The organism is Streptomyces sp. NPDC007346 (genome assembly GCF_040703535.1).
Taxonomy (GTDB): domain Bacteria; phylum Actinomycetota; class Actinomycetes; order Streptomycetales; family Streptomycetaceae; genus Streptomyces.
Window position 1 is genome coordinate 1 of sequence record NZ_JBEYKR010000031.1, and the last position, 53056, is coordinate 53056.

The window sequence follows — 53056 nt, forward strand, 5'->3', positions numbered from 1 at the left end:
GCACCGGTGCGCAGCGTGCGCCTGGTGGCCGACGACCTGCCGGCGTTCGTGCCGCAACCGGGCGAGCTGTTCAATGCGCGGCCCCAGCAGCAACACGGGGAACCGTCACGATGCCCGGCGCGGGAAGCCGTCACGATGCCCGGCGCGGGGAGCCGTCACGATGCCCGGCGCGGGAAGCCGTCACGATGCCCATGCCCTCGCCCCGCCCCCTGCCCCGCCCCTCCCTCTGCCCCTCCCCCTGCCCCACCCCGCCGCCCGGCCCTGCTACGCCGCCTTGGTCATGGCACCGCCCGGGGCGGCCTCACCCGCGTCGCGGTACATGTCCCGGTAGAGCCAGGCCCGCTCGGCGGCGCTCCAGGCGGTCGTGGTGACGACGTACAGGGCGGCGGCGAGCGGTACGACGGCGACGGTGATCAGGGTCGCGAACGAGAGCAGCGGCATCATCTTCACCATCGCCCCCATACCGGGCATGGGCTGCCCGTCGGGGCCGGTGGCCGGGGCCATCGGGTTGGCCGCCATCTGCCGCTTGGTCAGCCGGTAGCTGAAGGTGGCCACGGTGAGGACGAGCGCGAAGAGCCCGACGTACACCAGGCCCTGCGCCCCGAAGGCCCCGCCGTTCGCGAGGGCGTCGTGCCAGCGCCCGCCGAGCGGGGCGCCGAGGAGGTCGTGGCCGAGGAGCGCGTTGGGCTCGCCGCCGATGGAGCCGCTGGAGAACAGGTGGTAGAGCAGGAAGAACGCGGGCATCTGGAGCAGGCTCGGCAGGCAGCCGGAGAGCGGGGAGACCTTCTCGGCGGCGTGCAGTTCCATGATCGCCTTCTGCATCCGCTCGGGGTTCTTCCCGTGCTTCTTGCGGAGTTCGGCGATCTGCGGCTGGAGCCGGGTACGGGCCTTCTGCCCACGGGCGGCGGCCCGCGAGAGGGGGTGGACGGCGAGCCGGACGAGGGCGGTGAACAGGATGATCGCGGCGGCGGCGGACGCGCCGTGGAACAGCGGCTGGAGCAGATCGGCGAGGGAGCCGACCAGGTTCGCGAAAGCGGACATGAAGGCGGACATGGGTGAGCCCTCCGGGGGTCTCGTCGTGCCGGGAGTGGGACGTACGCATGCGGTACGCGGCAGGACGGCCGGTGCGGGGGCGCTACGGGTTCGACGTGCGGGAGTGCCCTACGCGGCGGCGGCCGTCAGGAGGGCGTGCCCGGGAGCTCGGGGCCTGGTCCGGCCGCGGGCGTCGGGGTCGCGTTGAGGCAGGAAGGCGGTGCGCTTCTCCCGGTCCCTGATCGCCGTACGGACCCGGGTGCGGGGCACCGGGGACGCGCAGCGGGCGCTGATCACGGAGCAGGCGAGGAGCGCGGAACCGACCGCGGCGGTGGCGGCGAGCGCCACGGCGGCGGAGAGGCCACCGCCCTCGGCGAGGACGACCTCGGCGAGGAGGAGGACCAGGAGGCCGACGGGCCGGAGCAGCCGGACGAAGGCACCGCGCAGACGGTTGGCGTCACGCATCGGCGTCTCCTCTCCGTACGGCATTCCGGTCGGTCCGGACGCTCCTTTCGTTATACACGATGATCGGATGGGCCCGGCTTCCCTGGCGCGGTCGCGGTTTCGGCGACCGGGGGCGCAAGGCGGCGAGCGCGACGCTCTCCCGTTGCCACCCAGTCGGAACGACAGGACGAAACCCCATAACTCTCCATGCTTCTCCGGCGAATCCGCTTCCACACCTCCCCGATCCCGCTTCCGGCCAGGCTTCCCACCTCTCCTCCCGACGGCCTCTGTCCGGCAGTACCGTGTGGTCCATGCGCCCCGACACGCCTGCCGACCACACCACCGAAGCCGAGCGCCTGCTGCGCACCGCGGCGCAGTACCCCGAGGACCGGGAACCGCTGGTCCTGCGGGCCGCGGCCCATCTGGAACTCGCCGGTGACCGTGCCCGCGCGAGCACGCTCTACGACGACCTGCTGGCCGCCCCCGAGTCCGCTGTCGAGAACCCGCACCTGATCAAGGCCCTGAAGGCGTCGAACCTCTGGGAGTACGGGCACGAGGCCGAGGCCCGCGCGATCATCGAGGGCATCCGCGCGGCGGGCCCGCTGGACGCGGCACCCTGGCAGGTCGCCGCCGAGACCCTGGAGACGCACGACGAGCTGGAGTCGGCGCACGACTTCTTCTCGACCGCGCTGACGCTGCTGCTGGCCCCGGGCGAGGAGGTCCCGTACGCGACGCAGTCCCTGCTCACGGGCCGGCACCGGGTACGCCGGCTGATGGGCCTGGCCCATGACCCCTGGGACGAGCTGGCCGGCGCCCTGCACACGGCCCCGGTCCCCCTGGACGAACTCCACGACCCGAAGCGCCTGTGGTCGCTGGGCTCCTCGGACCCGGTGGAGCTGGAGGCGGAGATCACCCGCCTGCGCGCGGAGCTGGGCACGTACCGCACGGCGCTCTCCCGCCCGTTCCCGGTGGCGGTGCTGCACTGGCCCGAGCGGGAACTCGGCGAACTCCTGACGGCGTACCCCGAGTTGACGGGCGAGTACGTGGACCGCGAGACCCACCTGTCCCGCCTGGAGGCGTCCCTGCGCGACCTCCACGCCACGGGCACCCCGAACCTGGGCATCGTCACGGGCACGGTCCCCTCGTACGAGGCCTTCGCCGCCTCCGAGGCCACGCCCCCCACCGACGCGGGCCTCCTCCCCCAATACGCCACCACCCTCGCCGCCCGAGGCCGCGCCACCCCTTGGCCCCCGTCACGCACGGCTGCCTGCTGGTGCGGGTCGGGGGAGGCTTATGGGGGGTGCCACGGGGGGTGAGCGTCCTGCGTGACAGCCGCGGCCCGATCCACGCAAGGGCTCCGGGCCGGGCCGTCGCGCAGGCTCCTCGATCACCGATGGCGCCGAGGCAGTTCATAGGACACTGGAAGCAATGAGCACGGCCAGACCTTCATCCCCGAGCGTGTCCGCCCGCATGAGCCGCCAGGCCAGGCGAGACACCGCTCCCGAGGTCGCGGTGCGCAAGCTCCTGCACGCGGCCGGTTATCGCTTCCGGGTGAACGCCCGCGTGCCGGACATGCCCCGGCGGACGATGGACATCGCCTTCCCCCGGTCCAAGGTCGCCGTGATGATCGACGGCTGCTTCTGGCACGGCTGCCCCGAGCACGCCACGCAACCGAAGGCGAACGCCCAGTGGTGGCGTGACAAACTCGACCGCAACATGGCACGCGACCGGGAGACGACCGAACATCTGGCCGCCGCGGGGTGGACGGTGCTGCGTTTCTGGGAGCACGAGGCGCCGGCCGGGGCCGCCGAGCTGGTCGCGGCGGCCGTCGAGCGGGAACGGCAGACACGGAACAAGGGCGGGGGCCGATGAGCAAGCTGCGGTTCGTCGATGTGTGCGCGGGCGCGGGCGGGTTGGCGCTGGGGTTGGAGGGGGCGGGATTCGATCCCGTACTGCTCCTGGACCGTAAGCGAGTGGCCTGCGAGACACTGCTCCTGAACCGGCCCACCTGGAACGTCCTGGAGATGGACCTTCTGGACTTCGATCCGGCCGAGCATCAGCACACCTACGACGTGGACCTGCTCTCCGCCGGGCTGCCCCGGGTGAAGTCCAGCGCGACGGTGGCGAGGGCGGAGACGGAGGAGGAGCTGCGGCTGTTGGAGGCCTCGGTGTTGCTCGCCCACTCCATCCGGCCCCGAGCCCTGCTCATCGAGAACGTTCCGGGGCTGGTGGACTCACCGAACTTCGAGGGCGTACGGGAGTTCATCCGCAAGGAGCTCGAACATCTCGGCTATCGCTTCCGTTGGTTCGTCCTGAACGCCGCCGACTTCGGCGTACCGCAGGATCGCAAGCAAGGGGTGCTCGTCGCGTTGAAGGAGCAGCACTTCGACGCGTTCGACCCGCCCGTTCCGACGGTCACGGTCCACGTACCGGTGGGGCGGGCGTTGCGCCGGTCCATGGCCGCCCGGGGTTGGCCCGGGGCCGACGCCTGGGCAGCACAGGCCGTGAGTGTCGCTCCGACGTTGGTGGGCGGCTCGGACAACCGGGGAGGTGCGGACCTGGGCCCGACGGGGTCGAAGAAGGCCTGGGAACGGATGGGGGTCAACGGCGGAGCGCTGGCCGACGACGTGCCGGGGCCGGACGACGCCATGTCCGGGATGGTCAAACTCACCGACGCGCAGACAGCTCTTCTGCAGGCGTTCCCACCTGGGTGGCAGTTCGCCGGGAAGAAGACCGCCCGCTATCGACAGATCGGACATGCCTCTCCGCCGCCGGTCGCGACGGCGCTCGGACGGGCCATCGCCACCGCCCTGAACAGCTGATCCCGGGTGAGGGCCGGACCTCGAAGGACGGGCGATACCCAACTTGATCGCTAGTTACACTTACACACCATGACCCACCCCTCCCCCCCTTCACTTCCCCCTGCGAAGTACGGGATCGTCGACCTCTTCGCAGGGCCCGGCGGCCTCGACATCGCCGCCACGATCATGAAGGACGAGGGTGTCGAGAGCATCGGGGTGGAATGGGACGACGCCACACGTGCCACGCGTACGGCGGCCGGCCTCCTGACCACCGACGTGAAGGACGTCGCCGCACTCGGGCCGTGCGACCCCTCGGTCGTCGAGGCGACCGTGCTCACCGGCGGGCCGCCCTGCCAGTCGTTCTCCGTCGCGGGGAGCCGGAAGGGCCATCAGGCTCTGGACGACGTGCTGCGCCTGGCCACGCGGCTGGCGGACCATGAGGACGAGACATCGTTCGATGTCGCCTGGAAAGAGGTCAAGGCCGAGACCGACGCGATGTCGGACGACCGGACGGGGTTCGTGCTTCAGCCGCTGCGTTGGATCATGGAGGCGAAGCTCAAGCGCCACAGGCCGTACGAGGTGATCGTGCTGGAGCAGGTGCCCACCGTGCTGCCGGTGTGGAAGCACTTCGCGGACATCCTCCGGAGGGCCGGCTACGCCGCCGAGGCCCATGTGTTGCACACCGAGGATTTCGGCGTCCCGCAGACGCGGCGCCGGGCGGTCCTGATCGCTCAGTTCGACCCGGGGAACGAACACCGTAAGGTCCGTTTCCCGGAGGCGACGCACCAGCGGTACCGGAAGGGCGCCGAACGGCTGCCCCCGACCCACGACCACCAGGACGGATCGCTGTTCCGCACCTCGCGCAGCGGGGGCGGCGTCGAGCCCTGGGTGTCCATGGGGGACGCGCTGCGCGCCACGCGGACGTCGGAATTCGTCATGGTCTCCAACTACGGATCCGGCGGCGATCCCAAGAACCGCGGACGCCGTGAGTCCGGAGAGCCGGCCCCGACGATCACCGGCAAGGTACGCCGCAACCGTCTCTACCGACTGAGGAAGGACAGGTCGGGCGAGATCGTGATCAGGGACAAGGACGAACTCGCGCGCCTCTCCCCGGCGGAGGCCGGTCTGCTGCAGACCTTCCCCACCGCCTACCCCTGGCGCTCCACCGACGTGGCGCAGCAGATCGGCAACGCCATTCCGCCTCGCCTGTCCCTGCACATCCTGAGCATGGCGCTGCTCCGCGAACCGCCGCAGGAGAAGTGGTACACGCTGTTGAAGGAGTGGCTGCCGCGGGAAGAACCGCCGCTGTCGTCGGCCCCGCCGGCGGCCGTTCGACGGCCGGCGCCACCTCAGGCCTCGGTGTCGGCCCCCTCGTCGGCATCCGCGCGGCCCCGTACGGGAGCTTCGGCGAAGAGTTCCGCGAAGTGATCGACGAGCACGTCGACCGATCGCTCCGGAGTTCTCTCCTCGTACGGTCCGACGGGCAGGTCCCTGCGCGGGACGGCCGGAGCTGACTCCGCCGCCTCGATCCATTCCCGCACCGGCCTGCCGTCCCGCTCCGCGTCGGGCGCGACGACGTCGTACATGAGTGTCGCGGCGGAGGCGTTGACGGCCGCCACCAGGGCGTTCACCTCCCGGCCGGTCCGCACGGTGCCTCGCTCCATCAGACGCACCATCGCCTGTGCCGTCGGTCGGTGGTCGATCACGTCGACCCGCAGCGCGGTGTTCAGCATGTCCTGGTTGGAACACACGGTCACCACCGGCCCGTAGTCGGGGCCGTCGCGGAACAACTCGGCAGCCCACCACAGTCGTGCGAACGCCTGGGTGTACGCCGGACCTCGGAACCGCCGGGCGGCGACCTTCGGCGGGGCGCCTTCCGATTTGGCCGCCAGGTGGCGCCAGACCACGTAGTCCGGCGCCATGCCCAGGGCCAGGTAGTTCCAGATCCTGCGGTCGGCCGCCTCCCGCCGGGTGAGCCTGAGCGTCGCGTGCAGACGAGGTGCCAACCAGCTGTCGGCAGCCGTCGGCCTGTCGTCCCGGAACTGGTACATCGCGTCCTCGACCAAGGCGCGCACCGGGTCCAGTTCCGCACGACTCCCACCGTCGTACGGGAGCGGCTCGGTGGACTTGTTGAGCGCTATGGCGGGTACGTCCTCCTTGCCCGAGAGCAGCCCCTCGGTGAGGTACTGCGCCGCGTTGAGGTCCGCGAGCAACGCCAGGCGCTCCGGGAGGAAGTTCGGCTTGTCGGTCATGCGTCGGTTCCTCGGTGGATGCCGTCCAGGCCACGGATGGTGGTGCTCAGCGCCTTGGGCACATCGGCTCTGCGTGTGGCGGCGTAGTGGATGCGCGGTTGGAGATCGGTCCAACCTGACGTTCCGGTCCTTCGTCGGTGGACCTCCCCCAGTGCGTCCTCGACGGGGCGGTCGGGTACGACGTCGGGCAGCATCTCGCGCAGCACCTCGCCTCTCCAATCTCGGGGAAACAGCGGAGTCCCGTCGTCCTCGATCTCCAGGTCTCCGATGGCGGTGTGGAAGACGGCCGTCCACACGTCCGTGCACATCTGGGCGATGAGCAGATCCCGCACCATGTTGTCGACCGAGGTGCCGTTGCCACCGACCAGCTCGGAGACCCCCTCGAAATCCGTGTTGATGTGCACGACGGGGAGGTCACCGGAGGTGTCCACGACCCAAGGCACCTCATGGAACCGACGCAGCCACTGAGGACCCTCACGGAATCCGACCTCGACGACGTCGAGTTCCCGATCGCGCAGCGGGGCTTCGGCCTTCAGGTCGACGATCCAGTCCCTGGTCGAGGCGGCGATCTCCCGTCCCGCCACGCCGTCCACCGTGGCGACGACATGGACGGACATCGTGGCCCGGTCCAGATGGTCCGCACGCCACAGATCGAGGTGTCCCACCCACTGTCGGCCGCCCTCCGACCCGGGAGTGAGGGCCGTGGTGATCCGTGTGTTGGTGGCCCCTTCGCCCAGCACGACGACGACCGCCAGGTCGGTCCAGGGGCTGTCGGGAGCGGTCGCCCTGCCCGGCACCGTGGCCGAGACCTTCATCCGGAGCCACTCCCAGTCGTCCCGCCCCGACGCACCGGGCGCGACCACCTGCTCGACCGCGGAGAAGGCACTGATGTCGAGAGGGTCCCTGGTGTCGTCCGGGCCCCGCAGCTCGACGGAGGTGACCCGGAGCGACACCACACCGGGAAGTCGCTGATACGGGTATGCCCTCATGCCTGGGCCCCCTTGTCGGTGCGGAGTTCCACGACGAGGCCGCTGAACTGGGCTCGTACCGGATGGGTGGACACGTCCGTGGTTCCACGGAAGGTCGCGGTGCGCGAACCGGGGGCGAAGCGGATCGCGCCGTCGACGATCTCGCAGTTGTGGACGGCGACGAGCTCGGACCAGGCCAGGATCGGGCGGGGCCCGGAGCGCACGTCGAGCTTGGCCACCGGTGAGGGGCGCCAGGAATCGCCGCCGGCGGGGATCTTCATCTCGGCCGTGACGCACCACGCGCCGCTGTCGTCGATCCGCGCGTCGAGCTCTTCCAGCGTCGGTGGGCCCGCCACCGGTGTGGGTCGGGTCGTCCTGCGTCCCCCCACCGCCAGACGCTTGCGCAGACGCTCCGAGCCGACCTTGCGCCCCTTCTTCGGCAGGGCGACCAGATCGCGCACGGCCTTGTTCGCCTGGGTCGTGAGCGCGCCGATCCGTCGGTACGCGGAGGGCGAGTACAACATCCGCAGCTCCTCCGTCTGCCCCCACTTGTCGTGCTCGGGCGGTTCGGCGGCGCGCAGGAATGCCTCGGCCTCGTCCGCGAAGGGAGCGTCCTCCCCCGCCGCCCTGCCCGCGAGCAGGACAGCCTGGAAGGGGTTGGTGCCCACCGGCAGGCCGGGCACCCAACCGATCTTGACCGTCATGCGGTTGCCCCGCATCGTCGTCACCCTGTTCGGCTTTCCGTGGTCGCGGTCCTCGGCCTCCGTGACCAGTACGACCGCCCGGTGCTCACCACCGTTTCCACGACCGGCCCGCCCCGGCACCATCAGCGGGACGGTCGCCATGGCCACCTGCCCGGCCTCCGTCATCCTGTCGACGGTCGTACCGTCCAGGAAGGCCTGAAGGGCGCGTGTCCGTGAGGGCTGGGTCTCCCGAGGGTCGACCCGCGTCTCGGGAATGATCTCCACCCCGTTGCGGAGCGTCCTCACGGACGCCTCCAGCAGAGGCCTCTGCTTCCCCCCGCCGGTCATGGCCGCCCAGAAGTTCCGACCGAGTGCCTCCTTGAGGCGATGGTGCATGCGGTGCACGCTGTCGTCGTCCTCGACGTCGGCGTTCCCCTCGGTCCCCTCGACGAGGCTGGCGACATCGTGCGCGCCGACGATGAGGAAGGACGTTCCGGGCTCGGTGCTCTCTCTCGTGAGGTGGAGGCGTTCGACGCTCTCCTCGTCGGCCCACCACGAACGGGCCACGTCGACGTCCTCCGCGTCCGGGTCCGGCCGACCGAACCAGGCGGGGCCGGCCCACGGCCTACCGTCCACCTCGCGCCAGGGAAGATCGAGGCGACCGACGAGCCGACGCTCGGTCCGGCCCTCGTGCGGCTCCGACAGGGTGGAGTTCATGAGGACCAGGCCCAGGCGGCTGGTCGCCCAGAGCGTCGCCTTCCCCAGGCCGTAGGACCCACCGGCACCGCTCACCGACTTCTGGCTGTCGAGCTGTCGACGTACGACCGCGGCGAAACGGCCGGTCTCGTAGTCGTCGCCGGTCAGGCCGGAGGCATTGTAGTCGTCGATGCGGAGGAGCACCAGCCGGTCCCGGTCGTACATGTCGCTCAGACCGGCCGCGATCATGCGTCCGACCTTCTGGTCCTGCTCCGCGGCCGCCTCGTAGTGGGGCAGCAGGTCGTCCCAGCGGATCTCGTCGCGGAACCGGGCCAAGGCCTCGCCCGACAGTTCGTGCAAGGTGTATCGGACCCGGACCGGCTGGGCGAGGTCGAGCCGTTCGTCGAGGCTGTTCTGGGTCGCCTCCCTGGCCAGGACCTCGACGTCGGCCTCGAAGGCGAAGGCCGCCGCGTTCCCGAACTCGCGGCCGCCGTCGGCGTGGCCCGGCCGGTGGTACCAGGAGACCGGCAGGCCGACCAGGGCGTCGGCGGTACGGGTGTGAATCGTCCCCAGGTCCGTACCGAGCGCCTCGGCGATCTTGGTGATCGTCTCCTCGCGGGGGGTCGCCCGGCCCGTGATCCAGGCCGAGACCGCAGCTCGCGTCAGGCCGATCCGCTGCGCCAGGTCGGCCTGGCTCATGCCCGACTGCTTCAGCTGCCGGGCCAGCCAGGGACCGAAGTCCATGCCCGTGTCCAACGTCATCACTCCTCAGCTGCCGCGTCGCCCATGAACTGCACGATACACCCGCCGTTTGACACTGACACCCCGTCCGACAACAGCGTTTGACACAGCACGTGGAGCCTTCATTGCCTCTCTCACCCCCTCGACCAAATGACCCCCGATGCCCGATAGGGGCGAATTTCGAGATCCACCCCCATTCGATCCCACTTACTCGATTCACCCCCGATGCGCACAGCGGCAGCACCACGAGAACCGCCTTTCCTCCACGCCCCGGGGCCTTGTGGCGGCACCTTCCAGCCGTGTAGCGTGAAATCGGGAACGCCTTTACCGGGAGCGGCCGAACCTCTCCTGGCAAGGGCCCTCTTCGGCATGCCCTGAATTCATCTACGACACCCGGGAAGCGAATTTTCCAATAAGTCGACAAATCCCTTGCATCGGCCGATCACATGGGTTTGGGTTCTTCCACGTTTCCCGTCCCGAGATTGGCCAGAACCTTCCCGCCCACTTTTGCCACCCACCCGAAGAAACCTTCCTCCTGGCGGATCAACTCGCCTCGCCGTGGGCTTTTCCGCCCTTCCGCACGTGCGCCATTTCTCGTCACGCCCGGTACACATACAAAAAGAACCCAGGGGACTCTACATGGACACCAACCCGCCCGATCCCGACGACGCCGCGTCCGGACTCGTCGAACAGTACGATTCCATCGGGGACCCTGCGCTGCGGTCCGAGTTCCTCGACCAGGCCGGGACGACGCGTTCGTACATCAACTGGGTGCGACTCCGGCGCGCCAGGGCGGCCCGTGAAGACTCGTCGGCCCCCGCACCGGACGAAGTCGCTCCGCAGGCCCTCGAACCGGATGGTCGGAAGGGTGCGCAGCGGCCTGCCCCTCCCCTGCCGAATCGTTCCCGCACCGCCAACACCCGTCCGCCCAACAACACGGGCGGCATCAGCCGGAACAGGCGTCGCCGGAACCGTGAGTACCCGTAGCTCGTCGTCCATGTCTTCGGGCTCGACCGTCCCGGCACCTCGTCGGACTCCGAGCTCCTATCGTTGAGTCGGCGGCCGGCCGCTTCCCCCGCAGCGGCCGGCCCCGGCTCCTCCCGCGTTCAGCTCACAGCCATGGAATGGGAATACTTTGAACCACCCCAATGTGACGGGCAGTTCGGGCGAAACGTCCGTCATCCAGACAATCATCGAACAGTCGGCGCGCGTGTTGGAGACGTATCGCGTCGACCCGGGGTTGATTCTGGAGCACGCCAATGGTGAGCGGCGGATCACGCAGGGCGGTTACGGGGACCGCCAGTTGTTCGAGCTCGTCCAGAATGCCGCGGACGAGATCGCGCACTCTCCGGGCGGTAAGGTGCACGTCGTACTCACGAACACCCACCTCTACTGCGCGAACGAGGGCAAGGAGGTCACGGCGGAGGGCGCCGAGACCATTCTCCGGATGAGCGTTTCGAAGAAGCGCGGCGGGCAGATCGGCCGCTTCGGGGTGGGGGTGAAATCGGTCCTCGCCGTCACCGACGCCCCTCAATTCTTCAGCAGCTCCGGGTCCTTCGGCTTCGACCGGGCGTGGTCGTTCGAGGAGATCAGGAAGGCCGGCGGTGGCGTACTCGGCGGCGACTTCGAGGCCCCGGTGCTGCGTATGGCCCGTCCCTTGGAGGTCGAGAAGGAGCGTTCGGCGGATCCCGTCCTGGACGAGTTGCTCGGCTGGGCCACCACCGTGGTCCGGCTTCCTCTCCTGCCGGGCGCTGCCGATCGCCTGGGACACGACATCCACACGGTCGCCGGCCAGGAGATCCAGCGGGAGTTCCCCGCCCGTTTCCAACTCTTCTCCCATCACGTGGGAACGGTGGTCCTGGAGAACCGTCGGGTGATGCCGCAGATCCGGCGGGAGATCACGGTCGAGCACGAGGACGTCGTGCACACGATCCACGAAGCCCGTACGGGCAAGCCAGAATCCCGCGCCACCTGGAAGGTCTTCACCCACGCCCACCGGCCCACCGAGCGGGCCAGGGCCAGCGCGGGCGAGATGCACGACCGGGGGACGATCGACGTCTCGTGGGCCGTTCCCGCATACACCGGCGACACCGTCCTCACCGTTCCCAAAGGACGCGGCGAGTTCTGGTCGTTCTTCCCGACCAAGTACCCGATGACCTTGGCGGGCATCCTCAACGGCGCCTGGAAGACGAACGAGGACCGCCAGAACCTCTTGGACTCCAGCCCCTTCAACGAGGAGATCATCCAGGTCGCGGCGAAGCTGGTCGTCGAGTCGCTGCCTCGGCTGGCCCCCGCGGAGGACCCCGGCGCCTACCTCCCGCTGCTGCCCGGCCGGACCAGGGAGTCGGAGACCCTCAACTGGGCCGACAGGTATCTGACCGAGCAGATCTGGAAGCTGACCGCACAGCTGCCGTCCCTTCCCGACCAGGACGGCGTCCTGCGGGTGCCTCGGGAACTGCGCGTCCACCCCGCTCCGATCGGAAAGTCGCCCCTCAAGCTCGACTGGCTGCGGATGTGGAACGCCTACCCCGGGCGTCCCGCGAACTGGGTCCACCCCTCCGTGGAGGCCGCCGAGTTCCGCCCCGGCAAGGTGGGGCACATCCTGGAACAGACCAGGCAGGGCCGCGCGACCGTCCGGGAGTGGTTGGAGGCGCTGGTCGGCGACGGTACGGCCGAGGCTTCAGCCGTCGCGATCCGCATTCTCGCCGCGATGGTCGAGATCGGCTCGCCCTTCGCGGAAGAGGCCCGAACGGCGCGCATCGTGCTGACCGAGGAGAGCGGGTTGGTGCCCCCCGTGGTGGGCAAGGTCTTCCGCAGGGCCGCCCAGGACGGTCTGCGGGACGGCACGACGTACGTGGACGCCGCCCTCTCCGAGGACCAGTCGCTCATCAGCGACCTCAACACCATCGGCATCCGGGAGGCGGACTCCCGCGGCCGCTTCATCGGGGTCCTCGAGCAGGGCTTCACCGGTTACGGTCCCCAGGACTGGGGGCGCTTCTGGGAGCTGTTCCACAGTGCGGGCGGCAGCCAGGTGAGCGGCGAGGTGATCGCCCGGGTCCCCGACCCTCTGACCACGCTGTACGTACGCACGGTGGACGGCCGTTTCCACCGTATGCGGGACTGTCTCCTGCCCGGAGCCGTGGTGCCCGGTGACGGATCCCGGGACGTCTCGGTGGCGGTGGATCTGGACTTCCACTCCGACGACAGGATGGTCTTCCACGAGTTCGGTCTCCGTGCTGTGCCTACCGCGGGGCACCGCCCCTCGTCGGACGAAGCCTGGTTCGCCGAGTACGCGACGGCGATCTATGACAGCTATTGCAGGACGTTGAGCAGCAACGCGAACCGCCCGCAGTTCAACAGGCTCAAGTTGGAGGGCTCACCGATCGGCGGTCCGCTGCACCTCCTGGAGCGATTGTCGGACGAGGGGCGGGCCGCGTTCGTCAAGGCGTTGCCGGAAGCGGGCGTCATCGACACCTGGACCATGCAGTTCGGCGTCCAGGTGGCCACGCGCAAGTCCGTTCGCTCCCCGCTGCGTTGGATGCTCGGTCGCCACGGCCGCGTCCCCACCTCGCAGGGCATCGTCCCGCTCTCCGACGCCGTGGGCCCTCAGCTCCACGCGTACGCCGATGTCCTGCCGGTGGCGGACATCAGCGCCGAGAAGGCCCGCAAGCTGCATATGCCGACCGTGGTGGACGACGTCCCGGTGAAGCAGTGGGACCGCCTGCTCGAACAGCTCCGCACCAGCGACGACGACGCCTTCGTCGGCCGTACGTACGTGATGCTGACCCAGCTCGGGGTGGACTTCCCCGAGGGGGAGCTCACCCGTTGCCGGATCGGGTCGGAGTGGTCCGCGCAGGAGGACGACAAGATCGCTGTCGCGGCCTCCGACGCGGAGTACCGAGCGCTGCGCGCGGAGCAGATCCCCGCGCTGCTCGCGGGAAGCCCCGAAGACGCGGCTCTGCTCGTCAGGACGTGGGGCATGTTGCGCCACGCCGATGTCATCACCAAGGAGACCCGTCATGTGGGCATCGGCGAGCCCACGTCCCTGCACGACGAGTTCCCCACGCTGCGCCTGCGCAAGGGCAACGTGGTCAACAACTACCGGCTGCTGCGCTGCTCCGAGCTGGAGGAGGTGACCCGTACCCCCCGGGGCAGCCAGCCCACCGCCCTCAAGAGCGCCCTCCAGGGTGACACCGTGCTCGTCCTCGAACCCGAGAGCAGGCTCGCGGCTCTGACGGCCGTCGACCGCGAGCTGCGCTGGGGGATGGGAGAGGCGGGATGCCGGGCGGTTCTGGAGGCCCAGGAGCGGCAGGAGGCCGATCAGCAGCTCCAGGCCGCGCTGCGCCGGGTCCGGGAGGCGGAGAGCGTCGAGGAGAAGCTGGAGCTGCTCATCGGAGAGGAAGCGCTGCAGGCCGGACTGCCGCCCGGTCTGCTGGACAGCGAGCGGGTCGAGCTCGGGGGCGTCGAGCCGTCGGCCCGGCGGATCGCGCGGATGGCGTACAACGCCCATGGCGACGGCGTACTGCACGTGCACACCCGTGACCTGCTGGCCGCGTATCCGAGCCACGCGCCGTCGAGCTTCACCGGCTCCTCGCCCGCGGTGAAGTTCGTCTCCGACTTCGGCTTCCCCGACTCCTTCGCGGGGACCAGGGCGCCTTCGCTGCCGCCGAGGATCGAGATCCCCGGCCCCACCGAGTTCCCGCGCCTGCACGACTACCAGGAACGTCTGGCGACCAAGGTGTTCGCGATGCTCGACCGGTTCGCGCCCCAACGCGGAATGCTGTCCCTGCCCACGGGGGCGGGCAAGACCCGGGTGGCGGCGGAGGCGGTGATCCGCTGGGTCAAGTCCGTCGGGGAGCTGGACGGCCCCATCCTCTGGATCGCCCAGACCGAGGAACTCTGTGAGCAGGCGGTCCAGAGCTGGAGCTTCGTCTGGTCGAAGGTCGGTGCCGAGAGCCCGCTGACGATCAGCAGGCTGTGGACGACCAACGAGGCGGGGCCGGTGAGCGACCGACCGCACCTCGTGATCGCGACGGACGCGAAGCTCCGCAACTGCCTCGGAACCGATGGATACGCGTGGCTCCGGAAGGCGAGTCTGGTCATCGTCGACGAAGCCCATGTCGCCATCTCTCCCCAGTACACGAAGATTCTCGAGCAACTCGGTCTGACCGCTCGTGACACGCGGCGCCATCTGCTGGGGCTCACCGCGACGCCCTTCCGCAACACGAACGACGAGGAGACGAAGCGCCTGGTCCAACGCTTCGGCGGTCAGCGTCTCGACGACGGGATCTTCCCGTCCGGCGACGCCTACGCGGAGCTGCAGGAACTCGGCATGCTGGCCAAGGTCGACCACCGGGAGCTGGTGGGCGGCACCATCGAGCTGACCGACGACGAGAAGGAGCGGGCCGATCAGATGAGCCTGCTGTCGAAGGCGGCCGAGCAGCGCCTCGCCGACGACCAGGACCGCAACAACCGCATCCTGGAAGAGATCGCCGAGATGCCCGCCGACTGGCCGGTCCTCGTCTTCGCCACGTCCGTGGCGCACGCCAAGTTCCTCGCGGCGAAGCTCAAGGACCGTGACATCACCGCCGCCTCGGTGGACTCGGCAACCTCTGCGGGCGAGCGCAGGAGGAGCATCGGCGACTTCCGCCGCGGCCGTGTTCGCGTCCTCACGAACTACGGTGTTCTCACCCAGGGGTTCGACGCCCCGGCCACCCGGGCCGTCGTCGTCGCCCGCCCCACCTACAGCCCCAACGTCTACCAACAGATGATCGGTCGTGGTCTGCGCGGTCCCGGCAACGGAGGCAAGGAGACCTGCCTGATCCTCAACGTCCGTGACAACATCACCAATTACGGCAAGGCGCTCGCCTTCACGCAGTTCGAGCACCTGTGGAGGGCCAAGTGACCGACGCGTACCACGACAGCCCGCCCCTGACCGAGGAACAGCGGGCTGTGGTCGAGCAGACCTGGGACGCCCGGTTGCTGGTCACGGCCGGCGCGGGTGCGGGCAAGACACACACCCTGGTCCGCCGCCTCGACGCCCTCATGGGCCACGAGGAGGAGGCTCTCGAAGCCGGCGAGATCCTGGTGCTGAGCTTCTCCCGCGCGGCGGTCCGTGAGCTGCGCGAGCGGATCGCGCTGCACGCCCGGGAGGCCCGTCGGGTCCGGGTGCAGACCTTCGACTCCTGGGCCTACTCGGTGCTGCGCGGTGAGCAGCCCGACCGGGACTGGGGCGCCCTGCGCTTCGACGAGCGGATCAGGGAGACGACCGAGGCGATCCTGCGGGGGGTCGTCGAGGAGAGCGAGCAGGGGCCCCCGACCCACGTGGTGATCGACGAGGTCCAGGACCTGGTGGGCGACCGCCGGGACATGGTGGAGACGCTGCTGGACCGCTTCCAGGACAGCTGCGGTTTCACGGTGGTGGGGGACGGCGCCCAGGCCATCTTCGGCTTCCAGGTCTCCGACCAGGAAGCCCGTGCGGCGGAGACGAACTACTTCTTCGACTGGCTGCGGGCCTCCTACCCGGACGACCTGGTCGAGCTGCACCTCACCACCAACTTCCGGGCCCGCACGGAGGAGGCCCGTACGGCTCTCGCTCTCGGCGCCGAGCTCAAGAGACTGCCGTCGGAACCCGCCGAATCCGACGCGGCCGGCGAGAAGTTCCACCGGCGGCTGACCGACCTGCTGCGCTCGTGTCCCGACTTCGGCCCTCTGGACGACCCGTTCACCGTCGAGTCGCTCCGGGCCTACCCGGGCACCTGCGCCATCCTCTGCAGGGACAACCGCCAGGCTCTGGTGCTGTCCGAGGCGCTGTTCTCCCTCGGAGTGGGGCATCGGGTCCAGCGCGCCCTCCAGGACCGTCCCGTCCCGGCCTGGGTCACCTCGGTCCTGCGCAACACGGGTACCACCACCTTGACCGAGGAACGCTTCCAGGAGCTGCTCTCCGCCGGACCGACCGCCCCCGTCGGGGGCCGTGCCCGGATCTGGCGTTCCCTGCGCGGTGCCGCCCGCGCCCCCCGAGGGCTGATGGATGTGGCGGGGGTGCGGCGTCTGGTCGCCGAAGGGCGCTTCCCGGACGACCTGGCGGCCGTGGAACCCGCGAACCTGGTGGTGTCGACCGTGCACCGCGCCAAGGGGCTCGAATTCGATCGGGTGATCGTGGTGGAACCGGCCACGACGGCGGAACTGCGCAAGCAGCACACCCATGTCGACCCGGCGGCCGAGGCTCGTTCGCTGTACGTGGCGATGACCCGCGCCCGGGACGACCTGTTCCGTATCGCCGCGCCCGACACGGCACTCGTACGCCGGGACAGGGTCACCGAACGCTGGTACCTGGGCGGCTGGAAGTCGTACATCCGCGACGGGATCGTGGCTTCCGGGCAGGACGTGGGTCGGGAGCATCCGCCCGGTACGGACGGCTTCACCGACGACGCCCCGTCCTTGCAGGACTACTTGGCCGCGTCGGTCTCTCCCGGTGACGAGCTGGTTCTCCGGCCCCAGCACGAGATGCCCATGGCCGCCGACCAGAGTCCTCCGTACACGATCTTTCACGGAGATCGGCCGATCTCCGTCGTCTCGGAGCGGTTCCGCAAGGATCTCCACACGTCCCTGAAGATCAACAAGACGTGGGAGATCAACTGGCCGGTGGAGATCAACGGCTTCCGGGTCGACTGCCTGGAGAGCGTCGCGGGCAGCAGCGCCTCCGGTGCCCGCGCCGGCCTCGGCGACCATGGCATCTGGACGGTGCCCCGCATGTCAGGGCTCGGGCGTTACAGGCGCGTCAGAGGGACCGCGCAGGAAGGCATCGTCGGATGACCAACGACATGAACGTTCACGCCGCCCACTACGCACTCCGGGAAGGGCTCGTCGAGCAGCTCCGCCAGGACCTCCTCGGTCCCCGAACCGCCGACGAGATCCTGACCCAGGATCCGCCGATCACCACGTACCCGATCGGGGTGTTGTTCCCCAGGGCGTCCGATCGCGAGTCCGAGCAGGTGCTGGCGGAGGACGCGGCGGAGAACGACGGGCTCGACGACGCTCCGCTCGTACGGAGAGGGAGGGACGTCGAGGACACGCTGCCCGATCTCGGTACGGCCCCCGTCGGTGACCGGCGTCCTTCGTCCATGGGGCTGACGTTCGCCGTGGACCCCGAGATCTCCCCCCGTCTCGTCGTCCGCACGGAGGCCGCGGCCTACGATCCGGTCGACCAGGACGGACGGCGTGTGACCGCCGAGCGCGCGGAGGCCCGGACCGTCTCGGAGCAGAAGGAGCACTGGCGTCGACGCGAGCTGTCCGTGCGCCCGGTGACCGTCGATGTGACGGTTCCCCGCCGCTACCGGGTGAACGACCTCCACGAGGGCGTGGCGTTGTACGTGGTCGTCCGACCAAAGGCCCCGTCGAGCGGAACGGTCACCGTGACCGTGACGCTGATCAACACGAACCTGGTGGGCAAGCACGCCTTCCAGGACGCCTTCTGTCTCTACCAGCCCCGACTGACCGTGACCACCGAGTCCGGTGCGCCGGGCGTGGTCGACCGCCCGTCCGAGCGCAGGGTGGTCGACCCCGAGGTGGCGACGAGCCGGCTGCTGCACCGGCACGCGCCCACCTTCGCCGTCGGGCACGGCTGCTCGGCGGACTGGGACTGGACTCCGCCGCCCATCGGCGCCCCGAACGTCGAGCGCGCGGCGATCACCACCGTACGCACCGAGTTCGTACCGGCACACGACGTCCTGCTCACCGACTCCAACCCCGAGATCGACGATTCGGCCCTCAGCATGGAGGACCTGGCGACCCGGCCCGAGAGCGAGATCCTGTCGGCGCTCAACGAGCTGATGGCCGGGTACGCGGAGTGGATCGAGCGCAAGGAGGCGGAGGCCTCCGCGTTCCGGGGCACCCCGCACGAGCCCCCGGCTCGGGCGCAGATCGAGCACTGTCGCACGGCTCTGGCCCGTATGCGTCGCGGTATCGGAGTCCTCGGCACGGACGGCGAGGCGATGAGGGCCTTCCGTCTCGCCAACCGTGCGATGGCTCAGCAACGGGCCCGCAGCGAGTGGGTGAAGAAGGGACGCGAGGGCTCACCCGACACGGCCGCGGGGCGCTGGCGCCCGTTCCAGATCTCCTTCATGCTCCTCTGCCTCGAAGGAATCGTGGACCCCGACCACGACGATCGCCGTACCGCCGACCTCCTGTGGTTCCCGACAGGTGGTGGCAAGACCGAGGCGTACCTCGGCCTGATCGCCTTCACGACCTTCCTGCGACGCATGAGGCTGAAGGAGCACGGCGGTGGCGTGACGGTCCTGATGCGCTACACCTTGCGACTGCTCACCCTGCAGCAGTTCGAGCGTGCCGCGTCGCTGATCTGCGCCATGGAACGTATCCGTCTCGGCGACGAACGGGCGCTGGGGACCGAACCCATCTCCATCGGCATGTGGGTGGGGCAGTCCGCCACGCCCAACAAGCTCTCGGTCGCCGAGGAGAGCCTCGTGGAGCTTCGTAAGGAGAAGGAGCTTCAGGAGAAGAACCCGGTCCAACTGCACGCGTGCCCGTGGTGCGGCACCCGTATCGACGCGTACCAGTACGAGGTCGACGAAGAGGCCAAGCGGATGTACGTCCGCTGCCCCGACACGTGGTGCGACTTCCACGGCGGCCTGCCGGTCCACCTGGTCGACGAAGCCGTCTACGAAGCGCGCCCCACGCTGGTGATCGCCACGGTCGACAAGTTCGCCGCCATGCCGTGGCGGGAGCGGACCGCCGCGCTGTTCAACCGTGACCGCGAGGACGGCACTCCGCCTCCGGAGCTGATCGTGCAGGACGAACTCCACCTCATCTCGGGACCGTTGGGCACTCTCACCGGTCTGTACGAGACGGCTGTGGACCTGCTCGCGAACGAACCGAAGGTCATCGCGTCGACGGCGACGATCCGTCGGGCCTCGGAGCAGGGCAACAAGCTGTTCGCCCGCGAGGTCGCCCAGTTCCCGCCGGCGGGCATCGACGCCAGGGACTCGTGGTTCGCCGTGGAGACACCCAAGGAGCGCAAGGCGAGTCGACAGTACGTCGGACTGCTCACGCCGAGCACGAGCCAGTCCACCCTGCTCATCCGCACCTACGCCGGCCTGCTGCACCGGGCCGCACAGGGCGAGGACGCGGACGAGGTACGTGACGCGTACTGGACGCTCGTCGGCTACTTCAACAGCCTTCGGCTGTTGGCCGCCGCGGAGTTGCAGGTCCATGACGACGTCGACGCCCAGCTCGGCTTCCTGGCGGACCGGGACGGCGGCGAGCGGCGGAAGGTCCTGGAGCAGACCGAGTTGACCAGTCGGGCGAACTCCAGCGAGGTGCCGAAGCGGCTCAAGCAGGTGGAGCGACGGTTGCCGCATTCCGATGTCGTGGACGTCCTGCTGGCCACCAACATGATCTCGGTCGGCGTCGACGTGGACCGACTCGGACTGATGGCCGTCATGGGACAGCCGCAGACCACGGCCGAGTACATCCAGGCGACCAGCCGGGTGGGCCGCCGCCACCCCGGCCTGGTGGCCGTGATGCTCAACGCGAACCGCTCCCGGGACCGTTCGCACTACGAGAGCTTCCAGCACTACCACTCGGCGCTGTACCGCGAGGTCGAGTCGACCAGCGTGACCCCGTTCTCCTCCCGATCCCGCGACCGGGGCCTTCATGCCGTCATCGTCGCGCTCGCTCGCATCCTGATCCCCGCGGCCCGCCCGAACGACGGCGCCGGACGGATCGAGGAGTTCCGCGACGAACTGGACCAGGTGGTCCGAACGGCCCTGCTGGCCCGGGTCGAGGCCGTCGATCCGGACGAATACGAAGCGACGGCGGACGCCTTCGACGAGTTCGTCGACCGGTGGGCGGAGAAGGCCGAGAGCAACGGCGGTCTGCTCTACGAGCCGAAGCGCGGCCGTAGGACTCCGTCGCTGTTGTGCGGCTTCGAGGCCGTCGGCGAAGACGCCTGGCCCACCCTGTGGAGTCTGCGCGATGTCGACGCCGAGTCCGCCCTGTTCATGGAGGCAACCCGATGACCCCTCCCCCCGCCCGGCGCCGCAGGCCCGGAGCGCCGGAGCGCAGCTATCCCCGTCGCGGTGCGGTCCGTCGCGCCCAGATGATCACGACCTACGGCGTCGGCTCGCTCGTCGCGGTGGACAACGAATCGTTCATGGTCACCGGGATCGACTCGTGGAGCATCACCGACGCACCGACCGTCTTCGAGCACCGGTTGGCCCGGGTCCTCGGCGTGAAGTCGTTCCGCCTGCCTCCGGCATCGGACGACACGAGCAAGGACGGCGTGCACGTACGCCGCTTTCCCCTGTGGCACTCGTGCCCGACGTGCACCGTGCTCCAGCACGTACGGCAGTTCAACTCTCCGCCGGGTAGGAACGAGTGCGGTGACTGCGAGGAGGACCTCGTCCCCTCGCGCTTCGTCATGGCTTGCGCCAAGGGCCACATCGACGACTTCCCGTACTGGAAGTGGGCACACCGCAAGAATCGGCAGGAGGGTGAGGCCGGCTTCTGCGGCGGAGAGATGCGACTGCGCACGAGCGGGAAGACCGCGTCCCTCCGCTCGATCCTGATCTCCTGCACCTGCGGTGTTCCCGAAGTGTCCATGGAGGGTGCCTTCAGCGGCACGGCGTTGTCCGACCTGAAGGTCTTCTGCAGCGGCAGACGCCCCTGGCTCAAGGACGCGCCGACCGATCGCTGCTCCGAGAGGCCACGCACCCTGCAACGCGGTTCGTCCGTCGCCTGGCAGCCGATCGTGCGGACCGCGTTGTCGATCCCCCCGTGGAGCGACGGCCACTTCACCCGTCTCCAGAACCACATGGACCAGCTCCGTGAGCTGTACGAGACCGGGAACAGCGGCGGGATCGAGATCTACCTCAAGGCCCTCGCGCTGACGGAGAAGTACGACTTCTCGGCAGCCAAGGTCATCGCGCTGCTCGAAGCGGAGAACCAGGAGGACGCGGGCGCCGACGAGACAGCCCCCGCGGACAGCGCCTTCGTCGCCCTCCGGAGGCAGGAGTACGAGCGGCTGATCGAGGGGCAGGCGGAGAGCGAGTCGGATCACGAGGACCAGTTCGTGTGCGAGCCGCCCCGGTCCTCCCCGACCGTGCTGACCCCGTACGGGGTCACGGGCCCCATGCTGGTGAAGCGGCTGCGGGAAGTCCGCGCACTCAAGGCGTTCTCCCGGGTCGACACACCCGAGACCCGAACGGACGTCCACGAAGCCGCTCTCTCCCTCAACGATCTGGACTGGCTGCCCGCGATGGAGGTGCAGGGCGAGGGTGTCTTTCTCCGGCTCGACGAGCAGCGGCTGGACACCTGGTCCCGGAGCGCGGCCGTAGCGGCGCGGGCCGAAGTCATACGGACCAACCACACCCGCATGATGCGCGAACGGTCCCAGGACCCGGACTCCGTCCCCGAATCGCCGGCCACTCCCCGCATGGTTCTCCTCCATACCCTCGCTCACGCGCTGATCAACGAGTGGAGCCTGGACGGCGGCTATCCGGCGGCCTCGCTCCGGGAACGGCTGTACGCGGGCGAGACCATGGCGGGCATCCTCATCTGCACGGCGACCAGCGACTCCGCGGGAAGCCTCGGTGGGCTGGTCGCGCAGGGCGAGCCCACCCGCCTCCAACGGTCCCTGGACTCGGCCCTCGACAGGGCTCGGTGGTGTTCCTCCGACCCTCTCTGCGTCGAGTCCGAGGGGAGCGGCGTCGGCGGCATCAACCTCGCGGCCTGCCATGCCTGCGTGCTCCTCCCGGAGACGAGCTGCGAGCACAACAACGGCTTGCTCGACCGTGCTCTTCTCATCGGGACCCCGGAGAACCCGTCGATCGGATTCTTCAGCGAAGTTCTGAGTTCCTGAGCCCACGGTCGTACGGCTTCGGGTATACGGCTTCGGGCAGCTCGGCCTCGAAGTGCGTCTGCGCACGGTCCAGAGCACTGTCCGGATCGCAGCCGTGGGCCCGGAGCCGGTGGAGGAGGTCGGCGATCACGTCGATGGCGGCCTCCTCCGCGTGGGCCACGCCCGGTGGCCCACGCGAGGCCCCCCTGTCCGTGACGCGATCCCCATCAAGCCCAGCAACGCTTCCGCCTCGGCGACTCGTGGTCCTTCGACGTGATCGATCGACGAACGCAGCCCGGTGGCCGGCTCGCACCAGGTGACCTCGGAGTCACCTCTGAGGACGACACTCCACCGCTCCGCCACGCCGTCGACGAGCACCAGCCCTCTTCCTCGCTCGTCCTCCTCTGCACCCGCACCGAGGGTAGGCAGTGTCCGGGTCTCCGGGTCGCTGACTTCGAGGCGCAACCGGCTGCCGCTCATCGAGACGGCCAGGCGAGCCGGCGTCCCCACTCCGACGTGCTCCATCACGTTCGTCACGAGCTCTGTAGCGCATAGCTGTGCGTCCTGCACGGTGTCCGCCAGGCCCCACAGCGCAAGGTGCAGGCTGATCACTCGCCTGAGACCGGCGAGCTCCTCGGGCTCCGCCAGGAGCGAAATGTCCCAGGCTCGGCGAACCACGCCGAAGCGGCAGCCAGCCCTGTCGATCACCACTCTCGCCACGCACACGGTCACCCATCGCGACCGACCCCGGGGCAAGACCGACAGCGGAACTCTCATTTTGGAACTCGCACAAGGAAGCATCGGGGGGCGCGCCCGCCAACACGCGCACCCGGCGTACGCCACCTTGCTCGAAGCGGACATCGCCGTGCAGGTACTCCCGTTCGCAGCGGGCGCCCACGCGGCCGCGGTCGGGAGCTTCGTCATCCTCGGCGGCCCGGACCCCGAACTCGGTGTGGTCTACGTGGACATCATCGGTGGCGGGCTTTTCATGGAGAAGCCCGCAGAACTGGCACGTTATAAGTTGGCGTTCGAGTACCTGCGTGCGCAGTCCCTGGACATCGAGCGGTCTGCCGCGCTCCTGGAACAAGTGAGCAGGGAGCTTTGATGGATCACGGCGTCGGCCACTGGTTCAAGTCCTCGTACCGCGGGGGCAGCGGCACGGAGTGCGTGGAAGTCGCCGACCTGTCGGCAGCTGTGGGAGTACGCGACTCGACGCGGCCCCAAGGCCCGCACATAGCCGTCGGCCATGCGGCCTGGTCCGGATTCCTCACAAGCATGGCAGCGCGAAGGTAGGCGCCGGAGAAGTCCCGCCACCAGGTCTCGTACGGCGGAACGTGGTACGTGCCCGTACATCACCTACGTGGAAATGGCCTGTCGCGCTCGAGCGATGACATGTCGCGCCTCGGCGCCGAACACGGCGGACTCGTGCAGGGATTCCCAGATCCGCTGGTACAGAGCAACCGTGTCGGAGCCGTCCAGCCATAGTTCCGCGTGCCAGTCCTCCGTGATCACCAACTGCTCGCCGACGATCCAGAACGCGTTGGCCGGAGGAAGACGCAGAGCGGCGTTCAACGGCACGACCCCAAGCCGGACGGTATCCATGCCAACGACGCCCAGCAGGCGGTCCATCTGCCCCGCCATGACCTCGGGGGGACATACCTGCGCCCGTAGCGCGCCTTCCCACAGAAGGAGGTTGAGACGTCGCCCGGGCTGGTACAGCCATCGCTGCCGGTCCATGCGGGCTCTCACCGCGTCCTCGGTGTCGCGGGGTGATTTCTGGAGCGTCGCGTAGCACTCGAACACGTGCCGCGCGTAGTCCGGGGTCTGCAGCAGACCGTTGACAGCGAAGGAATCCCACACATGCAGTACGCGGGCGTCCGCCGTTACCGTGTTCCACGTCTCCTGTACCGGGCGGTGCCCTGACGACAGCTGTCGTCGCCATGACCGGATGTGCGACTCGAAGCCCTTCAGCCGTCCGTGGAGCTCCTCGTACACCCCTGAGTGTCCGGTGGCATCGGCCCATGCCCGGAGGTCTTGCGCAGTGGGTGTCTGACGTCCGTTCTCCAGCTTGCTCACTTTGCTCTGTGACCAGCCGAGCGACACGCTCAGAGCGGTACCGGTGAGGGGTCCATGAGGGCTCTCTGTTCGGAGAGCGCGGAGCCGTCGCCCCAGATCCTCACGAGCTTTCTGAAAAACCGTGCTCACCGGTACGCGTCTGTTCCTTCTGCTCTTACTCGCTGTCGCTCAGCTTCACCGCGAACTCCTCGTACGGCACGGCGTGATGCCATGCCGCGTCGCGGATGACGGAGTATCTGACGATCTCGGCCGGCTCGGTGATCAACTCGACGTCCACGAGGTTATCCTCGCCGTCGAAGCGCAGTTTCGCGGCAAGCCGACTGTCGAACAACCAGAAGTCCTCGGAGGGAAGCCGGAGCCGATCGGCATCTGCCCGCCAAAGGTTCCGAATGTCCTCTCCCAGACCGCTGTTCCTCTTGGCGTTGTTCAGAAGGTACAGCTGGCCCATAGTCGGCGGCTGGTCGACGATCCGCACCCGTTCGACCCGTTTGCCCTGCGCGGTCTGGGACCGGATCAGCTCGCAGTACGGATCTTCCACGTCCCAGTCGACAGCACCGGTCTCGACGAACTGGCGGTAGGTGTTCGTGGCTTCGTCGCTGGCGAAGCGTCGCCGGGTTTCCAGTCTCCAGGCCGAGTGGTCGAACGTGCGGAACAGGCCCTCGAACTCGGCCAGGTCGATGATCTGCGCCTGTCGGGTCGTGTCCTTCGGCGTCCAGTCGACCAGCAATTCACGAGGTACGACTACTGCCACTTCCCCCTCGGACAGGTGCTGCAGTTGGGCGATGTCGCCAGAGTCGGTCAATGGCGGCCCGTGGACGATGACCTCTCCGCTCTCCACGTCCTCATGGACAGAGGGACATCCCGTGCCCCCACTGCCCGTGCCGTTGAACCGTAATTGACGTGCCATCACTCGCCGCCTCTCACATCGAGATTGTTCATCCACTGATCTAAGGTTGTCCGCTGCCTCGCGTGGATGTCGAGGGATGACCGCTTCGCGCACGAGAATATTCGCGAATATCGCCCGTGGCCATCGCCTCGGCCACCCGACCATGAATGGCATGACCGAGCCGACCCGGTACAGCACCCCTCCCGTAGAGCTTCCACTGTGTGCGGACCCTGATCCCGTACCAGTGGAGGGCTGTGCGGGATGCACCGAACTCGCGGCGGTGAGAGACCGCGCCAGAGCAGGGGGCGACATGACCACGGTGTCCGACTGCAACGTGTTCCTACGGAGACACCCCCAGGATCACTGAACTTCCCACGCGACCGGTGACGTCGGCTGTTCGGGCGCGAACAAGCGCAACGGGTACAGCTACGTACAGCTACGGAGTTCGCCTCGGGCTCGCCTCAAGCCGGTAACCGCCCGGACAACCCACCCCCCAGACCCCCGCCCGGCTGTCTCCATGGACGGTCGGCAGCCGGGCGGGTTCAGGAGCACGACGGCGCGGAGACCGTATCTCCGCGACATCAGCACCGGAAGGACTCTCCCGTGAACGGAAACCTCTACGCGCTGCCGATCCCGCCCGCCGGCGCCTTCGCCACCTACTGCGGCGGCAACGCGGGCGGGTCCAACGAGACCTGTGTGAGCCTCGCCGCCATCCCCGGTGCGGAGGCCTCCTTCGTCATCCGTGACAGCAAGCCCGAGGGCTCGGGCAAGGAGCTGCGCTTCACCGCGGCCGAGCTCGACGACTTCGCCGCCGGGTGGGTCAGGACGCGGGGCCTGACGCTCTGATCTGGCCCCCTTCCTGAGCACGAAGCGCCACGCAGTGGGCCGGAACGGACATCCTCCGGGCCGGCCCGCCTCCCCTATCGAAGGGCGCAGATGACCTGGTCAGGGCACTGGCACGGATACGGTCCATGGACCGGCAGACGCGTACGGCCAGGAGGCCCTACGCCGTCCGGGTGCAGAACGGAACTCCGAACAGACCCGCGCGTTCGTCTCTTCGACGCTGCCGCCCCTCATGACCGGGCACTGGCTCATGCGGCAGAACCAGACCGCGGTGGAGCGCACCTGGACCCGCGTCGTGGGTGCCGTCACCTGGCTGAAGAGCACGTACGAGGCCAATCCTCCTGGCGAGCGGGATGACGGCGGCCGCGCCTACTGTCCCTCCGCCTCCTACTACCCGCCCCGGGCGTGACAGCGCTCCTGACCTCGTGGCCGGACGAGCCGCACGTGTACGAACGCGAGGCCGGCGAGCTCGACCGGGTGATCAGCCCGGAGAGCATCGGCCACTACCTGGAAACCGGGTGCGTGCCCGCCGACGAGAGCGCCGTCGTACGCAACGGTGCCGCGCTGCACCCGGACCGCCATCGAACAGCGGGCCGCACCGAACGACCTGACGTTCGCAATCCGGGAACGTACGCCGATCTGGGTCGCAGAGAAGCTCATCGGCTGTGTGATCGAGAAGGATGCCTTGCGGCACGTCATCCTTCCCGGTGACACGGGGACGTCGGCTCTCCCAGCGCGTACGGGATGTCAGACAGACCCTCATCGAGCATCTGGTCGGCGTCGACTTCGACTACTTCGCGGAGTCGCTGCACCGGGCCGCCATTTCGGAGAAGGAGTACACCCCCTGAGCCGATGAGCCGACAGCCCGGCCGGCATGCCGGGGGGGGACATAGGGGCGGAGGGTGCTGCTGCCCCACGCCCGCCCGGGGTGCACACTGACGTGACGGCCTCAGAATCGTTGGACCTTCTCCCCCTCCGGGACCTGGTAGCAGCCAGACACCACCATCAAGCTCAACTTGGGCGGATTTCGCTTGGCATAGTGCCAGATCTTGACGCTGTGCTTCTTCTTGTCGTTGTCGGCAGTGAGCCTGACGTTCTTGTTCTTGCTGGTGTCAGGCCCAAACTCGACTACCTTCCAACCGTGCTTGGGAAGCTCTTCCTTGAGCTTCACCATCACATCGCCGAGCTGTTCAGGTGATGCCGGCGTGAAGCTCCAAGGGTGAAAGACCTGGAAGTATTTTTCTGGGTCCTTATCGCCGCACTCCGTGACGCCGGCTCCGCTGTTGGATGCCTTCCCCTTGATGCCGATCAGGTCGTAGATCTCGCTGGAGACCTTCTTCACCGTTTGAGCGGCTTCCTTCGACGTGCTGGTGCCCGCGGTGGGGAGAGAGCCGGAATCCTTGGCGTCAGTCATGCTGCATCCAGTGAGGGTGGTTAGGGCGATGGACACGAGGAGCGCCTTAGCGCCCAGTGCAGTCTTCACGCTGAAGAGCCTCGTTCGGTCGGGCCGGAATACAGGCCGGTCAGTGCGGTCGGGGGCTGTGGGGGGATCGTTCCGTCGTCCCATGCACGATCCGGCTCTCCGTTGCACACCTCTACCGCCCCCTTGTATACGCGGGAGGCACCGGCTTCAGCTCGACCTCATCCCCACGTCCCGCGACAACCAGTGCCTGGTGCCGCAGGCTGTCGGTGCCCTCCTTCCAGTAGTCACTGTGTCCCTCGGTGTCCGTAGGCATCTGGTTGGCACCGAAAATCGGGTCGCTCGGGATGATCCATGCGCCGTCCCAGTCCGTTCCACCATGCCCCCAACGGCCGATGTCCGGCACGAAGTCCCCGTCGGCTTCCTGGTTCCAGACGTGTCCTTCGGGAACGTCCAAATGCTCAGCCTTGCTCACCTGAACCCCTGGGCTGCCCGCGAGGATCACATCATCCACGTTCAGTTCGCCCTGCCGAGCCGCAGAACCGATCAGGGTCGTACCGTAAGAGTGGCCGATCGCCGTTCGATGCGGATCGGCATCAGTCGTACGTGAGGCGTCGAGGCCGTCGATGAAGCGGTTGTAGGCGGGAGCGCCGTCATCCGCGTAATGGCTGAATGGCGAGTCCTTCACGATGTTCTGTGGCGCGTCGTACCCGAGCCAGGTGATCGTGGAAACCGAGTTGCCATCCGCCTCTTCGTCGGCCAGACGCCACACATTGGTCATCCTGTTGATGTCGCCTCCGACGCTGCCCAGATTCGACGTCGTACCCGGTACGTACACCGCTTGGTGATCAGCCGTGTCCGGGTTGCCATTCGCAACGATCGCCCGGCCGTTCCCCTCCGTACTGAAACCCAGCAGGTATGCCTCCGGCAGGCCTTCCTCGCCTGTCTGATCGAATCGTCCTTGAATGCTCTCCATACCGTCACGGGACTTGGTGAGCCGTTCGTAGCGGTCACCGTACTTGTTGTGCCACTCCATCCATTCGTCGGTGCGCACCTTGGAGGGGTAGCCACCCGCGTTGATGTATGTCCACTCAGGGACAGGCGGCTTCGGAATCGTGTCCAGTTTCATCTGGACACGTGCGTACTCCTCCATGAGGACGACACGGTTCGCCTCATCACGAACTGGGGAAGGCAGGCCGTCAAGGGCCCCCACGGTGTCGGGCCGCAACGAGAGCCACGCAGACTGTTCCTCCGGGCTGAGACCCCTCCACCAGGAAGCGTTGTCCTTCGGGCTGCCGTCCTTCGGCGGTTCGGGCAGAGAATCGAAGTAGTTCTTGCCGACCTCGCGGACGCCGCCCGTGTCCGACTGCACGTCCGCCCAGTCCCGATCGGAGACCGTCAGGTCGTCGTCGGCCTTCAGCGCGCGCAGCTTGGGCGCCCACTTCGTATCCGCTTCCGTGGCCTCGTTCAAGGCGTCGGCGATCCGGTTGGCGTACTCCAGCGCTCTGCCGTAGTTCGGGTTCGGGTGGATGTTCACCGCCTGGCGCTCCAACGCGTCGGACGTCGGACTGCCTCCGGCGCTCCCGGTCACCGTGCCGCCCTCTGTGGGCTTTTCGTCACCGGGTTTCGAGCCCGCCGGGTACGAGACTGAGCCGTTCGGGTTCACCGTGCAGCCGGCGGCCGTGGCGTCCTCGATCGCCGCTTCCAGCTTCCGCTTGGCGACCGCCATATCGAAGGCGAAGCCGTTCAGCGCCGTACTGACCAAGCCGCACTCGGTCTGCGCGTAGTGGAAGTTCTGCGACAGACCTTTGAGGGCCAGCAGGGCGGCTTTCGCCGCCTTGCCCTCCAACTGGTTGCGGACTCCAGCGCTGATCCGGTTGTCGATCGTGTCCTTGGCCGTACTGGCCGTGTCGGCCGTGGCTCGGTAGCCGTCCGCGGCCTCTTCGTACTCCGAAGGCTTGAAGGCTTTCAACGTCGCGAGGTCCATGACCGAAATCACTCCCCCTTCGTCTGGCCGCCGACGGCCTCGGTGTCCTTGTATTTCACCTCAAGCCTCTCCAGCTCGGCCTCGACCTCCTGATCGGGTTTCGAGAGATCGTGGCCCGCCTTCTGCAACAGCCGACCCAACGCGTCACAGCGGCCGTTCACGTCACTGACGTACTTCTTCCAGGAGTCGTAGAGCTCCTTCTGCGCCGCCGCGCTCCGAGACCCGCCGGTGTCGCCCAGCCCCGCCTGCCCATCAGCCAGCTTCGTCAACGCCTTACCTACGCCGGTCTTCAGCCCTGTGACGCCCTCACCGGCCTGCACCCAGGATTTTTTGTCCGATTTCAGGTCCTCCGAAGCCGGCCCCGCCTGGGTTCCGCCCTGCGAAGGAGCCTGATTCAGTTGCATATGCGCGGGCCCATTGGCCGCCGCATCAGCTTTGATTCGCTCCCACTCGTCCCACGCCATCCGGAAGTTCTCCCCGTTTCCCGATTCCCCGTTTGCCCGTGCGCCCGTTCCCCGGCGCCTCAGGCTGAGCCGACATGATCTCGGGCTTCGACGGGCTAAATCAAACTCGGTCTCTCGTGGAGGTCTCGGTGAGAGACCGGAACCTGATTCCCCTGGCCACTCGTCCTGTGAGGCAAGGACAAGGGGACGAGAAGACATGGTGGAGCGAGCAGACGGTGGGGTGGCACGGGCAGTGCAGTGGCGGGCGTCGGCCGGCGTGAGCGGTCGAGGGTGGATGGTCGCCGGGCTCGCTGTTGTTGTGGCCGGGGTGGGGGGCTTTCATCGGGCCGTCCCCAATTTCCCTGGGCGCGTGGGGAGTCTGGTCGAGTCCTTTCTGCCGTGGGTCGGCGTCGTTGTCGTTCTTCTGCTCGTCGTCGCCCTCGTGCGGCGGTCCGGTGTTGCCCTGGTGGCTCTGCTGCTGCCCGTGGCCGTCTGGGTGCAGGGCTTCGGTGGGTTGCTGCTGCCGGGTGGTGAGGGCGGGGCGCGGGAGTTGGTCGTCGTGCAGCACAACGTCAGTGACGAGAACCCCGATCCGGCCGGGACCGCCCGTGCGCTCGTCGCGGCCGGGGGTGATCTCGTCGCGCTGGAGGAGTTGGTGGTGCCCGCGCTGGCGGTGTACGAGGACGTGCTCGGGGCCGACTATCCGTACCACGCCGTCCACGGGACCGTCGGGCTCTGGTCCAAGTACCCGATCGCGGAAGACCAGTTGGTGGACATCAAGCCTCGGGCGATCGAGGAGGGGTGGAGCCGGGGGTTGCGGGCCGTGGTGCAGACGCCGTACGGGGACGTCGCCGCGTACGTCGCTCATCTGCCCTCCGTGCGGCTGGGGGTCGGTGGGCTCGCCTCCTCCCTGCGTGACGAGAGCGCCCAGGAGTTGGGCGAGCTCGTCCGGGGCGAGAAAGTGCGGGCCGTCATCCTCATGGGGGATCTCAACAGCACCGTCGACGATCGCGGGATCGCCCCGCTCACCTCGCAGTTGAACGTGGCCGAGCGCGGGTTCGCCTTCAGTTTCCCCGCCGCCTTTCCGGTGGCCCGGATCGATCAGGTCCTCGCCCGTTCGGGCACCGTCGCCCATATCCGTACCCTGCCTGCCACCGGCAGCGACCACCTGCCCGTCGCCGCCCGTGTCACCCTGGACCCGCTCCAGCCCTCAGGCCGTCCTGCCCCGTAGCGCGTCCGCCTTCGCCACCGCCACGAAGCGTTGGCGCCAGGTCATGTCCGGCGGGAAGTCGTACGTGTCCGTGTCGACCATCCAGCTCGCGTACGCCGTCGCCCGGCGGCACTCCGCGCACTCCGTCTCGTCGCCCAGCGGCCGGAACAGGTGCTCCTCCTCGGTGCCCGCGCAGACGATCAGAGGCCGGACCGGCTGGGGCGGCGGCTCCGGGGGCGCTACGGGGGCCGGGGGCACCGGGCATTTGTGCGTCAGCCGGTGACGGAGAAAGCCGAACGCCGAACGCACCCCGCCCTCAGGGAGTTCGGCCAGGAGAGCGTGCCGTAGCTCCGACTCCGTCAGGCCGCGCTCCAGCCACTGGGCCGCCTCCACAGCCAGGGCGCGCGCCTCCCCCACCCCCAGCAGAAGCTCACGCCTTGAGTGGCGTAGGGAGAGCAACACCTTCTCTGCTCGCGTCAGTTGCGGGGAGGAGCGCGGTGCGGGCGGCTCTGTCGGCTGCTGTTGTACGGGAGTTGGGCGGGGTACGGCCTTCAGGTCCGGGTGCGGTTGTCCGTCTGCCGGTTCGGAGGGTGGGTGGGGAGAGTTCTCTTCATCGTGTTCTTCCTTCGGTTCATAGCCGCCGACCGGCCGAGGAGTCGGCTCACCGGCCGTCGGAGACTGCACACTCGGCGGTGGGCAGGCCGGCTCGGTCTGCGGCGGCTGCTCCGCCTGTGCCGTCAGCCGGGCGCGTACCGCCTTGGCCTCGTCCCGCGTCAGCGGCGTGTTGGCGAGGAGCTGTTCCGTGGCCCAGCGGCCGCCGTCGCCCTGGGAGCGCCACTCGTGGAGGTAGCCGTGCTGGGTCAGTTGCTTCTTGGCCAGCTGGTACGAGCGGCCCTTCATGGCGAGCTTTCCGGCCAGTTCGCCCAGCGGGCGGTCCGTGGCGGATTCGGGGAGGCCCTGGACGTAGAGGAGGAGCACCTTGGCGTCGCTGTTCAGCCGAGGTGAGCGCACGACGGTGTTCGGAGCCTTGGTCCAGCCCGAAGAGGGCGCGATAACATGACGCAGCATTTCTGGTGGGTCCGTTCCACTGGAGGTGTAAGGCCCTCGGTGGGTGTTGTCGCACCCTCGGGGGCCGCCCTGTACGCCCGTACCGTACGTATCGCACGTACGCGCACACAGGGTGATGGCGTCGTCACCGTATCTCGTTCGGGCCGCCCGCCTCCACGCGAACATGTGTTCAGCTCGTCCCCCGGTGGCCGGATGGCCGAAGCCATGTATGAGAGGGCCGGGAGGCGGTCACCCTCTCCCCATGACGTCCTCTCCGCAGTCCTCTCCTTCCTCTCCGTCCTCTCCTTCTCCCTCGCCCTCGTCGTCGCCCTCGTCGTCACCTTCCGACGAGGAAGTGACCGAACGTCTCGTGCCCGCGTGGCTGAACGAAGCGGCGCGGAACGACTCGCCCACGGCTGAGGAGGCCGGACGTGACTGGGAACGGCGCCGCCTGTCCCCTGCGGCCGCCCGTGAGCTGTCCGACTGGGTCACCGCACGGGTCACCGACACCGCGTTCAACGAGGACGAGGGGCCGGACACCGGCGGGGCGGCGGTGCGCATCAGCGTCGCCGACAAGGCGGCCGTACACCGATGGCTCGCAGCTCAGGGGCATGGTGTGTGATGCCTAAGCCCGGTCCCACGCCCGTCCACATGTCCGTCCACACGCCCGCCCGTACGTCCGGCCACACACCCGCCCGTACACCCGCCCCCAGGCCCAGGCCTGGGGCCAGGGTCGGTGAAACGGTGAAGAGCGGGCAGGAGGATCTGTCGTGAGCACTTCTGCGATATCAGCGACCACGCCGATCTACGACCTTCTCGTCCAGGAGCGCGGGGACGCCCAGGCCGAGGCCCGCACCGCCGCCCAGCAGACCCAGGACACCGCGCGGCAGGCGCTGGACTGGAGCAGCGTGCGAGCCGCTGCCGCTCGGCGGGAGGAGCGTGCGTTCTCCGCGTTCGGCCGCTCCGGTGACGACGGGCAGGTACGGGCTCTGCCGACGTAACGCCCGCAGGGCCTGTACGGGTACCTGCCGGTGCTGCGCCCGCTGGGCGTGTACGGGTACCTGCCGGTGCTAGGCCCGCTGGGGACGTACGGGCCCCGTCTGCGTAGCGCGGCCGACGGGGTGCGGCGTGTCCGGTGCGGCTGCTGCCCGTACTCGCCCTGCCGGTACGTGGAGTGGGGGCCGCTCCGGTGCGGAGCGGCCCCCGGGGGTGGTCCCGGTCGATCAGCTGTAGACGCCGAACTCGTGCAGTGAGTAACCCCAGTCCGTGCCACGGGCGGTGAGGTGGAGCCGCACGTGGCGGGCCGTCTCGGTCAGGGCGATGGTGTCCACGTCACCGTTGCCGTTCGTCGTGGTGTGGACCGTACGCCAGTTGGTGCCGTCGTCCGAGACCTGGACCTCGTAGGACTTGGCGTAGGCCGGGTCCCACACCAGCTGCACGGTGCGGACGGGCATGCGCGCACCGAGGTCGACCGCTATCCACTGGGGGTCGCTCCAGTCGCTGGCCCAGCGGGTGTCGAGCCGCCCGTCCGTGGCGCGCTCCGGCGGGCAGGGGCAGTCGCCGTACGAGGCCTGCGAGCTGGAGGCCGTGGTGGGCTTGCCGAGAGCCGCGTTGGTGCCGGTCATGGGCGGAGCGACGACCTTGACCGACTTGGTCTCGATGCCCGCGTTGCCCTTCCCGTCCTCGGACTGGATGTAGACCTTCCACACGCCGAGCTTCTCGGGAGCGGTCACCGCGAACGTACCGTCGCCCGTGGACCTGAACTGCGCCGGTACGAGCCGGTTGTCGCCGTTGGCGTAGTTGCCGCTGAGGAAGATCTTGTTCGTCACCGGGTCGTTCTCGGGGTCGCGGATGTCCGCGCGGACGGTGAACTCCCCGCCCGCCGGGGCGGATCCGGCCGGCGTCACCGCCATGTCGCTGATGACCGGCGGCAGGTTGTCACCGGCGTTGGAGCCCGTGAACGCCTTCTTCACCGAGTAGTACGACAGCCGCTTCAGGCCGTCGGGGATCAGGTTGAACCACACCCCGCCGAAGTCGTGCTCCAGGCCGTAGTGGAAGAGCGTCGCGCCCAGGGCCACGCCCTGGTGGCCGACGGTGCAGTCCCAGGCCTTGCTGTAGCCGTCGCGCTTCTGTACGTCGGTCGGCTCGTCGGGGACGCCGTTGGCGTCGTCGGGCACCTCCCACTCACCCGCCGGGCCGGTCTCGGTGATGATGTAGGGCTTGGTGTAGCCGCCCTCCACCCAGTCCCGCTGGACGCCGCAGATGTCGCCGTAGGCGTTCATCGAGTACAGGTCGAGGTCGGGGGCGTTGCGCTTGTAGTACGGCCAGGCGCCCGTCCACGCGTCGGTGGAGGTCACCGGGTGGTCGGCGTCGATGGAGTGGATCTTCTTGGCGGCGTCGTTGACGAAGGTCGTGTACGCGTTGCGCTGGGCTTCCAGTTCGGCACCGCCGTAGCAGTTCTGGAGGCCGAGGACGGACTCGTTGCCGACGTTCCACATGAGGGTCGCGGGGTGGTCCTTGTAGGTCTCGACCCACTTGGCGATCTCGGTGAGCATGGTCGTCTTGTACGCGGTGTCCGTGACGTAGTCGGCGCAGCCGCCGCTGCCGGGGCCGCCGCCGGGCTGGAGCCAGAAGCCGTTCATGACGCGCAGCCCGTTCGCGGCCGCCGCGTCGAGGAGCGGCTTGGTGCTCGCGTCCGTACCCCAGGTGCGGACGGTGTTGACGCCCATCGACTTCAGGTCGGGCATGTACCTCGGGGCGTCCGCCATGGACGGGCCCCAGGTCAGGCCCTTGACGGTGTAGGGCTGTCCGTCCACGGTGAGCTGCCACGCGCCCTGGCCGCCGGTGACCTTGACGGCGCCGCCGCCGGTCTGCGGCGGGGTGTCGCCGTAGGTGCCGTAGACCTGGAACTCCCAGAGGGAGTAGCCGTAGCCGCCGGAGCGGGTGATGCCGAGCATCCGTACGTAGCGGCCGGAGCCGGTGAGGGCCAGGTCGTCGGTGCCGCCGTCGGAGTCGGTGACCTTCCTGACGGTGGTCCAGTCGGTGCCGTTGTCGCTGGCCTGGATCTCGTAGTCCTTGCCGTAGGCGCCCTCCCAGGTCAGCACGGCGCGGCTCAGGTCGGCCCGTTGGCCGAGGTCGATCTGGATCCACTGGGAGTCGGACCACTGGCTGGCCCAGCGGGTGCCGGTGAGGTCGCCGTCGACGGCCTGTGCGGCGGAGAGGCCGTCGCCCTCGTTCGAGGAGGCGGTGGCGGTCTTGCCCTGGGAGATCAGGGGGTCGGCGGCCCGCGCCTCGGTCGGCGAGGTGATGACGGTGAGGGAGGAGGCGAGGAGGGCGGCGAGGGTCAGGGTGAGCGCGGGTCTGCGCAGGGAGGGCATGGCGGGTCTGCGCGAGGAAGGCATGGCGGCTCCTGAGGAGGGGGAGGGGGTGAAGGGGGTGAGGCGGTGAAGGGGGTGACGGGGTGACGCTGTGAGGGGGTGACGCTGTGAGGGGGTGAAGGACGGCCGCCGTCGGGGAGGACGGCGGCCGTCCGGGGGAGAGAGCCGCGGATGAGCGGGGAGTCGGCCCCGGGCCGGGGTCAGGTACTCCCCGGCCCGGGGTCAGGTACTCCCCGGCCCGGGGTCAGGCGCTCCCCGGCCCGGGGTCGGCCCGGGGAGTACCTCCGCCGCGGGTCAGAGGTTCACCGCAGGCGACGGGTCAGGGGAAGGAGACCACCGTGGACGGCACGGTCGAGGTGCCGGCCGGGGCCGTGGAGGCTCCGGTGTTGTTGATGACGTGGTTGTAATGGCCCATTCCGCCGAGCGACACCACGAGCAGGCTGTGGAACTTCACGCCCGGCTTCACCGGGGCCTTGAAGCCGTGGTCCTGAACGATGGTCGGGTCGACGTTGTAGTTGCAGTAACTGCCCATCCCCCAGCCCTCGTGGACCTCGACCGAGTCGTCGACCCGGTAGGCCGCGTAGCCCTTGGTGTCGCCGTTCTGGATGGCGGCCTGGTTGGGCGCGTCGTACGCCTTCTCGTTCTGGTAGAAGATCGTCCGGCCGCGCTCGCCGTACCACTCGACGTCGTACTTGTTGAAGTGCTCCACGAACAGGCCGGTGGCGAGCACGTCGTCGCCGTACACCTGGACCCCGTAGTCGGCGCGGTTGGTCTCCCAGCCGACGCCCTCACCGTGGTCGGCGCGCCACACCCAGGTGTGGTCGATGATCACGTCGTCGCTGTGGACGGCGATGGAGGTGGTGGCCTTGCCGGGGCCCGCGCCGCCGATGCGGACGTAGACGTCCTGGACGGTGGTGGGGTTGGCGGCGTGGTCCGCGGAGGAGTTCTCCGGGCCGATCTCCAGCAGGGTCGGGGAGTTGACCGTACCGGCGTCGATCAGGAAGCCGGCGAGCTTGACGCCGTCGACGTCGGCGACCTTCATCGCGGTGACGCCGCCGTCGGGGATGATCGTCGCGAGACCGAGGCCGAGGACGACCGTGTCCGCGCGGTCGACGTTGATGGTCTGGTCGACGTGGTAGATGCCGGGCGTGAAGAGCAGGTTGAGGCCCTGGGCCAGCGCCTGGTTGATGGTGGCCGCGGTCGCCCCCTCCTTCACGACGTAGAACTGGTCCAGGTCGATCGAGGTGCCCTGCGGGGTGCCGTTCCAGGAGACGCCACGGGCGTCGGTGCGCTTGGCGGGGACGAAGACCTTGTACGTGTCGCCGTCCAGGTACAGGAACGGCTTCTCGCGGGAGATCGGGGTGGTGTCGAGGGTGGTGTACGGCGGCTCGGGGAAGCCGGTCGCCGGAGCGCCCTCGACGCCCGAGAACGTCATGTTCCAGACGCCGTTGGTCCAGCCGCCGACCGAGCTGTCGCGGGTGTACCACTGCTGCTGCGAGTACGGGCCGACCTCGCCGTCGATCTTGCTGTCGGCGATGTAACCGCCGGACGCCCAACCGAACCCGTCGGGCGCGAGGTTGAGCCCGCCCTTGACGTGCATACGACGGAAGGAGGCGGCCTGCGAGACGGCCCAGCGGTTGGTGCCGTTGACCGGGTTCAGAGCCAGGTTCTCGGCCGAACGCCAGAAGTTCTGCGTCGCGTTGCCGTTGAACCAGCCGGCGTCGACGGTCACGTCACCGTTGATGGTGGTGTCATCGGGCTTGAGGCCGAGGCCGGAGATCGAGGTGTAGAAACCGATCTCGGCGTTGAGGTTGTTGTAGGTGCCGGGCTTGAAGAAGAACTGGTGCCGGCCGGTGCCGAAGTGCGCCGCCTCCTGCTCATCGAACACCTGGTCCAGCTTGGCCTGGATGTTGGGTGTGGAGGGGTCGAAGATGTGCACGTTCGGGCCGAGGTCGCCGCCGCCGGGCAGCTGCGGGCCGTCGGTGCCGCCGGACTCGCCGTAGACCTTGAACTCCCAGAGCGAGAAGCCGTATCCGGTGCCACGGGCGGTGCCGTACATACGGACGTACCGGGCTTCACCGCTGATGTCCAGGGTGTCCGTGCCGCCGTCGCCGTCGGTGGTCTGGTAGGCGGTCGACCAGTCGGAGCCGTTGGTCGAGAGCTCGACGCGGTAGCCCTTGCCGTAGGCCGCCTCCCAGTCCAGGACGACCTGGCTGATCTTCGTGGTCGCGCCGAGGTCGACGCGTATCCACTGCGGGTCGGAAGCGGCGCTGGACCAGCGGGTGGTGGCGTTCCCGTCGACGGCCGATGTGGCCGGGGTGCCGTAGTTCTCCTCACTGGACGCGGTGACCGGCTTGTCCTGGGACAGCAGTACGGGTGCGGCCTCGGCCTTCGTGGCGGGGACGAAGGCGAGAAGGGTGGCGGCCAGAGCGGTGACCATCGCGGCGACGAGACCGCGGGACACAGGTCTTGGCGTACGGCGGCCGGGGCCGTGTGACGCCGGTCTTGGGGTGCGGGGGTCGGGGCCGTACGGCGCCGGGGCCGCTGGGGCCGCTGACGCCGCTGGGGATATGCCAACTGTGGGCATGCGGGGGCTCCTTGAAATGAAACCGAAACGGGAGAGCGCTCTCCCGGAACCTTGCCCGCCGCGGTGGTCGCGGTCAAGAAGCCTGACACGACTTTTCTTTCGTCTTGTATTAAGTCGGCGGTCGGGGCGGGTGGAGCTGATGTCGGGTCAGGTGGCATGCGGGGCGCGTGGTCGACCGCGCAGCGGGGTGGAGTGCGGTGAGTGGCGGGCCGGCCCCGCCCTGGCCGTTCCCGTCACGCGAAAAGCCTCTGCGGGGCACCCCCGCCCGGGTAGGAAAGACTTATTGCGCAACTAATCTTTCGTATCTACGGTGGGCCTATGCGACCCCAGCGCGAGCCCGAGCAGATCACCGACCTCTCCCGGCTGAAGGCCTTCACCAACCCGCTGCGGATGCAGCTCTACCGGCTGCTGTACGCCGCCGGGACCGCGACCGCGTCCCAGCTCGCCGAGCAGGTCGATCAGGCGCCGTCGCTGGTCAGTTACCACCTGCGCAAGCTCGCGGAGCACGGCTTCGTGGCCGAGGCGAGCGGCCGGAGCACGGACGGGCGCGAGCGGTGGTGGCAGGTGGCGTCCGAGAAGGGGTGGGGCTTCCGCGACGCGGACTTCACGGACACGCCCGAAGGAGCCGCCGCCGTCGGCACGGTGCTGCGCGGCCTCCTCGACAACCGCTCCGCCCAGTACCGCACCTACCTGGACCAGACGGCCGCCTGGGGCACGGAGTGGACCGACGCCGCCTTCAGCTCCGAGTGGCTCATGGCGCTGACGTCCGCCGAACTCGCCGAGATGAGCGACGAGTTGGAGGTCGTCACGCGGCGGTGGCGGGAGCGCGGCAAGGCGGCCAGGGAAGCGGGCGACATGGAGGGGCGCGAGAACGTGTCCGTGCACCTGTACGGGTTTCCGTTTCGGGCCTGAGGGCGTGCGGGGGGCGTTTCGGGTCTGAGGCCGTGCGGGTTCGCTCCGGGCCTGAACCCGTACGGATTCCGTTCCCGGCCAGAGCCCGTACAGGTTCCGTTCGGTGGCCAGGCCCGTACAGGTCCGTTCCCGACCTGGCCCCTCCGGTTCCGTGCCCAATCGCCGCCCACCGGGTTCCCACCCAGGGAGATGTCATGTCCGCAGCAGAGACCGCCTTGGCCCAGGGGCCCACCGCGCCCCGGCCGGCCCATCGCGACGCCAACGTCCTGCGCTGGCTCGCCGCGTACACCGTCTCGCTCATCGGGGACAGCGTCTACTTCGTCGCCCTCGCCTGGTCGGCCCAGAAGGTCGCAGGGCCCGCCGAGGTCGGCCTGGTCATGGCCGCGGGGGCGTTGCCGCGGGCCCTGCTCATGCTGGGCGGTGGCGTGGCGGCCGACCGGTTCGGGGTGCGCCGGATCGTGCTGGGCAGCGACGCCGTACGGTGCGTCCTCATCCTCGCGGTGGCGGCCGGGGTCGCGGTCACCGCGCCCGCCGTGTGGGTCCTGGTGGCGCTGGCCCTCGCGTTCGGCGCCGTCGACGCGCTGTTCGTCCCCGCCGTCGGGGCCCTCCCGCCCCGCATCACCGGCCCGGACCAACTGGCCCGCGTGACCGGCATGCGTACGTTGTCGATGCGGGTCAGCCAGATCGCCGGGCCGCCCCTGGGGGGCCTGGCCATGGGGGTCGGTGGTGCGTCGGCCGCGTTCGCCGTCGCGGGGCTGCTGTTCGCCGTGTCGCTGCCGCTCCTGCTGACGGTACGGCTGCGCCCGCTGGGGGTGCCCGACGTGGCCGACGTAGCGGATGTGGCTGACGTGGCGGATGTGGCGGGTGCGGCGGATGTACGGAGGGGGTCGGCACCGGCTCCCGGCAGCGCCTGGCAGGATCTGCTCGGCGGGCTGCGCTACGTCCGCCGCCACCGCCTCATCGGCCCGCTCGTCGCGGTCACCGCCGTCAGCGAGCTCGGGCTCACCGGGACCCTCAACGTCGGCATGGTGCTGCTCAACGGCGAGCGTGGCTGGGGGCCTTCGGGGTACGGCTGGATCGTCAGCGGGTTCGGGGCGGGGGCCACCGTCGGGGCCGTCCTGCTCACCGTCGCCGGGCGGCTCCCCCGGGCCGGGCTGGCCCTGGCCGCGACGCTGCTCGTGGGGTGCGCGGGCGCGTCCACCATCGCCCTGGTCCCCACCCTGCCGCTCGCCGTGACGCTGGCCGCCACCGTGGGCCTGGCCATGGGCGTCTGCGGCACCCTGGCCAACGCCCTCGTCCAGACCGCCTCCGACCCGGCGTACCTGGGGCGGGTCACCTCGGTCGTGATGCTCAACACGGTGGGCCTGGCGCCGCTGAGCTATCCGGTGGTCGGGGCGGCCATCGGGGTCTGGGGCGCGGCGCCGGTCTTCGTCGGGTGCGGGGTGATCGGGAGCCTGGGGGTGGGCGTCGCCCTGGTGTCGGGGGCGGTGCGGGGGGCCGAGCTGCCGCGTCGACGCCCGCCAGGGCAACCGCGTAGCGAGGCACGAGCACAGGCGTAGGCGTAGAGGCACTGGCGTAGACGTAGGCGTAGGGAAGCAAAGGCGTAACCAAGCACACGTGTAGCCAGGCAACGGCATACCGCCCCGGCCCCCGCCCCGGCCGCCAGCCCCGACCCCGGCCCCGGTCCCGGTCCCGGCGGAATATTCGGGTGCCCGGTGTGCGGGGCCGCGTTATCGTCGGCCACATGAACGTCACCGGCCCCCGCACCACCGCGACCGCGCGAGCGACCAGCTCGCCGGTTGCCGCCGCCTGACCTTCCTCTCCCCCCGGCGACCGGAAACGGCCCGCCGGCAATGCCGTGGCGCCTCTGGCCCCGGCCGGGTGACCGAGCGGTCCCGTTCTCCGGCGCCTCCCCCGCTGCAACGCGAAGGAGTCACCCCATGCGTACGGAACAGATCGTCAGCACCTTCATCGACTACTACGAAGAGCGCGGCCATCGCCGGATCACCGGCTCGACCCTGCTGCCGCCGCCCGGCGACTCCGTACTCTTCACCACCTCCGGCATGCACCCGCTCACCCCGCACCTGGAGGGCCGCCCCCATCCGCTGGGCAGGCGGCTCGTGAACGTACAGCGTTGTCTGCGAACGACGGACCTGGACGAGGTCGGGGACGCCACCCACCTGACCGTCTTCGAGATGCTCGGAACCTGGTCGCTGGGCGACTACGAAGGCCCGCTCAGCCTGGAGTGGGGGTACGGGCTGCTCACCGAGGGGCTCGGGGTCGATCCCGGGCTGTTGCATGCCACCGTTTACGGCGGTGACGAGCGAACCGGGCCGGACACCGCCTCGCTTGAGCTGTGGCAGCGTCTTGGCGTGCCCGTCGAAACCACCGTGGAGGACAACTGGTGGTCCAACGGTCCTGTCGGACCGTGCGGCCCCGACTCGGAATTCTTCCTGTGGAGTGGTGAAGGCCCGCCGCGGTCGACGCCCACCCGCGACGACCGCTGGGTGGAGGTGTGGAACCACGTGACGATGACCCACCGCCGCCTCGGCGACGGCTCCCTCGTCCCCCTCCCCCAGCGCAACGTCGACACCGGGCTCGGCCTGGAGCGGCTGGCCTCCCTGCTCCAGGGCAGGCCGTCCGTCTTCGCCTGCGACGTCTTCGACCCCTGGCGCCGGCTCGTACCCGGCCTGTGGCCGCTGGAGGAGACCTCGCTGCGCCTGGTCTGCGACCACCTGCGCTCGGCCGTCGTGATCCTCGGCGACGGCGTACGCCCCGCCAACACGGGCCAGGGCTACGTGCTGCGCCGCCTGGTACGGCGGGTGCTCACCGTGCTCCGGCGGGAGGACCCCTCACGCGGCCTCGAAGACCTGCCGGAAGAGCTGGTCCGGCACACCCTGGACCACTTCCGGCAGGACATGCGCCCGGACGACGTGCTCCGGGTGCTGCGCGAGGAGGAGCACCGGTTCGACCAGCTCCTGAAACGCGGCCGACAGGTACTCGCCCGGCCCCGGTTCCACGGCCCGTTGACCGAGGAAGACTTCCACTACCTCCACGACACCCATGGGCTGCCGCGCGACCTGATCACAGGCCTGCGGGAGGGGTGAAGGGGGGGGCGGGCTGCACGGGGATTTCGCCATCGCTGGGCTTCCCGCCGACCCCGGGGGCGCCCCGGCGCGCCCCGCCGGTCTCGCCGGTCCCGCCGCCTCAGCGGTAGTCGTCCGGGTGGTCCTGCATCCAGGTGTTGATGCCGTCTCGGGTGCCGACGATCTCGGAGAAGTGCTTCTCCAGGTGTGCTGTGGACCGGTCCTCGCCCAGCTTGCCGAACAGGACCTTCATGTCCGCCAGCGGCTTCTTGAAGTGGCCGGGGCCCCTGCCGTCCGCCCGCATCGCCTCGTCCAGCTCCGTGAGCTCCTGGGTGACCCGGCCCAGGAAGTAGGCGCAGTCCCCCGCGCCCGGCGTGCAGGTCTCGTCGAGTGTGGCCTGGAGGGTCGCGAAGGCGTCGCGTACGGCCTCGGGCTCCGGTTCGACGCGGCCGGTGGGGTCCTCCGTCGCCTCGGCCGCCGCCCGTTCGGCCGCGTCGGCGTTCTCCACCGGGTCGGGCGACTGCGGTGCCGTGGCGGGCGGTGCGGAAGAAGCGGCGCCGAGGCCGCCGTCGGTCTCCCCCTGGGTGCAGGAGACCAGTGCTGCGGCCATCAGCACGGCAACCGCCGTAGCGCGTACGCCTGTTGCGGTAGCCGGTCTACGGATGGCGCTGCGGGCAGTCGTACGTACAGGCATGAGGCCCCCCTCGTGTGATGGGTCCAGACCATATACCGCCGCACGGACCGGCCCTCAGGCGCCGCCCCTGTCCACCTCCGCCAGGAAGGCCGCCAACTCCCCGTACACCGCCGCCGGATCGTCCAGGTGCGCGTCGTGTCCGGCGTCCGGTACCACGGCGATCCGCGTCCCCGGGCGGCGCTCGGCCATGCGGTCCGCCTCCTGCTGCTCCAGCATCCCCTTTTCCGCCCGCACCACCAGCACCGGGCACCGCACCTGGTCCCACGCGTCCCAGTAGTCCCGCTCGGCGTTCTCCTGGACCGTGGCGACCATGACGTCCCGGTCGACGCGTGGGTGCAGGCCGCCGGGGCCCGGGGCCAGACCCGCCGCCCAGGCGCGGCCCGCCGCTCCCCCGCCGAAGAACGCGGTCGCCGCCTCGGCGTCCGGGAACGGGACCGGCCACGAGTCCAGCCAGGCGCCGATCGTCTCCGGCAGCGAGGGGCTCGGGCCGCCGGGGCCCGCCTCGATCAGGACCAGGGCGTGGACCAGCTCCGGGTGGGCCGCCGCGGTGAGCAGGGCCGTGAGACCGCCCATGGACTGGCCCACCAGGACCAAGCGCCCGGTGGAGAGGCCGAGCGCCTGGGCGACCTCGACCACATCCCGTACGTGGGCCGCGCGGGAGACGTCCCCCGGGCGACGGGTACTCGCCCCGCTGCCCCGTGCGTCGAAGGCGACCACCCTGTGCCTGGCCGCGAGCCTGGCCGTCAGCGCTTCCCATTCGCCGCAGTGGCCGGCCAGGCCGTGCAGCAGGAGGAGGGGCGGGCCTTCGCCATCGTTTCCTCCGCTGTCCGTGTCCGTGCCGGTGTCCTTGCCCGTGCCCTTGCCCGTGCCCGTGCCCATGTCCGTGCCCGTGCCCGTGTCCGTGTCCGTGCAGAACAGGCTTACCGGCCGGTCGTTCTCGTCCTTGCCCTCCACCTCGATCGTCATCCCCCTCGGCACCATGTGACGGCCTCCCTTCCCCTTCGCGCCTCTGTCCGCCCGGCCGGCCGGTCGCGGGACCGGAACGGGCGTTAGCCTCGGTACGGAGACTGACACGCGGACGGACACGAAAGCGATGGTGGCGGCGATGGCCAAGGTTCCGGCAGCGGCGGTGGCGGCCGGCGGGCTCGTCGGGGGTTACGGCGTCGCCCGGTGGACCAAGAAGCGTCCGCTCGGCGGGGTCGCGCTCGCCGCCGCCGGGTCCCTCGCCGCGTACGAGTGGAACCGACAGGCCGGACCGCGTGCGGCCACCGCGCTGACCGTCGCGTACGTCGCCGCCTTCGCCGGGTCGCACCCGCTCGCCAAGAAGGTCGGCGCCTGGCCCGCCGTCTTCGCCGTCGCTGGTGGCGTGGCCGCCGCGTCCTGGGCCGTCACCCGCCGCAGCGGCCGCTAGAGAGCGTCCGGCGGATCAGGGCCGTGACCTCGACCATGATCGCCAACCCCCCTCGCAACGGCCACTAGAGAGCGTCCGGCGGATCAGCGTCGCGACCCCGGCCATGATTCCCCCTCCCCCTCGCAGCCGCCGCTGGAGAGCGTCCGGCCGGTCAGGGCCGCGACCCCGGCCATGATCCGCCGCCCCACCTGGGCCTCGCGCGGCTCGCCCCCCATGTGCCCGGCTTCCGTGCGTCCGATCCCGGACGAACCGTCGACGTCGTGCGTCCGGTCCCGGACAGACCGTCGACGTCGTGCGTCCGGTCCCGGACGAACCGTCGGCGTTCATTCTTCGCCCGGCCGAAAAGACTTGACGCATCACGGAAATATCGAACCTCTCCATAGGCGCCAGGCGAATGTTCATCTAAGGTCCACGTGCGGAGAAATCGGCTGTTCGGCCACGTCGCCGCAGCGCGCCGGTCCGCTCCCGGGGGAGACCCGGACTTTCCTGGTCACAGGGTTGCTCATGAATAGCGAACCTGCGAAAAGTGACTCTCTCCAAGCACACTTGACAACTCATGCCGCCGACGTTTGACAGGCACTTATCAGCCACCTAGTGTCCGGACCGTTCGGGGTCAGCAGATCGACTCCGGGCTGTCCGTTGCGACTTGGGGGAGATGCCATCGAACCCCAGGTCCGGTATTACGGCGCACCTGCACGCCGTTCCATCTGCAATTGGGGGTCGTCGGGATGCCTACCCGAAATGTGTTACTGCTGCCGCAGACGAGCCAGTTACGCGCGCTGCATACCGTCGTGCGGGACAAGAACACGTCGGGGAGGGACTTCGAGGTCTACTCCCGGCGAATCATCCGGCTGTTACTGGAATCCGGGCTCGACCTGCTTCCCTTCGAGAAGCGCGAGGTCACCACGCCGGTGGGCGAGACCTACCACGGGCTGGAATTCACCCGGCGCGTCTGCGGGGTCTCGGTGGTCCGCGCCGGGGAGAGCATGGAGACGGAACTGCGGGAGATCGTTCCCGGAATCCGGATCGGGAAAATCCTGATCCAGCGGGACAAACGGACGAAGCAGCCCGAGCTGTTCTACAAACACCTCCCCGATGACATAGGCACGAGCCATGTCCTGCTGATGGAACCCATGCTGGCCACCGGAGGATCCGTGCTCGCCGCCCTGAACGTGCTGCGCGAGACCGGAGTTCCGGACGAGAACGTCGTCCTGATCAACTTCCTGGCCTCCCCCACGGGACTGGAGCGCGTCAGCCTCGCCGCCCCGGATATGAAGATCGTGACCTCCGCCGTGGAGGACGGAATGAATGAGAACGCGTTCATGATTCCCGGAATCGGTGACTTCGGAGACAGATTCTTCGGAACGGCCCCGGCGGCCGCCTCATGAAACAACGTGTCGGACTCGACTCCGCGCTCACCGTCCTGGCACCTGTCGTCTGGGGCAGCACCTATCTGGTGACCACCCAGTTCCTGCCGCCGGACCGCCCCCTCCTCGCCGCCGCCGTACGCGCGCTGCCGGGTGGGCTGATCCTCACGCTGGCGGGACGGCAGCTTCCGCAGGGCCACTGGTGGTGGCGGATCCTGGTGCTGGGCGCCCTGAACATCGGCGTCTTCTTCTACCTCCTCTTCGTCGCCGCCTACCACCTGCCCGGCGGGGTCGCCGCGCTGGTCGGCTCCATCCAGCCGGTCTTCGTCCTCCTGCTGTCCGCGCTGCTGCTGCGTGCGGCGATCCGTGGCTGGCAGGTCTGGGCCTGCGTGCTCGGAACGGCCGGCGTGGGCATGCTGGTCCTGGGACCCGAGGCCGGGCTCGACGCGGTCGGGGTGGTCGCCGGCCTCGGCGGCGCGGTGTGCATGGCGTCGGGCATCGTCCTGACCAAGCACTGGGGCCGCCCGCCGGGGGTGGGGCTGCTCACCTTCACCGGCTGGCAGCTGGCCGCGGGCGGTCTGCTGATCGCCCCGGTGACCCTGCTGGGCGAGGGCCTTCCCGATCGGCTGACCTGGTCGAACGTCGCCGGGTTCGCCTACCTCAGCCTCGTCGGCGCGCTGCTCGCCTACGCCGTCTGGTTCCGCGGTATCGAGCGGCTGCCCGCCCTCACCGTGTCGCTGCTCGGCTTCGCCAGCCCGCTCGCCGCCACCATCCTCGGGTTCCTCTTCCTGCGGGAGGGACTGTCGCTCATCCAGGGCGTCGGAGCCGTCGCCGTGGTGGCCGCGGTCCTGCTGGCCCAGCGGTCGACCGCGCGCGACGCCCGGGTGGCCCGCGAGGCCGGCCCGCCACCGAAGACCGCCGGGGCGGGGGCGGACGGCCCCGCCGCCGCCGGGCCCGCACATCCGGCACCACCTCCGTCCGAGGCCGGGATCCGACCGGCCGCACATTCCCCCCGGCAGACCACGGAAAGGGAGCAGCCATGACGCGGCCGGTCCTGTTCGACCTCGACGGAACCCTCGTCGACACCCCGAACGCCATCGTCGAGAACTTCACCGCCACGCTCGCCGCCCTCGGCGTTCCGGCCGTCTCCCCCGAGGAGATCCGGGCCACCATCGGGCTGCCGCTGGAGAAGGCGTTCGCCCAGCTCATCGGAGTCTCGGCGCCCGCCGCCACGGTCGAGGAGGCCGTGCCGTGCTACCAGCGGCTGTACCGCGAGCAGATCGTGCCGAAGGCGAAGTCGCTGCTGTACCCGGGAGTGGCCGACGGCCTGGCCGAGCTGTGTGAGGCGGGCCTGGTCCTCGCCATCGCCACCAGCAAGCACACCGCGAGTGCCGAGGTGCTGCTGACGGCGGCGGGCATCCGGGACCACTTCGCCATGGTCGTCGGCGCGGACGCCGTCACGGAGCCCAAACCCGCGGCGGAGACCGGGCTGTTGATCGCCGCCGAGCTGGGCCATCCCGCCGTCCGGGCCATCATGGTCGGCGACACCACACACGACATCTCCATGGCGCACAACGCCGGCATGCGGAGCGTGGCGGTCACCTACGGCATCCACTCGCCCGCCCAACTGGCCGCGGTGAAGCCCACCTGGACGGTGGACGACTTCCCCGCCGCCGTCGACCGGATCCTCCACGCCGGCTAGCCACCCGCCGCACCCCCGCACCCCCCGCGCCCAGCAGGCGCGCACCAGATCCTCCACGCCGTACCACCGCGTGGACCCCCGGCGCCGCGATTCCGCGCGCCCGGCCTTCTCTCCAGCCTCCGGGCCGGGGCCACCGTAGCCCCGGCCCCCCGATCCACCCTGCCCCGGCCGCACGGCCGACGGGCCATGCCCTGCTGCCGCCAGGCCGGTGACCGGGCCCCCCACACCCTGCCGCCGCCTCCCGGTGGCGGGGCCCTGTAGGGCATCTCAGCCCATGAGCCCACCTCCCACGCTCAGCACCGGCCGGCACCGGCCGGCACCGGCGCATCCGGACCGACACGGCCGGACCCATCGCAGATCTCACTCCCTGAGGGGTCTTCAGAATGAGCATCAGCACGTCGACATTCGACATACGTCAGCAGCACGCGTCCCTGCCGGACCTGCTGCACCACCAAGCCCGTGAGCGCCGCGACGACACCGCCGTGGTCTCAGCGGAGGGCCGCCTCACTTTCGGTGAACTCCACCTGGCCGCACAGCAGTTGGGCTCCCACCTGGCCGGTATCGGGGTCTCGCCCGACACCTGCGTCGGGCTCTTCGTGGAGCCCTCCGCCGACCTGGTGACGGGTGTGTGGGGCATCCTCGCCGCAGGCGCCGCCTATCTTCCGCTCTCGCCCGACTACCCGGACTCGCGGCTGCGTTACATGGCCTCCGACGCGGGCGTCGGCGTGGTCGTCACCCAGCGCCACCTACGTGCCCGGCTGACCGGCCTGGTCCCCGAGGGCACCTCGGTGGTCACCGTCGACGAAGCCGCGGCCACCCCCGCGAACGCCGTACGTCCGCTCCCCGAGCCCCGCGAGGACCACCTCGCCTACGTCATCCACACGTCCGGCAGCACGGGCAGCCCCAAGGGCGTGATGATCGAACACCGCAGCGTCGTCGCCCAGTTGCGCTGGCTGGAGCGCAGCGGATACCTCGGCCCCTCGGTCTCCATCCTCCAGAAGACACCGATCAGCTTCGACGCGGCGCAGTGGGAGGTCCTCGCCTGCGCGGCCGGGGCCCGGGTGGTGATGAGCCCGCCGGGATCGTTCCGCGACCCCCAGGCCATCATCGACACGATCCGGGCGCACGGTGTCACCGCCCTCCAGGGCGTACCCACCCTGCTGCGGGCCCTCGCCGACAGCGGCGAGTTCGACACCTGCTCCACGCTGACCAGGATCTTCTCCGGCGGCGAGGCCCTCACCCGGACCCTCGCCCAGGATCTCCTCAGCACCCTGCCGGGCGTCTCGCTGGTCAACCTCTACGGCCCCACCGAGGCCACCATCAACGCGACCTCCCTGCGCGTCGACCCGGACATCCTCGGCGACGAGAGCCTGCACATCCTGCCCATCGGCAGGCCGGCGGACAATGTCACCTGCCACATCCTGGACGAGAACCTCCGCCCCACGGGCACCGAGCGGGGCGGCGAACTGTTCATCGGCGGCGTCCAGGTGGCCCGCGGCTACCTCGGACGCCCCGACGTCACCCGGGAGCGCTTCATCGCCTCGCCGTTCGACCCGGACGAGCGCCTGTACCGTACGGGCGACCTCGCCCGGTGGAACGCGGACGGCACGATCCAGTACGAGGGCCGCACCGACAACCAGGTCAAACTGCGCGGCTACCGGGTCGAGTTGGAGGAGGTCGCCTCGCGCGTCGAGGAGCACACCTGGGTCCGCAAGGCCGCCGCCGTGGTCACCGACAACCCACGGACCGGCTCCCAGGTCCTCGTCGCCGCGGTCGAACTCAACGAGCACACCGCGGCGGTGATGGACCAGGGCCGCTCCGACGCCGCCCACCACCAGTCGAAGTCCTCCAAGCTCCAGGTGAAGGCCCAGCTCGCCGACCCCGGGCTGCGGGAGCCCGCCGAACTCGCCGGCCGCCCGGTCATCCCCCTCGCCGGCGCCGAGGCGACGGCACAGCAGCGGCGGGTCTCCTTCGCCCGCAAGTCGTACCGGTTCTACGAGGGCGGGCGCGCGACCCTCGAAGGGCTCCAGGCCCTGCTCTCCCCGCCCCCGGTCCAGGCCGCTCCCCCGCGCGGGGCCGGCGAGCTGACCGCCGGGGAACTCGGCTCCCTCCTGCGCTGGATGGGGCCGCACCGCAGCCCCGAACGGCTGCTGCCGAAGTACGCCTACGCCTCCCCCGGGGCCCTGTACGCCACCCAGCTCTACCTGGAGGCCGACGGCGTGGCCGGGCTGTCGGGCGTCTACTACCACCACCCCGCCGACCACACCCTCGTACGCGTCGGCGACCACCCCGACCCGGGCCACGCACCCGATCTGAAGATCCACTTCCTGGGGAAGCGGCGGGCCATCGAGCCGGTCTACAAGAACAACATCGTCGAGGTGCTGGAGTTCGAGGCCGGGCACATGCTCGGCGTCCTGGAAGAGGTGCTGCCCGGCCTCGGCCTCATGGTGCGCCCGGACGGCTTCGACCCCGCATACAAGGCGCGGCTCGACGTGGCGGACGAGGACCACTACCTCGGCACGTTCGCGGTGGTCCCGCACGACGACCGCCCGCGCGCCCAGGAGGTGGAGCTGTACGTCCAGGCGCACGGTGACCGGGTCGACGGGCTGCCCGGCGGGCTCTACCTGCACCAGGACGGCACGCTGGTGCGGCTCGGTGAGGAGGTGGTGGAGCGGCGCCACGTCATCGCGATCAACCAGGGCGTGTACGACCGGGCCTCCTTCGGCATCAGCGCCGTCGCCCGGACGGACGACGCCTGGCGGCGGTACATGGTCCTCGGGACCCTGCTGCACCGCCTCCAGCGCATGCCGGGGACGGGCCTCATGTCCTCCGGGTACTCCTCGCGCACCGGCCATCCGCTCCCGGCCTCGCAGCGCCTGGACGACCTGCTGCGGCGGGCGTCGGCCCCGGCGGCCCCGGCCTCGTACTTCTTCGTCGGCGGCCCGATCTCCGAGGCGCAGGCCGAGCACGAGGGCATGAACGAGGACGCCGTGCACACCAAGGGCCCGGCGGAGATGATCCGGGACGACGCCGCGCAGTTCCTCCCCGACTACATGGTCCCCTCGCGCGTGGTCGTGGTGGACCGGCTGCCGGTCACCGCCAACGGCAAGACCGACCTCAAGGCCACCGCCCTCCTGCCCGAGGTGGCCGCCGGCGGGAACACCGCCGCACACGTCGAGCCCAACACACCGACCGAACGGTGGCTGGCCGCCGAGTGGGGGCGCCTGCTCGGGTACGAAGAGGTCTCCACCCAGGACGAGTTCTTCTCCTCCGGCGGCAACTCCCTGCACTCCGTCGCGCTGGTGAACCGGATCAACAAGCGCTTCGGGACGCGGCTCCCGCTCCAGACCGTCTTCGAGACGCCGACCCTGGCCGGGCTGGCCGCGCGCATCGACGACCGCGCCCCCGCACCCGCCTCCCGGCTGGTGCGGCTCAACTCCGACGGCGCACCCGCCCAGGTCTTCGCCTGGCCCGGCCTGGGCGGCTACCCCATGAACCTGCGCACGCTCGCGCTGGGCTTCGACGGTGAGCGCTCGGTGGCCGGAGTACAGGCGTACGGCATCAACGACGGCGAGGCGCCGCACACCACCATCCGGCACATGGCGGAGGCGGACATCGCCGAGATACGCCGGATCCAGCCCACGGGGCCGTACACCCTCTGGGGCTACTCCTTCGGCGCCCGCGTCGCCTTTGAGACCGCCTGGCAGCTGGAGCAGGCGGGCGAGAAGGTCGAGAACCTGCTGCTGATCTGCCCCGGCAACCCGCACGTCCGGACGGAGGACGGCCGGCGGTGGGGCCGCGAGGCCTCGTTCGCCAACCCGGTCTACGTCACCATCCTCCACTCCGTGTTCGCCGGGACGACCCACGGGCCCGCCGTGGAGGCCTGCCTGCGCGAGACCACCGACGAGGACTCCTTCGTCGCGTTCGTGCACCGCTCGATGCCCGCGCTCAGCGAGGGGACGATCCGCCGCATCGTCCAAGTGGTCGGTGCCACCTACGAGTTCGAGTACACCTTCCGCGAGCTGCGGGAGCGCCGGGTCGAGGCGCCGGTGACGATCTTCAAGGCGCGGGGGGACGACTACTCGTTCCTGGAGGACAGCTCCGGCTACTCGGCCGAGCCGCCACGGGTGATCCCCCTCGCCGGCGACCACTACGAGGTGCTGAAGGAGCACGGTGTCGCGGAACTGCTCGCCGGTATACGGACTTTGGACATCTTCCCGTAGGCCCTCGCCAACCTTCCGTAGCCCCTCGGCGCCTGTTCCCGTAGACACTCGGCACCCGTTTCCGTAAACCCTCGGCACCCGTTCCCGTAGACCCTCGACACTCGTTCCCGTAGACCCCTCGGCACCCTTCCGCACGGTCGGCGCAGAGGTCGGCACCGCCACCGGCACCGACCTCTGCGCCGGCACCCAGGCGTACGTGCCCGCCGTGGAAGCAGCCAGGACACATTCCGCCCACCACCACCGAAGGAAACCGATGAGCCCCGCAGCATCCACGATCCCGGTCGTCCACACCGAAGAGGTCCGCGAGGCCCTGCACGAGGGCCGCCCGGTCGTCGCGCTGGAGTCCAACGTCATCACGCACGGCCTGGCCTACCCGGACAACGCGGAGACCGCCCACAAGGTCGAGGCCGCCGTACGCAAGGGCGGCGCCGTGCCCGCCACGATCTGCCTGGACGGCGGCGCGATCAGGGTCGGCATGACCGACGACGACATCGAGCGCTTCGCCTCCGAGCAGGGCATCCCGAAGGTCTCCAGCCGCGACCTGCCGGTCGTCCTGGCCCGGGGCGGGCGGGGTGCGACCACCGTCGCCTCCTCCCTGGTCGCGGCCGAACTCGCCGGCATCCCGTTCTTCGCCTCGGCCGGTCTCGGCGGGGTCCACCGGGGCGCGCAGACCACGATGGACGTCTCCTCGGACCTGATCCAGCTGACCCGGTCCAAGGTGGCGGTCGTCTGCGCGGGCGCCAAGATGATCCTCGACCTGAAGCTGACCATGGAGTACCTGGAGACCCAGTGCGTCCCGGTGATCTCCACCGGTTCCGACGACTTCCCGGCCTTCTACTGCGCCTCCAGCGGGGTGCGCTCCCCGCACCGCGTGGACGACGACGACCTGCTCGCCCGGATCGTCGCCACCCACTGGGCGACCGGCCACCCCGGCTCGGTGGTCATCACCACGCCCCCGCGCCCCGAGGACGCGGTGGACTCCGACGAGGCGGAGCGGGCGATCACGGAGGCGCTCGTCCAGGCGGAGCAGGACGGCGTGAGCGGCCAGGGGCTCACCAAGTACCTGATGCGTGCCGTCGACCGGGCGACCGGAGGCCGGACCGCCCAGGCCAACATGGCGGTCCTCATCTCCACCGCCGAGACCGGGGGCAGGCTGGCCGCCGCCTACGCCCGGCACGTGAACAGCGGTTCCTGACGGGGGCGGGGGGGCCGGGGGGGGGGGCCCCCCCCCCCCGCCCGGGGGGGGGGGGGGGCCCGCGCCCCCCCGCCCCCCCCCCCCCCCCGCCCCCGGGGGGTTGGCCGGGCCCCCCCC

Annotated in this window: 44 protein-coding genes and 1 pseudogene; 28 read left to right on the forward strand and 17 right to left on the reverse strand. The window is 69.7% G+C overall.

All coding sequences use genetic code 11. The annotated features are described in order from the left end of the window. Positions 1-264 precede the first annotated feature (264 nt). Entirely contained in the window at positions 265-1053 is a 789-nt protein-coding gene (locus AB0917_RS11550; RefSeq protein WP_366819297.1) for a YidC/Oxa1 family membrane protein insertase, read from the reverse strand. A gap of 108 nt (positions 1054-1161) precedes the next feature. Further along, the gene (locus AB0917_RS11555) at positions 1162-1497 is read right to left on the reverse strand and encodes a DUF6412 domain-containing protein (RefSeq protein ID WP_366819298.1); all 336 of its coding nucleotides are present in this window, start codon (positions 1495-1497) and stop codon (positions 1162-1164) included. 290 nt (positions 1498-1787) lie between these two features. Here AB0917_RS11555 and AB0917_RS11560 point away from each other — a divergent pair, with 290 nt between their 5' ends. The 4 genes from AB0917_RS11560 (at position 1788) to AB0917_RS11575 (ending at position 5705) form a co-directional block, all read left to right on the forward strand. After that, a complete protein-coding gene (locus AB0917_RS11560) occupies positions 1788-2792 on the forward strand; it encodes an SEC-C domain-containing protein (protein ID WP_366819299.1) in 1005 nt (334 codons plus the stop codon). A gap of 112 nt (positions 2793-2904) precedes the next feature. Continuing rightward, a complete protein-coding gene (locus AB0917_RS11565; RefSeq protein WP_366819300.1) occupies positions 2905-3348 on the forward strand; it encodes a very short patch repair endonuclease in 444 nt (147 codons plus the stop codon). Continuing rightward, positions 3345-4298, forward strand: a complete 954-nt coding sequence (locus AB0917_RS11570; RefSeq protein WP_366819301.1) for a DNA cytosine methyltransferase — start codon at positions 3345-3347, stop codon at positions 4296-4298. Before AB0917_RS11565 ends, AB0917_RS11570 begins: the two co-directional genes overlap by 4 nt. 69 nt (positions 4299-4367) lie before the next feature. Then, complete coding sequence (locus AB0917_RS11575; RefSeq protein WP_366819302.1) at positions 4368-5705, forward strand: DNA cytosine methyltransferase; 1338 nt, start codon at positions 4368-4370, stop codon at positions 5703-5705. Here the strand turns inward: AB0917_RS11575 and AB0917_RS11580 are convergent. From AB0917_RS11580 to AB0917_RS11590, 3 genes are read right to left on the reverse strand one after another with little or no spacing between them, the layout of a single operon-like run. Continuing rightward, a complete protein-coding gene (locus AB0917_RS11580; RefSeq protein WP_366819303.1) occupies positions 5627-6529 on the reverse strand; it encodes a DUF6339 family protein in 903 nt (300 codons plus the stop codon). The two genes, AB0917_RS11575 and AB0917_RS11580, sit on opposite strands and share 79 nt — an antisense overlap. Continuing rightward, entirely contained in the window at positions 6526-7518 is a 993-nt protein-coding gene (locus tag AB0917_RS11585) for a hypothetical protein (protein ID WP_366819304.1), read from the reverse strand. The genes AB0917_RS11580 and AB0917_RS11585 overlap by 4 nt, the downstream gene beginning before the upstream one ends. Further along, the gene (locus AB0917_RS11590) at positions 7515-9638 is read right to left on the reverse strand and encodes a helix-turn-helix transcriptional regulator (protein ID WP_366819305.1); all 2124 of its coding nucleotides are present in this window, start codon (positions 9636-9638) and stop codon (positions 7515-7517) included. The genes AB0917_RS11585 and AB0917_RS11590 overlap by 4 nt, the downstream gene beginning before the upstream one ends. Positions 9639-10256: 618 nt before the next feature. Between AB0917_RS11590 and AB0917_RS11595 the strand changes: the two genes are divergently transcribed. From AB0917_RS11595 to AB0917_RS11615, 5 genes are all read left to right on the forward strand, one after another. Then, on the forward strand, positions 10257-10604 hold the full coding sequence (locus tag AB0917_RS11595; protein ID WP_366819306.1) for a hypothetical protein: 348 nt from the start codon (positions 10257-10259) through the stop codon (positions 10602-10604). A 148-nt stretch (positions 10605-10752) separates the two neighbouring features. Beyond that, entirely contained in the window at positions 10753-15522 is a 4770-nt protein-coding gene (locus tag AB0917_RS11600; RefSeq protein WP_366819307.1) for a DEAD/DEAH box helicase, read from the forward strand. Then, positions 15519-17432 carry a UvrD-helicase domain-containing protein gene (locus AB0917_RS11605; protein ID WP_366819308.1) on the forward strand — a complete coding sequence of 638 codons (1914 nt, stop codon included), beginning with the start codon at positions 15519-15521 and terminating at the stop codon, positions 17430-17432. Before AB0917_RS11600 ends, AB0917_RS11605 begins: the two co-directional genes overlap by 4 nt. Beyond that, positions 17429-20653, forward strand: coding sequence for a helicase-related protein (locus tag AB0917_RS11610; protein WP_366819309.1), 3225 nt, complete (start codon positions 17429-17431; stop codon positions 20651-20653). The genes AB0917_RS11605 and AB0917_RS11610 overlap by 4 nt, the downstream gene beginning before the upstream one ends. Continuing rightward, positions 20650-22494 carry a DUF1998 domain-containing protein gene (locus tag AB0917_RS11615; RefSeq protein WP_366819310.1) on the forward strand — a complete coding sequence of 615 codons (1845 nt, stop codon included), beginning with the start codon at positions 20650-20652 and terminating at the stop codon, positions 22492-22494. The genes AB0917_RS11610 and AB0917_RS11615 overlap by 4 nt, the downstream gene beginning before the upstream one ends. On the opposite strand, the gene AB0917_RS11620 is transcribed toward AB0917_RS11615, so the two are convergent. Further along, the gene (locus AB0917_RS11620; protein WP_366819340.1) at positions 22472-22654 is read right to left on the reverse strand and encodes a hypothetical protein; all 183 of its coding nucleotides are present in this window, start codon (positions 22652-22654) and stop codon (positions 22472-22474) included. The genes AB0917_RS11615 and AB0917_RS11620 overlap by 23 nt on opposite strands. Beyond that, complete coding sequence (locus AB0917_RS11625; protein ID WP_366819311.1) at positions 22621-23397, reverse strand: ATP-binding protein; 777 nt, start codon at positions 23395-23397, stop codon at positions 22621-22623. Before AB0917_RS11625 ends, AB0917_RS11620 begins: the two co-directional genes overlap by 34 nt. Here AB0917_RS11625 and AB0917_RS11630 point away from each other — a divergent pair. Both AB0917_RS11630 and AB0917_RS11635 read left to right on the forward strand, forming a co-directional pair. After that, a pseudogene (locus tag AB0917_RS11630) lies at positions 23333-23578 on the forward strand (Scr1 family TA system antitoxin-like transcriptional regulator); the annotation flags it as partial. The gene AB0917_RS11625 and the pseudogene AB0917_RS11630 sit on opposite strands and share 65 nt — an antisense overlap. Next, positions 23578-23766: a DUF397 domain-containing protein gene (locus AB0917_RS11635; protein ID WP_366819312.1), complete on the forward strand. Its 189-nt coding sequence runs from the start codon at positions 23578-23580 to the stop codon at positions 23764-23766. The pseudogene AB0917_RS11630 and the gene AB0917_RS11635, both read left to right, overlap by 1 nt. A gap of 63 nt (positions 23767-23829) precedes the next feature. On the opposite strand, the gene AB0917_RS11640 is transcribed toward AB0917_RS11635, so the two are convergent. Beyond that, entirely contained in the window at positions 23830-24678 is an 849-nt protein-coding gene (locus AB0917_RS11640; protein WP_366819313.1) for a helix-turn-helix transcriptional regulator, read from the reverse strand. Between the two features lie 25 nt (positions 24679-24703). Further along, positions 24704-25456, reverse strand: a complete 753-nt coding sequence (locus AB0917_RS11645) for a DUF6879 family protein (RefSeq protein WP_366819314.1) — start codon at positions 25454-25456, stop codon at positions 24704-24706. 151 nt (positions 25457-25607) lie between these two features. Here AB0917_RS11645 and AB0917_RS11650 point away from each other — a divergent pair, with 151 nt between their 5' ends. The 5 genes from AB0917_RS11650 to AB0917_RS11670 all read left to right on the forward strand — a co-directional run bounded on the left by AB0917_RS11650 (position 25608) and on the right by AB0917_RS11670 (position 27126). Further along, positions 25608-25802: a hypothetical protein gene (locus AB0917_RS11650; protein WP_366819315.1), complete on the forward strand. Its 195-nt coding sequence runs from the start codon at positions 25608-25610 to the stop codon at positions 25800-25802. Between the two features lie 236 nt (positions 25803-26038). Next, a complete protein-coding gene (locus AB0917_RS11655; RefSeq protein ID WP_366819316.1) occupies positions 26039-26281 on the forward strand; it encodes a DUF397 domain-containing protein in 243 nt (80 codons plus the stop codon). Between the two features lie 229 nt (positions 26282-26510). Beyond that, the gene (locus AB0917_RS11660; protein ID WP_366819317.1) at positions 26511-26687 is read left to right on the forward strand and encodes a hypothetical protein; all 177 of its coding nucleotides are present in this window, start codon (positions 26511-26513) and stop codon (positions 26685-26687) included. Then, positions 26684-26989: a hypothetical protein gene (locus AB0917_RS11665; protein WP_366819318.1), complete on the forward strand. Its 306-nt coding sequence runs from the start codon at positions 26684-26686 to the stop codon at positions 26987-26989. Before AB0917_RS11660 ends, AB0917_RS11665 begins: the two co-directional genes overlap by 4 nt. Beyond that, positions 26986-27126, forward strand: a complete 141-nt coding sequence (locus AB0917_RS11670; protein ID WP_366819319.1) for a hypothetical protein — start codon at positions 26986-26988, stop codon at positions 27124-27126. The genes AB0917_RS11665 and AB0917_RS11670 overlap by 4 nt, the downstream gene beginning before the upstream one ends. Positions 27127-27227: 101 nt before the next feature. On the opposite strand, the gene AB0917_RS11675 is transcribed toward AB0917_RS11670, so the two are convergent. From AB0917_RS11675 to AB0917_RS11685, 3 genes are all read right to left on the reverse strand, one after another. Further along, positions 27228-27761, reverse strand: a complete 534-nt coding sequence (locus AB0917_RS11675; protein ID WP_366819320.1) for a hypothetical protein — start codon at positions 27759-27761, stop codon at positions 27228-27230. A 112-nt stretch (positions 27762-27873) separates the two neighbouring features. Next, positions 27874-29685 carry an alpha/beta hydrolase gene (locus tag AB0917_RS11680; protein WP_366819321.1) on the reverse strand — a complete coding sequence of 604 codons (1812 nt, stop codon included), beginning with the start codon at positions 29683-29685 and terminating at the stop codon, positions 27874-27876. 8 nt (positions 29686-29693) lie between these two features. Then, the gene (locus AB0917_RS11685; RefSeq protein WP_366819322.1) at positions 29694-30149 is read right to left on the reverse strand and encodes a hypothetical protein; all 456 of its coding nucleotides are present in this window, start codon (positions 30147-30149) and stop codon (positions 29694-29696) included. A gap of 274 nt (positions 30150-30423) precedes the next feature. On the opposite strand from AB0917_RS11685, the gene AB0917_RS11690 reads away from it, so the two are divergent. Beyond that, complete coding sequence (locus tag AB0917_RS11690) at positions 30424-31359, forward strand: endonuclease/exonuclease/phosphatase family protein (RefSeq protein ID WP_366819337.1); 936 nt, start codon at positions 30424-30426, stop codon at positions 31357-31359. Here the strand turns inward: AB0917_RS11690 and AB0917_RS11695 are convergent. Continuing rightward, on the reverse strand, positions 31339-32406 hold the full coding sequence (locus AB0917_RS11695) for a hypothetical protein (protein ID WP_366819323.1): 1068 nt from the start codon (positions 32404-32406) through the stop codon (positions 31339-31341). The genes AB0917_RS11690 and AB0917_RS11695 overlap by 21 nt on opposite strands. Before the next feature lie 334 nt (positions 32407-32740). On the opposite strand from AB0917_RS11695, the gene AB0917_RS11700 reads away from it, so the two are divergent. Both AB0917_RS11700 and AB0917_RS11705 read left to right on the forward strand, forming a co-directional pair. Next, a complete protein-coding gene (locus AB0917_RS11700; RefSeq protein ID WP_366819324.1) occupies positions 32741-33007 on the forward strand; it encodes a hypothetical protein in 267 nt (88 codons plus the stop codon). 148 nt (positions 33008-33155) lie between these two features. After that, a complete protein-coding gene (locus AB0917_RS11705) occupies positions 33156-33386 on the forward strand; it encodes a hypothetical protein (RefSeq protein WP_366819325.1) in 231 nt (76 codons plus the stop codon). Positions 33387-33608: 222 nt separating this feature from the next. On the opposite strand, the gene AB0917_RS11710 is transcribed toward AB0917_RS11705, so the two are convergent. Further along, positions 33609-35786, reverse strand: coding sequence for a discoidin domain-containing protein (locus AB0917_RS11710; protein ID WP_366819326.1), 2178 nt, complete (start codon positions 35784-35786; stop codon positions 33609-33611). Positions 35787-36081: 295 nt separating this feature from the next. After that, positions 36082-38202: a discoidin domain-containing protein gene (locus AB0917_RS11715; RefSeq protein ID WP_366819338.1), complete on the reverse strand. Its 2121-nt coding sequence runs from the start codon at positions 38200-38202 to the stop codon at positions 36082-36084. 465 nt (positions 38203-38667) lie between these two features. On the opposite strand from AB0917_RS11715, the gene AB0917_RS11720 reads away from it, so the two are divergent. From AB0917_RS11720 to AB0917_RS11730, 3 genes are all read left to right on the forward strand, one after another. Continuing rightward, positions 38668-39261, forward strand: a complete 594-nt coding sequence (locus tag AB0917_RS11720; protein ID WP_366819327.1) for a helix-turn-helix domain-containing protein — start codon at positions 38668-38670, stop codon at positions 39259-39261. A gap of 194 nt (positions 39262-39455) precedes the next feature. Further along, positions 39456-40820: an MFS transporter gene (locus AB0917_RS11725; protein ID WP_366819328.1), complete on the forward strand. Its 1365-nt coding sequence runs from the start codon at positions 39456-39458 to the stop codon at positions 40818-40820. 381 nt (positions 40821-41201) lie between these two features. Next, entirely contained in the window at positions 41202-42368 is a 1167-nt protein-coding gene (locus AB0917_RS11730; protein WP_366819329.1) for an alanine--tRNA ligase-related protein, read from the forward strand. Between the two features lie 100 nt (positions 42369-42468). Here the strand turns inward: AB0917_RS11730 and AB0917_RS11735 are convergent, their stop codons facing one another. Both AB0917_RS11735 and AB0917_RS11740 read right to left on the reverse strand, forming a co-directional pair. Beyond that, complete coding sequence (locus AB0917_RS11735; RefSeq protein ID WP_366819330.1) at positions 42469-42963, reverse strand: hypothetical protein; 495 nt, start codon at positions 42961-42963, stop codon at positions 42469-42471. 132 nt (positions 42964-43095) lie between these two features. Continuing rightward, the gene (locus AB0917_RS11740; protein WP_366819331.1) at positions 43096-44007 is read right to left on the reverse strand and encodes an alpha/beta hydrolase; all 912 of its coding nucleotides are present in this window, start codon (positions 44005-44007) and stop codon (positions 43096-43098) included. Positions 44008-44146: 139 nt separating this feature from the next. Between AB0917_RS11740 and AB0917_RS11745 the strand changes: the two genes are divergently transcribed. The 6 genes from AB0917_RS11745 (at position 44147) to AB0917_RS11770 (ending at position 52939) form a co-directional block, all read left to right on the forward strand. After that, on the forward strand, positions 44147-44452 hold the full coding sequence (locus AB0917_RS11745; RefSeq protein ID WP_366819332.1) for a hypothetical protein: 306 nt from the start codon (positions 44147-44149) through the stop codon (positions 44450-44452). A gap of 743 nt (positions 44453-45195) precedes the next feature. Continuing rightward, positions 45196-45840 (forward strand): uracil phosphoribosyltransferase, encoded by a 645-nt coding sequence (gene upp / locus AB0917_RS11750; protein ID WP_366819339.1) that lies wholly within the window; start codon positions 45196-45198, stop codon positions 45838-45840. Then, a complete protein-coding gene (locus AB0917_RS11755; protein ID WP_366819333.1) occupies positions 45837-46862 on the forward strand; it encodes an EamA family transporter in 1026 nt (341 codons plus the stop codon). Before upp ends, AB0917_RS11755 begins: the two co-directional genes overlap by 4 nt. Further along, entirely contained in the window at positions 46859-47521 is a 663-nt protein-coding gene (locus AB0917_RS11760) for an HAD family hydrolase (RefSeq protein WP_366819334.1), read from the forward strand. Before AB0917_RS11755 ends, AB0917_RS11760 begins: the two co-directional genes overlap by 4 nt. A 383-nt stretch (positions 47522-47904) precedes the next feature. Then, positions 47905-51744, forward strand: a complete 3840-nt coding sequence (locus tag AB0917_RS11765) for an amino acid adenylation domain-containing protein (RefSeq protein WP_366819335.1) — start codon at positions 47905-47907, stop codon at positions 51742-51744. 253 nt (positions 51745-51997) lie between these two features. After that, positions 51998-52939, forward strand: coding sequence for a pseudouridine-5'-phosphate glycosidase (locus AB0917_RS11770; protein WP_366819336.1), 942 nt, complete (start codon positions 51998-52000; stop codon positions 52937-52939). Positions 52940-53056 lie beyond the last annotated feature (117 nt).

Excerpts from the sequence above, each read along its gene's own strand:
- AB0917_RS11770 (WP_366819336.1), top strand. The coding sequence starts at position 51,998 with ATGAGCCCCGCAGCATCCACGATCCCGGTCGTCCACACCGAAGAGGTC.
- AB0917_RS11650 (WP_366819315.1), top strand. The coding sequence starts at position 25,608 with ATGACCGAGCCGACCCGGTACAGCACCCCTCCCGTAGAGCTTCCACTG.
- AB0917_RS11560 (WP_366819299.1), top strand. The coding sequence starts at position 1,788 with ATGCGCCCCGACACGCCTGCCGACCACACCACCGAAGCCGAGCGCCTG.
- AB0917_RS11555 (WP_366819298.1), bottom strand. The coding sequence starts at position 1,497 with ATGCGTGACGCCAACCGTCTGCGCGGTGCCTTCGTCCGGCTGCTCCGG.
- AB0917_RS11690 (WP_366819337.1), top strand. The coding sequence starts at position 30,424 with ATGGTCGCCGGGCTCGCTGTTGTTGTGGCCGGGGTGGGGGGCTTTCAT.
- AB0917_RS11765 (WP_366819335.1), top strand. The coding sequence starts at position 47,905 with ATGAGCATCAGCACGTCGACATTCGACATACGTCAGCAGCACGCGTCC.
- AB0917_RS11590 (WP_366819305.1), bottom strand. The coding sequence starts at position 9,638 with ATGACGTTGGACACGGGCATGGACTTCGGTCCCTGGCTGGCCCGGCAG.
- AB0917_RS11720 (WP_366819327.1), top strand. The coding sequence starts at position 38,668 with ATGCGACCCCAGCGCGAGCCCGAGCAGATCACCGACCTCTCCCGGCTG.
- AB0917_RS11610 (WP_366819309.1), top strand. The coding sequence starts at position 17,429 with ATGACCAACGACATGAACGTTCACGCCGCCCACTACGCACTCCGGGAA.
- AB0917_RS11725 (WP_366819328.1), top strand. The coding sequence starts at position 39,456 with ATGTCCGCAGCAGAGACCGCCTTGGCCCAGGGGCCCACCGCGCCCCGG.
- AB0917_RS11685 (WP_366819322.1), bottom strand. The coding sequence starts at position 30,149 with ATGGCGTGGGACGAGTGGGAGCGAATCAAAGCTGATGCGGCGGCCAAT.
- AB0917_RS11615 (WP_366819310.1), top strand. The coding sequence starts at position 20,650 with ATGACCCCTCCCCCCGCCCGGCGCCGCAGGCCCGGAGCGCCGGAGCGC.
- AB0917_RS11695 (WP_366819323.1), bottom strand. The coding sequence starts at position 32,406 with ATGCTGCGTCATGTTATCGCGCCCTCTTCGGGCTGGACCAAGGCTCCG.
- AB0917_RS11570 (WP_366819301.1), top strand. The coding sequence starts at position 3,345 with ATGAGCAAGCTGCGGTTCGTCGATGTGTGCGCGGGCGCGGGCGGGTTG.
- AB0917_RS11625 (WP_366819311.1), bottom strand. The coding sequence starts at position 23,397 with ATGACGAAGCTCCCGACCGCGGCCGCGTGGGCGCCCGCTGCGAACGGG.
- AB0917_RS11680 (WP_366819321.1), bottom strand. The coding sequence starts at position 29,685 with ATGGACCTCGCGACGTTGAAAGCCTTCAAGCCTTCGGAGTACGAAGAG.
- AB0917_RS11715 (WP_366819338.1), bottom strand. The coding sequence starts at position 38,202 with ATGGTCACCGCTCTGGCCGCCACCCTTCTCGCCTTCGTCCCCGCCACG.
- AB0917_RS11645 (WP_366819314.1), bottom strand. The coding sequence starts at position 25,456 with ATGGCACGTCAATTACGGTTCAACGGCACGGGCAGTGGGGGCACGGGA.
- AB0917_RS11660 (WP_366819317.1), top strand. The coding sequence starts at position 26,511 with ATGACCGGGCACTGGCTCATGCGGCAGAACCAGACCGCGGTGGAGCGC.
- AB0917_RS11635 (WP_366819312.1), top strand. The coding sequence starts at position 23,578 with ATGGATCACGGCGTCGGCCACTGGTTCAAGTCCTCGTACCGCGGGGGC.
- AB0917_RS11580 (WP_366819303.1), bottom strand. The coding sequence starts at position 6,529 with ATGACCGACAAGCCGAACTTCCTCCCGGAGCGCCTGGCGTTGCTCGCG.
- AB0917_RS11710 (WP_366819326.1), bottom strand. The coding sequence starts at position 35,786 with ATGCCTTCCTCGCGCAGACCCGCCATGCCCTCCCTGCGCAGACCCGCG.
- AB0917_RS11755 (WP_366819333.1), top strand. The coding sequence starts at position 45,837 with ATGAAACAACGTGTCGGACTCGACTCCGCGCTCACCGTCCTGGCACCT.
- AB0917_RS11740 (WP_366819331.1), bottom strand. The coding sequence starts at position 44,007 with ATGACGATCGAGGTGGAGGGCAAGGACGAGAACGACCGGCCGGTAAGC.
- AB0917_RS11730 (WP_366819329.1), top strand. The coding sequence starts at position 41,202 with ATGCGTACGGAACAGATCGTCAGCACCTTCATCGACTACTACGAAGAG.
- AB0917_RS11760 (WP_366819334.1), top strand. The coding sequence starts at position 46,859 with ATGACGCGGCCGGTCCTGTTCGACCTCGACGGAACCCTCGTCGACACC.
- AB0917_RS11595 (WP_366819306.1), top strand. The coding sequence starts at position 10,257 with ATGGACACCAACCCGCCCGATCCCGACGACGCCGCGTCCGGACTCGTC.
- AB0917_RS11745 (WP_366819332.1), top strand. The coding sequence starts at position 44,147 with ATGGCCAAGGTTCCGGCAGCGGCGGTGGCGGCCGGCGGGCTCGTCGGG.
- AB0917_RS11550 (WP_366819297.1), bottom strand. The coding sequence starts at position 1,053 with ATGTCCGCCTTCATGTCCGCTTTCGCGAACCTGGTCGGCTCCCTCGCC.
- AB0917_RS11585 (WP_366819304.1), bottom strand. The coding sequence starts at position 7,518 with ATGAGGGCATACCCGTATCAGCGACTTCCCGGTGTGGTGTCGCTCCGG.
- AB0917_RS11575 (WP_366819302.1), top strand. The coding sequence starts at position 4,368 with ATGACCCACCCCTCCCCCCCTTCACTTCCCCCTGCGAAGTACGGGATC.
- AB0917_RS11565 (WP_366819300.1), top strand. The coding sequence starts at position 2,905 with ATGAGCACGGCCAGACCTTCATCCCCGAGCGTGTCCGCCCGCATGAGC.